64 protein-coding genes and 1 pseudogene (2 of these 65 cut by a window edge) are annotated in these 52,480 nt (G+C 58.2%); 37 read left to right on the top strand and 28 right to left on the bottom strand.

Going from position 1 to position 52,480, the window contains the following annotated elements; genetic code table 11:
• Window positions 1-232 carry the 5' portion of a helix-turn-helix domain-containing protein gene (locus ACQZ5H_RS29045; RefSeq protein ID WP_148194859.1) on the bottom strand. 29 nt of this gene lie to the left of the window's left edge, so the window shows 232 of its 261 coding nt (coding positions 1-232); it begins with the start codon at window positions 230-232; its stop codon lies off the left edge, out of view.
• 77 nt (window positions 233-309) lie between these two features.
• Between ACQZ5H_RS29045 and ACQZ5H_RS29040 the strand changes: the two genes are divergently transcribed.
• From ACQZ5H_RS29040 to ACQZ5H_RS29025, 4 genes are all read left to right on the top strand, one after another.
• Window positions 310-1,302 carry an IS110 family RNA-guided transposase gene (locus ACQZ5H_RS29040; RefSeq protein WP_449099737.1) on the top strand — a complete coding sequence of 331 codons (993 nt, stop codon included), beginning with the start codon at window positions 310-312 and terminating at the stop codon, window positions 1,300-1,302.
• A gap of 365 nt (window positions 1,303-1,667) precedes the next feature.
• Window positions 1,668-2,267 (top strand): HupE/UreJ family protein, encoded by a 600-nt coding sequence (locus ACQZ5H_RS29035; protein WP_449099736.1) that lies wholly within the window; start codon window positions 1,668-1,670, stop codon window positions 2,265-2,267.
• 371 nt (window positions 2,268-2,638) lie between these two features.
• On the top strand, window positions 2,639-2,893 hold the full coding sequence (locus ACQZ5H_RS29030; protein ID WP_130279477.1) for a hypothetical protein: 255 nt from the start codon (window positions 2,639-2,641) through the stop codon (window positions 2,891-2,893).
• A 740-nt stretch (window positions 2,894-3,633) separates the two neighbouring features.
• The gene (locus ACQZ5H_RS29025) at window positions 3,634-4,287 is read left to right on the top strand and encodes a 3'-5' exonuclease (protein WP_449099751.1); all 654 of its coding nucleotides are present in this window, start codon (window positions 3,634-3,636) and stop codon (window positions 4,285-4,287) included.
• Window positions 4,288-4,520: 233 nt separating this feature from the next.
• Here ACQZ5H_RS29025 and ACQZ5H_RS29020 read toward each other — a convergent pair whose 3' ends face one another.
• The 3 genes from ACQZ5H_RS29020 to ACQZ5H_RS29010 are packed head-to-tail and all read right to left on the bottom strand — an operon-like array spanning window position 4,521 to window position 9,965.
• Window positions 4,521-7,784 (bottom strand): error-prone DNA polymerase, encoded by a 3,264-nt coding sequence (locus ACQZ5H_RS29020; RefSeq protein ID WP_449099735.1) that lies wholly within the window; start codon window positions 7,782-7,784, stop codon window positions 4,521-4,523.
• Entirely contained in the window at window positions 7,781-9,292 is a 1,512-nt protein-coding gene (locus ACQZ5H_RS29015) for a Y-family DNA polymerase (protein WP_449099734.1), read from the bottom strand. Before ACQZ5H_RS29015 ends, ACQZ5H_RS29020 begins: the two co-directional genes overlap by 4 nt.
• Window positions 9,213-9,965 carry an ImuA family protein gene (locus ACQZ5H_RS29010; RefSeq protein WP_449099733.1) on the bottom strand — a complete coding sequence of 251 codons (753 nt, stop codon included), beginning with the start codon at window positions 9,963-9,965 and terminating at the stop codon, window positions 9,213-9,215. Before ACQZ5H_RS29010 ends, ACQZ5H_RS29015 begins: the two co-directional genes overlap by 80 nt.
• 595 nt (window positions 9,966-10,560) lie before the next feature.
• Between ACQZ5H_RS29010 and ACQZ5H_RS29005 the strand changes: the two genes are divergently transcribed.
• From ACQZ5H_RS29005 to ACQZ5H_RS28985, 5 genes are all read left to right on the top strand, one after another.
• Window positions 10,561-11,253, top strand: coding sequence for a hypothetical protein (locus ACQZ5H_RS29005; RefSeq protein ID WP_449099732.1), 693 nt, complete (start codon window positions 10,561-10,563; stop codon window positions 11,251-11,253).
• An 86-nt stretch (window positions 11,254-11,339) separates the two neighbouring features.
• Window positions 11,340-11,900: a GXWXG domain-containing protein gene (locus tag ACQZ5H_RS29000; protein ID WP_449099750.1), complete on the top strand. Its 561-nt coding sequence runs from the start codon at window positions 11,340-11,342 to the stop codon at window positions 11,898-11,900.
• 149 nt (window positions 11,901-12,049) lie between these two features.
• The gene (locus ACQZ5H_RS28995; RefSeq protein ID WP_165402639.1) at window positions 12,050-12,220 is read left to right on the top strand and encodes a hypothetical protein; all 171 of its coding nucleotides are present in this window, start codon (window positions 12,050-12,052) and stop codon (window positions 12,218-12,220) included.
• A 378-nt stretch (window positions 12,221-12,598) separates the two neighbouring features.
• Window positions 12,599-12,793 (top strand): hypothetical protein, encoded by a 195-nt coding sequence (locus ACQZ5H_RS28990; protein WP_148194868.1) that lies wholly within the window; start codon window positions 12,599-12,601, stop codon window positions 12,791-12,793.
• A 430-nt stretch (window positions 12,794-13,223) separates the two neighbouring features.
• Window positions 13,224-13,739 carry an acyloxyacyl hydrolase gene (locus tag ACQZ5H_RS28985; RefSeq protein WP_413709015.1) on the top strand — a complete coding sequence of 172 codons (516 nt, stop codon included), beginning with the start codon at window positions 13,224-13,226 and terminating at the stop codon, window positions 13,737-13,739.
• A gap of 213 nt (window positions 13,740-13,952) precedes the next feature.
• On the opposite strand, the gene ACQZ5H_RS28980 is transcribed toward ACQZ5H_RS28985, so the two are convergent.
• The 4 genes from ACQZ5H_RS28980 to ACQZ5H_RS28965 all read right to left on the bottom strand — a co-directional run bounded on the left by ACQZ5H_RS28980 (window position 13,953) and on the right by ACQZ5H_RS28965 (window position 16,844).
• Window positions 13,953-14,249 carry a DUF2934 domain-containing protein gene (locus ACQZ5H_RS28980; RefSeq protein ID WP_203431539.1) on the bottom strand — a complete coding sequence of 99 codons (297 nt, stop codon included), beginning with the start codon at window positions 14,247-14,249 and terminating at the stop codon, window positions 13,953-13,955.
• A 113-nt stretch (window positions 14,250-14,362) separates the two neighbouring features.
• Window positions 14,363-15,553, bottom strand: coding sequence for a low temperature requirement protein A (locus ACQZ5H_RS28975; protein WP_449099731.1), 1,191 nt, complete (start codon window positions 15,551-15,553; stop codon window positions 14,363-14,365).
• A 14-nt stretch (window positions 15,554-15,567) separates the two neighbouring features.
• On the bottom strand, window positions 15,568-15,966 hold the full coding sequence (locus tag ACQZ5H_RS28970) for a hypothetical protein (RefSeq protein WP_449099730.1): 399 nt from the start codon (window positions 15,964-15,966) through the stop codon (window positions 15,568-15,570).
• Window positions 15,967-15,977: 11 nt separating this feature from the next.
• Window positions 15,978-16,844: a TIGR02587 family membrane protein gene (locus ACQZ5H_RS28965; RefSeq protein ID WP_148194871.1), complete on the bottom strand. Its 867-nt coding sequence runs from the start codon at window positions 16,842-16,844 to the stop codon at window positions 15,978-15,980.
• Window positions 16,845-17,559: 715 nt separating this feature from the next.
• Between ACQZ5H_RS28965 and ACQZ5H_RS28960 the strand changes: the two genes are divergently transcribed.
• Both ACQZ5H_RS28960 and ACQZ5H_RS28955 read left to right on the top strand, forming a co-directional pair.
• Window positions 17,560-17,763 (top strand): cold-shock protein, encoded by a 204-nt coding sequence (locus tag ACQZ5H_RS28960; RefSeq protein WP_449099729.1) that lies wholly within the window; start codon window positions 17,560-17,562, stop codon window positions 17,761-17,763.
• A 182-nt stretch (window positions 17,764-17,945) separates the two neighbouring features.
• Window positions 17,946-18,398: a hypothetical protein gene (locus ACQZ5H_RS28955; RefSeq protein ID WP_130284342.1), complete on the top strand. Its 453-nt coding sequence runs from the start codon at window positions 17,946-17,948 to the stop codon at window positions 18,396-18,398.
• A 179-nt stretch (window positions 18,399-18,577) separates the two neighbouring features.
• On the opposite strand, the gene ACQZ5H_RS28950 is transcribed toward ACQZ5H_RS28955, so the two are convergent.
• The 9 genes and pseudogenes from ACQZ5H_RS28950 to ACQZ5H_RS28910 form a co-directional block, all read right to left on the bottom strand.
• On the bottom strand, window positions 18,578-18,760 hold the full coding sequence (locus ACQZ5H_RS28950) for a hypothetical protein (RefSeq protein WP_449099728.1): 183 nt from the start codon (window positions 18,758-18,760) through the stop codon (window positions 18,578-18,580).
• Between the two features lie 146 nt (window positions 18,761-18,906).
• Window positions 18,907-19,938, bottom strand: coding sequence for a YihY/virulence factor BrkB family protein (locus ACQZ5H_RS28945; protein WP_449099749.1), 1,032 nt, complete (start codon window positions 19,936-19,938; stop codon window positions 18,907-18,909).
• Between the two features lie 110 nt (window positions 19,939-20,048).
• Entirely contained in the window at window positions 20,049-20,276 is a 228-nt protein-coding gene (locus ACQZ5H_RS28940; RefSeq protein ID WP_199629987.1) for a hypothetical protein, read from the bottom strand.
• A 178-nt stretch (window positions 20,277-20,454) separates the two neighbouring features.
• Window positions 20,455-20,775: a hypothetical protein gene (locus tag ACQZ5H_RS28935; RefSeq protein ID WP_449099727.1), complete on the bottom strand. Its 321-nt coding sequence runs from the start codon at window positions 20,773-20,775 to the stop codon at window positions 20,455-20,457.
• Between the two features lie 551 nt (window positions 20,776-21,326).
• Window positions 21,327-21,500, bottom strand: a pseudogene (locus tag ACQZ5H_RS28930) (DUF2934 domain-containing protein); the annotation flags it as partial.
• Between the two features lie 12 nt (window positions 21,501-21,512).
• Window positions 21,513-21,992 carry a pyridoxamine 5'-phosphate oxidase family protein gene (locus ACQZ5H_RS28925; protein ID WP_449099726.1) on the bottom strand — a complete coding sequence of 160 codons (480 nt, stop codon included), beginning with the start codon at window positions 21,990-21,992 and terminating at the stop codon, window positions 21,513-21,515.
• A gap of 73 nt (window positions 21,993-22,065) precedes the next feature.
• Window positions 22,066-22,422 (bottom strand): hypothetical protein, encoded by a 357-nt coding sequence (locus ACQZ5H_RS28920; protein WP_449099725.1) that lies wholly within the window; start codon window positions 22,420-22,422, stop codon window positions 22,066-22,068.
• Between the two features lie 104 nt (window positions 22,423-22,526).
• Window positions 22,527-23,396 (bottom strand): alpha/beta fold hydrolase, encoded by an 870-nt coding sequence (locus ACQZ5H_RS28915; RefSeq protein ID WP_449099748.1) that lies wholly within the window; start codon window positions 23,394-23,396, stop codon window positions 22,527-22,529.
• 4 nt (window positions 23,397-23,400) lie between these two features.
• Complete coding sequence (locus tag ACQZ5H_RS28910; RefSeq protein ID WP_449099724.1) at window positions 23,401-23,610, bottom strand: hypothetical protein; 210 nt, start codon at window positions 23,608-23,610, stop codon at window positions 23,401-23,403.
• Window positions 23,611-23,752: 142 nt separating this feature from the next.
• On the opposite strand from ACQZ5H_RS28910, the gene ACQZ5H_RS28905 reads away from it, so the two are divergent.
• The 6 genes from ACQZ5H_RS28905 (at window position 23,753) to ACQZ5H_RS28880 (ending at window position 31,257) form a co-directional block, all read left to right on the top strand.
• Window positions 23,753-24,193 (top strand): pyridoxamine 5'-phosphate oxidase family protein, encoded by a 441-nt coding sequence (locus tag ACQZ5H_RS28905; RefSeq protein WP_449099723.1) that lies wholly within the window; start codon window positions 23,753-23,755, stop codon window positions 24,191-24,193.
• Between the two features lie 740 nt (window positions 24,194-24,933).
• Window positions 24,934-26,415 carry an ATPase domain-containing protein gene (locus ACQZ5H_RS28900; protein WP_449099722.1) on the top strand — a complete coding sequence of 494 codons (1,482 nt, stop codon included), beginning with the start codon at window positions 24,934-24,936 and terminating at the stop codon, window positions 26,413-26,415.
• Complete coding sequence (locus ACQZ5H_RS28895; RefSeq protein ID WP_449099721.1) at window positions 26,405-28,528, top strand: ATP-binding protein; 2,124 nt, start codon at window positions 26,405-26,407, stop codon at window positions 28,526-28,528. Before ACQZ5H_RS28900 ends, ACQZ5H_RS28895 begins: the two co-directional genes overlap by 11 nt.
• Before the next feature lie 189 nt (window positions 28,529-28,717).
• Window positions 28,718-28,984 carry a hypothetical protein gene (locus ACQZ5H_RS28890; protein WP_112720401.1) on the top strand — a complete coding sequence of 89 codons (267 nt, stop codon included), beginning with the start codon at window positions 28,718-28,720 and terminating at the stop codon, window positions 28,982-28,984.
• Between the two features lie 451 nt (window positions 28,985-29,435).
• Window positions 29,436-30,875: an ATPase domain-containing protein gene (locus tag ACQZ5H_RS28885; RefSeq protein WP_449099720.1), complete on the top strand. Its 1,440-nt coding sequence runs from the start codon at window positions 29,436-29,438 to the stop codon at window positions 30,873-30,875.
• A 19-nt stretch (window positions 30,876-30,894) separates the two neighbouring features.
• The gene (locus ACQZ5H_RS28880) at window positions 30,895-31,257 is read left to right on the top strand and encodes a response regulator (RefSeq protein WP_112720371.1); all 363 of its coding nucleotides are present in this window, start codon (window positions 30,895-30,897) and stop codon (window positions 31,255-31,257) included.
• Between the two features lie 93 nt (window positions 31,258-31,350).
• Here ACQZ5H_RS28880 and ACQZ5H_RS28875 read toward each other — a convergent pair whose 3' ends face one another.
• Window positions 31,351-31,737, bottom strand: coding sequence for a response regulator (locus ACQZ5H_RS28875; RefSeq protein ID WP_112720370.1), 387 nt, complete (start codon window positions 31,735-31,737; stop codon window positions 31,351-31,353).
• A gap of 201 nt (window positions 31,738-31,938) precedes the next feature.
• Here ACQZ5H_RS28875 and ACQZ5H_RS28870 point away from each other — a divergent pair, with 201 nt between their 5' ends.
• The 3 genes from ACQZ5H_RS28870 (at window position 31,939) to ACQZ5H_RS28860 (ending at window position 33,195) form a co-directional block, all read left to right on the top strand.
• Window positions 31,939-32,148, top strand: coding sequence for a hypothetical protein (locus ACQZ5H_RS28870; protein WP_449099719.1), 210 nt, complete (start codon window positions 31,939-31,941; stop codon window positions 32,146-32,148).
• On the top strand, window positions 32,141-32,350 hold the full coding sequence (locus tag ACQZ5H_RS28865; protein ID WP_112720368.1) for a hypothetical protein: 210 nt from the start codon (window positions 32,141-32,143) through the stop codon (window positions 32,348-32,350). Before ACQZ5H_RS28870 ends, ACQZ5H_RS28865 begins: the two co-directional genes overlap by 8 nt.
• A 344-nt stretch (window positions 32,351-32,694) precedes the next feature.
• Window positions 32,695-33,195 carry a YciE/YciF ferroxidase family protein gene (locus tag ACQZ5H_RS28860; RefSeq protein ID WP_148194881.1) on the top strand — a complete coding sequence of 167 codons (501 nt, stop codon included), beginning with the start codon at window positions 32,695-32,697 and terminating at the stop codon, window positions 33,193-33,195.
• A gap of 40 nt (window positions 33,196-33,235) precedes the next feature.
• Here the strand turns inward: ACQZ5H_RS28860 and ACQZ5H_RS28855 are convergent, their stop codons facing one another.
• Together ACQZ5H_RS28855 and ACQZ5H_RS28850 are read right to left on the bottom strand one after the other, a co-directional pair.
• Entirely contained in the window at window positions 33,236-33,526 is a 291-nt protein-coding gene (locus ACQZ5H_RS28855) for a hypothetical protein (protein WP_112720366.1), read from the bottom strand.
• Window positions 33,527-34,098: 572 nt separating this feature from the next.
• Window positions 34,099-36,027 carry a PAS domain S-box protein gene (locus ACQZ5H_RS28850; protein WP_449099718.1) on the bottom strand — a complete coding sequence of 643 codons (1,929 nt, stop codon included), beginning with the start codon at window positions 36,025-36,027 and terminating at the stop codon, window positions 34,099-34,101.
• A 556-nt stretch (window positions 36,028-36,583) separates the two neighbouring features.
• On the opposite strand from ACQZ5H_RS28850, the gene ACQZ5H_RS28845 reads away from it, so the two are divergent.
• The 4 genes from ACQZ5H_RS28845 to ACQZ5H_RS28830 all read left to right on the top strand — a co-directional run bounded on the left by ACQZ5H_RS28845 (window position 36,584) and on the right by ACQZ5H_RS28830 (window position 38,428).
• The gene (locus ACQZ5H_RS28845) at window positions 36,584-36,787 is read left to right on the top strand and encodes a hypothetical protein (protein ID WP_449099717.1); all 204 of its coding nucleotides are present in this window, start codon (window positions 36,584-36,586) and stop codon (window positions 36,785-36,787) included.
• Window positions 36,788-37,031: 244 nt separating this feature from the next.
• Window positions 37,032-37,277 (top strand): hypothetical protein, encoded by a 246-nt coding sequence (locus ACQZ5H_RS28840; protein WP_148194885.1) that lies wholly within the window; start codon window positions 37,032-37,034, stop codon window positions 37,275-37,277.
• A 116-nt stretch (window positions 37,278-37,393) separates the two neighbouring features.
• Window positions 37,394-37,822 carry a response regulator gene (locus ACQZ5H_RS28835; protein ID WP_449099716.1) on the top strand — a complete coding sequence of 143 codons (429 nt, stop codon included), beginning with the start codon at window positions 37,394-37,396 and terminating at the stop codon, window positions 37,820-37,822.
• A gap of 90 nt (window positions 37,823-37,912) precedes the next feature.
• Window positions 37,913-38,428 (top strand): sigma-70 family RNA polymerase sigma factor, encoded by a 516-nt coding sequence (locus ACQZ5H_RS28830; RefSeq protein ID WP_449099715.1) that lies wholly within the window; start codon window positions 37,913-37,915, stop codon window positions 38,426-38,428.
• On the opposite strand, the gene ACQZ5H_RS28825 is transcribed toward ACQZ5H_RS28830, so the two are convergent.
• The gene (locus tag ACQZ5H_RS28825; protein WP_449099714.1) at window positions 38,425-39,156 is read right to left on the bottom strand and encodes a Crp/Fnr family transcriptional regulator; all 732 of its coding nucleotides are present in this window, start codon (window positions 39,154-39,156) and stop codon (window positions 38,425-38,427) included. The genes ACQZ5H_RS28830 and ACQZ5H_RS28825 overlap by 4 nt on opposite strands.
• Before the next feature lie 127 nt (window positions 39,157-39,283).
• On the opposite strand from ACQZ5H_RS28825, the gene ACQZ5H_RS28820 reads away from it, so the two are divergent.
• Entirely contained in the window at window positions 39,284-39,544 is a 261-nt protein-coding gene (locus tag ACQZ5H_RS28820; protein ID WP_449099713.1) for a hypothetical protein, read from the top strand.
• 155 nt (window positions 39,545-39,699) lie between these two features.
• A complete protein-coding gene (locus ACQZ5H_RS28815) occupies window positions 39,700-41,229 on the top strand; it encodes a sensor histidine kinase (RefSeq protein WP_449099712.1) in 1,530 nt (509 codons plus the stop codon).
• Window positions 41,230-41,250: 21 nt separating this feature from the next.
• On the opposite strand, the gene ACQZ5H_RS28810 is transcribed toward ACQZ5H_RS28815, so the two are convergent.
• Together ACQZ5H_RS28810 and ACQZ5H_RS28805 are read right to left on the bottom strand one after the other, a co-directional pair.
• Window positions 41,251-41,628 carry a DUF4112 domain-containing protein gene (locus tag ACQZ5H_RS28810; RefSeq protein ID WP_199629998.1) on the bottom strand — a complete coding sequence of 126 codons (378 nt, stop codon included), beginning with the start codon at window positions 41,626-41,628 and terminating at the stop codon, window positions 41,251-41,253.
• A gap of 4 nt (window positions 41,629-41,632) precedes the next feature.
• On the bottom strand, window positions 41,633-42,022 hold the full coding sequence (locus ACQZ5H_RS28805; RefSeq protein WP_449099711.1) for a response regulator: 390 nt from the start codon (window positions 42,020-42,022) through the stop codon (window positions 41,633-41,635).
• Between the two features lie 388 nt (window positions 42,023-42,410).
• Between ACQZ5H_RS28805 and ACQZ5H_RS28800 the strand changes: the two genes are divergently transcribed.
• From ACQZ5H_RS28800 to ACQZ5H_RS28790, 3 genes are all read left to right on the top strand, one after another.
• Window positions 42,411-43,325 (top strand): hypothetical protein, encoded by a 915-nt coding sequence (locus ACQZ5H_RS28800; protein WP_449099710.1) that lies wholly within the window; start codon window positions 42,411-42,413, stop codon window positions 43,323-43,325.
• A 125-nt stretch (window positions 43,326-43,450) separates the two neighbouring features.
• Window positions 43,451-43,663, top strand: a complete 213-nt coding sequence (locus ACQZ5H_RS28795; RefSeq protein ID WP_449099709.1) for a hypothetical protein — start codon at window positions 43,451-43,453, stop codon at window positions 43,661-43,663.
• Between the two features lie 334 nt (window positions 43,664-43,997).
• Entirely contained in the window at window positions 43,998-44,813 is an 816-nt protein-coding gene (locus tag ACQZ5H_RS28790; protein ID WP_449099708.1) for a DUF1206 domain-containing protein, read from the top strand.
• 645 nt (window positions 44,814-45,458) lie between these two features.
• Here ACQZ5H_RS28790 and ACQZ5H_RS28785 read toward each other — a convergent pair.
• Window positions 45,459-45,695 carry a DUF6894 family protein gene (locus ACQZ5H_RS28785; protein WP_112720399.1) on the bottom strand — a complete coding sequence of 79 codons (237 nt, stop codon included), beginning with the start codon at window positions 45,693-45,695 and terminating at the stop codon, window positions 45,459-45,461.
• 366 nt (window positions 45,696-46,061) lie between these two features.
• On the opposite strand from ACQZ5H_RS28785, the gene ACQZ5H_RS28780 reads away from it, so the two are divergent.
• The 3 genes from ACQZ5H_RS28780 (at window position 46,062) to ACQZ5H_RS28770 (ending at window position 47,554) form a co-directional block, all read left to right on the top strand.
• Complete coding sequence (locus tag ACQZ5H_RS28780) at window positions 46,062-46,247, top strand: hypothetical protein (RefSeq protein WP_449099707.1); 186 nt, start codon at window positions 46,062-46,064, stop codon at window positions 46,245-46,247.
• 520 nt (window positions 46,248-46,767) lie between these two features.
• Window positions 46,768-47,064: a PRC-barrel domain-containing protein gene (locus ACQZ5H_RS28775; RefSeq protein ID WP_130284403.1), complete on the top strand. Its 297-nt coding sequence runs from the start codon at window positions 46,768-46,770 to the stop codon at window positions 47,062-47,064.
• A gap of 88 nt (window positions 47,065-47,152) precedes the next feature.
• Window positions 47,153-47,554 (top strand): response regulator, encoded by a 402-nt coding sequence (locus tag ACQZ5H_RS28770; RefSeq protein ID WP_449099706.1) that lies wholly within the window; start codon window positions 47,153-47,155, stop codon window positions 47,552-47,554.
• A gap of 56 nt (window positions 47,555-47,610) precedes the next feature.
• Here ACQZ5H_RS28770 and ACQZ5H_RS28765 read toward each other — a convergent pair whose 3' ends face one another.
• Window positions 47,611-47,970, bottom strand: coding sequence for a response regulator (locus ACQZ5H_RS28765; RefSeq protein ID WP_112720349.1), 360 nt, complete (start codon window positions 47,968-47,970; stop codon window positions 47,611-47,613).
• 362 nt (window positions 47,971-48,332) lie between these two features.
• Between ACQZ5H_RS28765 and ACQZ5H_RS28760 the strand changes: the two genes are divergently transcribed.
• Window positions 48,333-48,512, top strand: a complete 180-nt coding sequence (locus ACQZ5H_RS28760; protein ID WP_112720348.1) for a hypothetical protein — start codon at window positions 48,333-48,335, stop codon at window positions 48,510-48,512.
• 22 nt (window positions 48,513-48,534) lie between these two features.
• Here the strand turns inward: ACQZ5H_RS28760 and ACQZ5H_RS28755 are convergent, their stop codons facing one another.
• Window positions 48,535-49,074, bottom strand: coding sequence for a response regulator (locus ACQZ5H_RS28755; protein WP_112720347.1), 540 nt, complete (start codon window positions 49,072-49,074; stop codon window positions 48,535-48,537).
• 349 nt (window positions 49,075-49,423) lie between these two features.
• Between ACQZ5H_RS28755 and ACQZ5H_RS28750 the strand changes: the two genes are divergently transcribed.
• Complete coding sequence (locus tag ACQZ5H_RS28750) at window positions 49,424-49,867, top strand: PPC domain-containing DNA-binding protein (RefSeq protein WP_112720346.1); 444 nt, start codon at window positions 49,424-49,426, stop codon at window positions 49,865-49,867.
• A 241-nt stretch (window positions 49,868-50,108) separates the two neighbouring features.
• Here the strand turns inward: ACQZ5H_RS28750 and ACQZ5H_RS28745 are convergent, their stop codons facing one another.
• Complete coding sequence (locus ACQZ5H_RS28745) at window positions 50,109-50,495, bottom strand: hypothetical protein (RefSeq protein WP_246777734.1); 387 nt, start codon at window positions 50,493-50,495, stop codon at window positions 50,109-50,111.
• A gap of 66 nt (window positions 50,496-50,561) precedes the next feature.
• Between ACQZ5H_RS28745 and ACQZ5H_RS28740 the strand changes: the two genes are divergently transcribed.
• From ACQZ5H_RS28740 to ACQZ5H_RS28730, 3 genes are all read left to right on the top strand, one after another.
• Window positions 50,562-50,816: a hypothetical protein gene (locus tag ACQZ5H_RS28740; RefSeq protein WP_449099705.1), complete on the top strand. Its 255-nt coding sequence runs from the start codon at window positions 50,562-50,564 to the stop codon at window positions 50,814-50,816.
• 81 nt (window positions 50,817-50,897) lie between these two features.
• Entirely contained in the window at window positions 50,898-51,068 is a 171-nt protein-coding gene (locus tag ACQZ5H_RS28735) for a hypothetical protein (protein WP_165402771.1), read from the top strand.
• A gap of 706 nt (window positions 51,069-51,774) precedes the next feature.
• Window positions 51,775-52,008: a DUF6894 family protein gene (locus ACQZ5H_RS28730; protein ID WP_112720397.1), complete on the top strand. Its 234-nt coding sequence runs from the start codon at window positions 51,775-51,777 to the stop codon at window positions 52,006-52,008.
• On the opposite strand, the gene ACQZ5H_RS28725 is transcribed toward ACQZ5H_RS28730, so the two are convergent.
• On the bottom strand, window positions 52,005-52,480 hold the 3' portion of the coding sequence (locus ACQZ5H_RS28725; RefSeq protein ID WP_449099704.1) for a Crp/Fnr family transcriptional regulator. 235 nt of this gene lie beyond the right edge of the window; 476 of the gene's 711 nt are visible here — the last part of the coding sequence; its start codon lies beyond the right edge, outside the window; it ends in the stop codon at window positions 52,005-52,007. The two genes, ACQZ5H_RS28730 and ACQZ5H_RS28725, sit on opposite strands and share 4 nt — an antisense overlap.

The following is a 52,480-nucleotide window of genomic DNA, read 5'->3' as shown; positions in this document are numbered from 1 at the left end:
TCACAAAATACTCCATTGGGAGGCCGAACAGCTGGGCAATGTGGTGGAGCGAAGCCGCGGTCACCCGGTTTTCGCCCTGCTCGTATCTCTGGAGCTGCTGGAATGATATTCCTAGCCTCTCCGCAACAATCTTCTGAGATAATCCCGCATTCTTGCGAACTTCCCTTAGCCGAACGCCGATCTGCAAATCGATTGCCTTCGTCCCGCTTTTCTTGATCGTTTCCAGTTCCATCAACGTCCCCCGACGATATATGTGTCGTCTATCTAAGGCATCCTGGCATCGTTTCACAAACCAAAAGGGATGCAGAGATGGCCGTCGCGACAATTGGACTGGATATCGCGAAGAACGTTTTTCAAGTCTACGGGGCGAACGAAGCAGGCGAGCAACTGTTCAATAGGAAGATAGCGCGCTCGGCAATCCTGGACTACTTTCGTAAGGTGCCGCCATGCGTTGTCGCGATGGAGTCTTGTGCGACAGCCCACCACTGGGGCCGCTCAATTGCCGCGCTCGGTCATGAGGTCCGCCTGATCCACCCCACATATGTGAAGCCGTTCGTCAACCGTGACAAGACCGATGCGAACGATGCCGAGGCGATCCACGCAGCATCTTCCAGGAAGTCGATGCGCTTCGTAGCGGTCAAGTCGGCAGGTCATCAAGCCTCTACGATGCTGTTCAAAACGCGGGCGCTCCTGGTGCGTCAGCGCGTTCAAGCAGTAAATGCGTTGAGAGCCCACCTAGCCGAATTTGGCATCGTTTCTCGTCCGGGAGCTGCCAATGTTCCCACATTGGTTGCAGCGGTCCGCAACCGAACAAACACCATCTTGCCGCCGCAGGCCAGGGCTGCTCTCAGGATCATTGCGAAGCAGATTGACAGGCTCTCTCAAGATATCGCCGGTCTCGAAAAGGCAATAAAGGCTCATGCGAAGGCTGACGACGAAATGAGGAGGCTCATGACGATCCCAGGGGTGGGACCGATGACCGCCACTGCCGTCAAAGCATTCGTACCAGATGCCAGCATCTTCAAGTCTGCGCGCCACTTCGGTTCATGGACGGGCCTTACTCCCCGAACGCTCTCGAGCGGCGAGCGCACCTGGACTGGCGGGATCACCAAAAGGGGCAACTGCGAACTGAGATCGTTGATCGTCGCGGGAGCTATGTCTGTCGTTCGAAACACTAAAGAGGATGCGCGCATCTGGGTGGCCTCGTTAAAGCGACGACGTCCCTTCAAAGTTGCGGCGGTCGCCCTTGCCGATAAAATTGCAAGAACAATCTGGGCGCTTCTTGTTAACGGTGGCATTTAGAATCCGGAACTGCTGGCATAGCCGGCGCGGCTGGTTAACACGGGCCGCTTAGCTTCGGCCGGAATGCCGATCATCGAATGCACAGCAGGCGAGCAACACCGACGAATACCCTGTGCTTGCGAGCACGCTCGAGTGACGGGTGCTTGTCCCGCGTAAGTCGCTGAGGCTCATTGCAAGCCCTTGCATGGAAGCCGTACACTTGGTTGCAGCATCAAGATGTGAGGTAGCTGGCCGGGCGGATCGCAGATACCCGCGATCCGCCTCTTAGCTTCCTCTGCTCCTCATGAGAATACGGCATTTACCCCCTTGCCTTGTATGACAAGTTTGGATCAGATGCGGGAAAGCTCAATGCATGGAGAGGTCGTATGACACGCCTACTAATTCGCGCTACTTTGGCTCTGTGTGGTTTCATCATTCCAGCCGCCGCCTACGCTCATACCGGAGCGGGTGCTCCATCCGGGTTCGCGCACGGCTTCGCGCATCCGATATCAGGTATTGATCACACTCTTGCGATGGTGCTGGTCGGTCTACTGGCTTTCCAGCTTGGCGGACGAGCTGTTTGGCTCCTGCCGATGGCATTTACCGGTTTGATGATTGTTGGAGGGATCCTGGGCATCGCCGGCGTGAACCTGCCTATGGTGGAAACCGGTATTGCCGTCTCGGTGATCATCCTCGGAGCATCGGTCGCGTTCAGGATCAAGACACCGACGGCTGCAGCAATGGGTGTTGTCGGCCTCTTCGCCTTGTTTCATGGGCACGCTCACGGAGCAGAGATGCCTGAAAGTGTGTCCGGCCTCACCTACGCCATCGGCTTTCTCGCTGCGACTGCATCGCTTCATTTGGTGGGGATCGGAACCGCATTGCTGTTTAGCCAGCTTGATCAACGCCGAGGCGCAATCATTACTCAAGTAGCGGGCACCGTCGCGGCGCTCGCCGGGGTCGGTCTCGTCCTCGGCATCCTCTAATAACCGACAAGCAAGAGAAACGCTCCCAATCGTCGCAGAGCTAGCGCCGAAACGATAGGCAGGCCGCTGTTCGGACGGGAGCCCAGCTGGACTTTCGGAGGGGTGTTCTTAGCCAGCGTATCCGGCTGCATCCTATCAGCGTTGACAGGCCCCATTCTCCAGCGTGGGGCTTTTTTCTCAACTTCTACTGAACCGCCGCCTAGCGCGCTCCACTACACGTTCGGGACCCGCGCGAACAAAAACCCTTTGTCCAGACCTGCGCCTGGTTATGAACGCACCGCGATGGTCATCGCCAGGTCACCGTCATCCGCCAATCTTGGAACTCGACCGACACTCTGGCGTTACACGATTCCACAAAGAGGACACGTAGCATGTCGACAGAAAATGCGATCGGCCTGCCCATCCCGGTCGGCGTCATAACCCCTGAGGATGGCTACCAGCAGCAAACCGAGGTCATACCGGCAAAGGAGCCTGACGACCTAGCATCAGCCACTATTCGATCCGTTGAAGCGCTGTGGCTCGCGCCGATGAAATTCACGCTCGCAGCCACATTGGCAACTGCAGCCCTCTCGCTCAATCCTTTCTTCGCGTTGAAATTATACCAGCCGGGTAAGCCGTTGGCCTAAGGCGTCGAGAGCGTATTTCAGTCGAACCTGTGACGAAGTCGGCACGAAGGCCTTCGCGGCGTTTGCATCCCGCTCTTCGATTGCGGGCTGCAGGTTTGATTTAGGCCGGGGAACATCCCGGCGCCAAGACTGTTTCTGGACGACACCAATGAGGAGGACCAAAAATGTCGAAAGATCTCGGTGTTGGCTTCACTGGCATTCCACGCGAACCCGCGACGGGTGTGCGCAAGGTGGCGAAGAACGCTGTGGACACTGTACGGCGCGAAACGAGCGCCGTTGCGGCAGGGGCAGCCGATCACCCACACACGGCAACTGGGCTCCTGCTCGGCGTAGGAGCATTGGCGTTTATGGCGGGCTTCGTCTTCGGCCGCGGGGCTGCGGATCACACCTCCACTTGGCGATAGCTGGAAGGCTCGCAACAGCCTGCTCGAATATGGCCGACGTACCCGGGTACAGCCGAACGGCTGACTTGGGCTGAGGTCAGCTGGCAGGGACAAGCAAATGGTTGCCAACGGCACCAAAAAATTTTCAGACGGATGAGGTCTTCCGCTTTTGCCAACGGCGAAAGGGACGACAGATTTCTTGTAGGTTAAATAGTCGAGCTCTCCGGTCTGCGCGCGTTGAGCGAAGGCCGGAAGCCGAGCTGGGATTGACGTACCGGCAAAGCGCCGCATAAACAGATGAAATGATGACTATGGGCCTGGTGAAACGGGGTCCAGTCTCTTCAAGGTACCGGTCCTATCTCACAATCGCTTGAAGATTACGCACGTGGCAGCTTCCTGTCTCTCGATATCGAAGGCGACGGTAACAAAGACCAGCGCCCGGTTGAAATCTCCCTGTGCCAGTTCGATGGCGGGCTGTTTACCCGGGAGTGGCACTGGTTGGTCGACCCTGGAAGAGCGATCAGCTACTTTGCGACAAAAAAGCATGGACTGCGTGACGGCGACGTCAAGGGAGCGCGAGCATTTGCGGAAATCTCACATGAGATTGCCGCGGCCGTGGAAGGGCGGGTCTGCGTCGCTCATGATGCGATCGGCGACCTCTTGATGCTTGGCGAAGGCGACGTTCGAACACTGGACCTGCCAAGTCGAATCTTCTGCACCTACCGAATGGCCAAGGCCGCCATCGCTCGCGGCCAGCCTGTCAGCCCCGGGGTGGTGAGCTTGAGCGAGTGGCTTGGAATCGGCGAGCCGCCCGAGACGTTGCAGCGGCGCACTGTTCATTCAAGCTCGCTCGACGCGTGGCGGACCGGGCAAATTTTTCTTGCCCTCGCTTTGCAGCTGGCCGGGAACGTCCCTGCAGATCGGCAAGAGATCGACCGCTTCTGTATCGGACAAAAATCTTTGCAGTCCGTCAAAGCAAAACTTGCAAAGCGTCGATCAAAGGCCGTTTGACCGACCGAAAACCGCTCATCGGCGCCAATGCCCCGACGCCGCCGCCATTGACCGGTCATCGGCGGCCCTGGCATCGCTACACCCGCCAGCTCGAGTGCATGGTTATCAGTTTGCCGGGCCAGGCTCGATGAGGGACTGTCGTCTTTGGACATGATCCGGTCGGCGAGCTTTCGTCAACCGGCTCATGTTTTTCGGCTTTCCTCACAGCAAACGGGCGCCGCCCGACCTGGATATCACTGAAAATTCCGGCTCTTTACCTTCAGCGTATCGATATGCAGATCCGGAATAAAGATATCTCTTGGCCTGACGGACGGCCTGCGATCCCGTGAATCCGGACTTCCAGGAGATCCGTGGGCGAACTCATCACCCCTGCCCGTCGGCAGCTTGAAGTCGAGATCGCGGTCAGCAAGCCCTGTCAGATCGTCGGAGAGATCGAATAGTTGCTGGGCGACAAGATGGACGACGTCACCTTCGCGCTGAATCCTGCCGTTGATCGCCATCATCGACGATCCCAGCACCACCCGACGCCGCTTCTCGAATAGCGACGGCCAGACGACGACATTGGCAGGGCCGGTTTCGTCTTCGATAGTGATGAACATGACGCCCTTTGCGCTGCCCGGCTTCTGGCGGACAAGAACAAGGCCGGCGGTCATCAGCCATCGACCGTCGCGGGCGCTCATGGCGTCTGAACAGGTGACGATGTTTCGCCTCGCGAGATCGGCCCTCAGGAAGGAGATCGGGTGGTCACGGAGTGTCAGGCCGACATGGCCGTAGTCCTGGATGACATTATGCCCTTCAGTCATTTGGCGCAGATGGACTTCCGGTTCCTGTTGTTCGGCTATCACCGTTGCCTCGCGCTCGGCTGCTGCGGCAAACAACGGCAAGGGCTCGTCGCGTAGCGCCTTAATCGCCCAGAGAGCGTCGCGACGTTCAAGCTCCATTGACGGCAGGAAGGCGTCCGCCTCGGCAAGTTGTTCAAGGGCTTCCGTTGGGACGTTTGAACGTCGCCACAAGTCATCGACACTTTCGAATACCCGGTTCATGCGGGCAGCAACAATGCGTGCCGCGTCGGCGACGGCCAACCCCTTGACCATTCGCATGCCAAGTCTGACCGCATGCCGGCCCGTATTGTTTTCGAGCTCCTCAAGCGTGCAGTCCCAGCGTGAGCGATTGATACAGACGGGCCTGACTTCCACGTTGTGATTTCGGGCGTCTCCGACGATTTGCGCAGGCGCGTAGAAGCCCATGGGCTGGGAGTTCAATAGCGCTGCACAGAAGATATCAGGGAAATGACACTTCACGTAGTTGGAAGCATAAGCGATCAGTGCGAACGACGCCGCGTGGCTTTCAGGGAAGCCATAGCTGCCGAAGCCTTCAAGCTGACTAAAGGTTTTCTCTGCGAATTCAGATGAGTATCCGTTCTTGATCATGCCTGACACGAGCTTGTCCTTGAAGCGTGAGACGCCGCCCGTAAACTTGAAGGTCGCCATGGATTTTCGAAGCTGGTCGGCCTCGCCACCGGTGAAGCCGGCACAGACCATGGCGACCTTCATTGCCGACTCTTGAAACAGCGGGACGCCCAGCGTCTTGCCGAGGACGGCCTCCAGTTCCGGTGTCGGGTACTCGACCTTTTCCTTGCCTTCTCTCCTGCGGAGGTAAGGATGGACCATATCGCCCTGAATCGGGCCTGGCCGAACGATCGCTACCTGGACGACGAGGTCGTAGAAGGTCCTCGGCTTCATACGCGGCAACATCGCCATTTGCGCGCGGCTCTCAATCTGGAAAGTCCCAAGCGTATCCGCCTCGCGTATCATTGCGTAGGTCGCGGCGTCCTCCTGCGGTATAGAAGCAAGATCCAGGGGTTGGTGTTTATGGTCGCGAATGAGATCGAAGGCCTTCTGCATGCAGGTGAGCATGCCGAGCGCCAGGACGTCGACTTTCATGAACCTCAAGGCTTCAACGTCGTCCTTATCCCATTCGATAATCTGACGATCGGCCATGCTTGCCGGTTCTATGGGAACGAGCTCGTCCAGGCGATCATGGGTGAGGACGAAACCGCCCGGGTGCTGGCCAAGATGACGCGGCGCTCCCAGCAACTGTTGGGCGAGCTTGAGGGTCAAAGCCAGCCGGCGGTCCGCGGGATTGAGGTTCAGTTCCCGGATATTGCGATCGGGCACTTCCTCTGACCATGACCACATGCCCGAGGACAACGCCTTGATGACGTCTTCCGGCAAGCCCAGCGCCTTGCCCACATCACGGATCGCGCCCTTGGCCCGGTAGCGCGTGACCGTTGAGCAGAGCGCCGCCTTTTCCTTGCCGTAGGTCTTGTAGATCCACTGGATGACTTGTTCACGCCGCTCATGCTCGAAGTCGACATCGATATCGGGTGGCTCGTCGCGCTCCTTGGATACGAAGCGTTCGAAGAGGAGATCGTTGGTTTCAGGATCGATGCTTGTGACCCCGAGGATGTAGCAGATCGCCGAATTGGCGGCTGATCCCCGGCCCTGACACAGGATGCCCTGGCTCCGCGCGAATTTGACGATGCTGAACACCGTCAGGAAGTACGGCGCATAGCGCATCTCCTTGACGAGATCGAGTTCATGTCGGACGGCTCTAAGAACCTTTTGGGGCAAACCTTCCGGATATCGTTGGGGGATGCACTCCCTGACATAATGCTCTAACGACTGCTGGGCATCCATGCCGGGAACAATGGCCTCCTGCGGGTACTGGTACGTGAGCTCTTCGAGTGAGAACCTGCAGCGCTCGGCAATCTCCGTGGTCCTGGCCAAAGCTTCCGCATAGCGCGGAAAGAGGCGCTCCATTTCGTGTGGCGGCTTAAGGTATCGGTCGGCATGGCGTTCACGCTCGAAACCGAGCTCGTCAATGGTCGTGTTGTTCCGTATACAGGTGACCACGTCCTGCAATTGACGCCGCCCCGGTTTGTGAAACAGCACATCGTTTGTGACGACAGTGCGAACACGGTGCTTTGCCGCCATGTTGGCAATCTCGTGGAGCCGCATCTGGTCGTTCGGCCGACGTCGCAAGGTGAGCGAAACATAGGCTCGGTCGCCGAAGATTTCGGACATCTTCCTAAGGTGGAGCGCGCAAAGCTCGTCCGGCAGATCAGGAATCAAAATGCCGATGAGGCCATCGCTGTAGAGAGCGAGGTCGTCAAGTTGCAGGATACAATTGTCCTTGCCTCCCCTACCCTTGCCGAACGTGATCAGCCGGGTCAGCCGAGAGTAGGCCGCCCTGTCGGTCGGATAGACGAGAATGGACATTGCCTCTTGCAGGTCAAGACGACAGCCGACCACCAGGCGAACACCCGTGGCCCGCGACGCCTCGAGCGCCCGGACGATGCCGGCCAGGGAGTTTCGATCGACAACGCCAAGCGCTTCGATGCCCAACTCCTTTGCCGTCGCAAACAATTCGTCGGCAGAAGAAGCGCCGCGCAGGAACGAGAAATGGGTGGTGACCTGGAGCTCGGCATATCTCATCCGAATATCCCATGCATGAACCATTTGCGATCTCCCGTCTCCGGATCGACGCCGTCACCGCTGCGGAATATCCAATATCGCTCTCCCATCTCGTTCTCCACCACGTAGTAATCCCGCACGGCCTCAAGCTCGCTCTCGCATGTCCACCATTCGCCGAAGACGCGCTCGGGACCGTCTGCCTTGCGCACATTATGCTGACGTCCCCTCCAGGTGATGCTGCGCGGTGGATAATCCGGCATGAGGGAAAGCGCCTTGATCTCGTCAGGCTGGCGAAGCAGCCGTATCGGCCGTCGCCAGTGGCCGTCCCAGGTCCCTCGGATATCATCCCCAGCAGGCGCAATCCGTCTGACGCTGCGCTCCGGAACATCCGAGGCGACCGGAGCAATACGGTAAACGCGCTGACCGCGATTGCCCAGTATGTCGATCAAAGGCGCAATGTCTGCCGCCGCCTCCTCTACAAGCGACGAGGTCTTCTGTTGCTCTTGGAGTGGTTCGGTCACGACCGCGATGAGCGTCAGCTTCTCGATACCGAAACCTGGCTCGATTTTCTCGGTGCGGTCCTTGAACAATTTCGTCAGCCAGGCCTCGTCGCGAGCGGGCTTGGCAGTTGCTGCCCTTATCGCCTGGAGGGTGCCGTCGGTCTTTTCGACGATCAGGTCTATTTTGCGAGCCCCCAGACCGCGACGTTGGAGCTCGCCGATCAGTTGCTGGATGAGCCGACCCACATACTTGTTGATCGTTTCGGCGGCTGCGATGGGTTCAGCGAAAGCGCGTGATACGTCGATCCGGTCGGCTTCGCGGATTGGTTCGATCGGTTCGGAGATCCGGCCGAACATCTGGTCGAGGCGCCGGCCGACCTCCGGGCCGAACCGCAGCGCGAGCGGCGCTCTGGCCGTCGCCGACAACTCGCCGATGGTCCGGAACCCGAGCGTCCCAAGATCGGCGACGATCTTCGGGGCAAGCCTTAGCAATGCAACAGGAAGCCTCGCCACCGCATGGAACAGTTCACCGCGGCCAACGATGACCGTTTCACGCCTGATCGATCGAGCACAGGCATGAGCAGCGCCCCAGGTGTCGGCGATTGCCACCCGTGCGTTGAGACCCTTGGCTTTGAACTGGCTTGCGACACGGCTGAGCATTTTCTGCTCGCCGCCTTGCAGATGATCGGCACCCTCGGTGTTCATGACGATACCGTCGTTGCCATCCACGGCGACGACGGGCGAGTAGATGGCCAGCGCCCATAACGCAATCCGTTTGAGAGCTAACTGGTCGCCAACAGGGTCGGCATCCACCAACTTCAGGTCGCGAAAGATCGCCTGCGCTTTGGCAGCCGGCATTCCAGGGGTTACTCCGGCCCTGCGCGCCGCGTCATCGGCGGCAGACACCCAACGTCTGGAACCCGACTTCGCGATAACCGCGATAGCCTGATCAAGCGGAATAGAGGCATCGGCTCTCCGAATCCGATCGGTCGCCAGATCGGGGAAGAATATCGATACGACCCTTGTCATCGCAGGCTCCGATTTCAAACTCAGCACACTCGCCCGCACGCGATCTCATTAATTCCAACAACCACCTTGGCCTGCCGACGCCCTGAACCGGGAGATCAACGCTTGGCAGGACGCTGATCCTCCAGCGCGTCGTTGCCGCTGTTGGCTGACCAAAGTCGTTGGCTTCGATCTGTCGTCGCCACCGCCTTACGGCCAGGGCAATCGTACCCTTTCGTTCTGCGGCCAACTGAAGCCGCCTTGAGGCAGTCATGGGAAGTCGAACGAGTTCGCCTACTACCGCTCCGAGACCACCATAGGCCAGGCATTCCTCCATACTGGCAAGGACATCTTCCTCCTTGTCTCCTTCGACAAAGACAACCCGACCGGGATGCAGACCGGATTGTGCCAGAGCAGGCATGAACAGGTCCGGGCGGGTTAGGCACCATACCACCTGACCGGTGGTTCTAGCTGCGATACCAGCGGCGAACAAAGCTGCCGCCGCCCCGTCGACGGTCCCTGCCCCCCCACCCGCGAATTCATGCAGCGCGCCGCGCGCCAGACCACCGCCTGGCAAGGTCGCGTCGATCTCGGCTACACCGAACGGCAGCGAACCGGCACGTCTTGCGATCCCGCCTTCAAGGGCGGAAATGCGCTCTCGTAGGTCGGCGAGAACGTGCTCGCGGGCAACAGTCATCTGTCACGAATCCTTTCGAAATCGCGTTAAAACATCCGGCTTCATGCCGTGAAAAGTTGATTGTTCCCTTTTTGTTCCTTATCTTGACCACCGTCAAGATCGCCGATTCAAGGAATCTATTCCTCAAAAGAAAAGATAAGCGAGGTGAATCAATTCCATAGTGGAAGCTTTCAGCTTAAATGCCGTTATCGAAAAAATTCGCCATCGGTGCCTTGCCTGTTGAAAACCATGCGGCTAGCTAGCTGCCGCGCGATGAGATGCCCTGCGCCTGGAGAAGAGATGGCCAGAAGACACCACAACCTAGCCGGTGGCGATGGCCCCATGCTAAAGGACCTCCGTGACGCAGTTATCGTGCTGGAATGCAGGTTCTGTCATCGCAGCGATGGCTTCGAGCGAAAGAGTCTCGTCGCACAATTTGGCGCAGACGCATGTCTGGCAAAGCTGCGCCGTCGACTGGCGATGGGCTGCGAGCGAATGGTCGGTTCCGAAGGCGATCGCTGCCAGACACGGTTTGCAAATCTTGAGCCGTAGACCGCTGGAACATTCACCTTCGTTGCCCGTTGGCTCCCCTAGCAACCAACGGAGGAGCATTTCCATGACCAACGTCTATAACGAAGGCGCGCCGAGCTTCGCAAGCGGTCTAGCCAAGAGCACCCTGACTGCATTCTTCGACAGCCGCAGCGACGCCGAAACCGCCGTCGAAAAGTTGAGGTCTAAAGGCGTCGAAGACGTGCGGCTTATGCCGGGCTACGAAGCCGACGGCGAAGGAGCATCGTCTGCCGCGGAAAGTTCCGGCTTCTGGTCAAGGCTCGGGGACTGGTTCTTCCCGGACGAAGACCGCGACGTCTATGCCGAGGGGTTGCGCCGCGGCGGTTTTCTTGTCTCCGCTTCCGTCGATCAGTCGAATTACGACACGGCGCATGACATTCTCGACGACGCGGGTTCCATAGACCTCGATGAACGCGCCGACCTATGGCGCACCGAAGGCTGGACGGCAGGCACTGGTTCCCAACAGGCAGCAGCGTCCAAGGAAGACGTCTTCCAGGCGGACGCGGCTGCAGGAAGCGCATCAGGACCTGGCCGTTACACGCGAAGCACCCAAGCGACATCACCGCGAGTGCGGGGATACGACCTGACAGCACTGTCCCGCGACGTGGTCGACGACGTCATCCCGACGGGTCATCAGCGCGACGTCTCCGAAGGGGATCGACCTGCCGGAGATCGGCCATCGCAGGATCAGTCTATTGACGACGTCCGGCAAAGCCAGATGCTTCCAGGCAGCCGCTGACCGACCGGCAATCACGGAAGCCGCGTATGATGCGCGGTTTCACCATGGTTGCCGGAATGAACCGCTTGCATTTGTCCGGAGCAAGGATGACCAACGACCAGCAATCGAAGACGATCGCCTGGTTCGGCTCGCTACCGCCAGTACTGCCGACGGAGATGGTCGGCCTTTGGCAGGGCGAAGGCATTTCTTCCGGTCATCCCCTCGACGGCGTGCTCGAAAATCTGCAATGGTTCGGCAAAAGGTTTCATGCGGATCTTAGAGCCGACGCCCTCCTGTTCCAGTGGCAGACAGGCCGGCTTATTGCCCTGGAGCCGTCTTTTTTGCCTATCAAACTTGCCCTGCGCTTGGCGGCCGTCGGCCGGACATCTATCGCCCGGAACTGGTTTTCGTACATGCAAAAGGCATGCCGCGCGCGGGGCACGACGGCGATGGTCGAACTGCGGAAACTCGATGGCGCGCAGACAGCGGCTATGGTCTACGACAGCCAGCCGATCGGCGACTACTTCAAACGGATCTGTGACGACCAGATCGCTGGAATGATGGTCGTCGAGGGCGACGCGCGCCGATACTTCTTCCGTCTCTGGCGCGTGGAGCCCCGAATTATCAGCGGCTGTGACCACAGTAAGGGTAGCCCGCGAAACGACTGAGCGCCTTTGTGTGGCTGCAGCACGAGCCTGGCGCCGGACGTTCGCTCCTGCCATGACCGCCCAACCGCTCCTTGCCCGCATCATCCGAAAAGACAACTGCCATATGGCCTAAGACCGTGAAATGATGCCGGGCGAACCGGAGGATAACGATGCTGGCGTTGACGATCTGCCTGCCGATTGCTTTTGCGATCGTGCTCCTCGCTGCTGTTGTTTTGCGGCTCATTCCAGCTGGGGGAGAGGTCGAGGGCAGACGCGCCAGCAGCTATCCCCGTCGCATCGAAAAAAGTGGTTTGAAAGATAGTGATGTGCAGCGCTCTTGAACGCTGTGGCAGCATCAGGGCGACTTGATGACGACAAGGCAGGGTCCGCGAAGCCGCCCGATCTCAAGGCCCTCGCTCTGCTCATGCTGCAGGAGAGATCTCCTTCATCATATCGCCGTCGATTGCAGCAAGATGCAGATATTTAGGGCGAGGAAAATTTTTCAAGATTGCGCCGTTGCCTGTCCCGCGTCTGATTGCAGGAGACCCAAGGTGCCCCAACCGGAACGCCGCTCGATCCTGCTTTACCAGTTATTGCGAACCGACTTCGAAGACGAACGGCGCCGCTAAGCGTTCGAGGCCGGACAGACGATTGCAAGGACCACCACCAATCTGTATGTCGTAACCGCCTTTCGGATCCTGGGATGATGGGGGAGTTCCATGACGCTCCAAAATGATGACGACAGCGTCTACGAGGCGAGGGCGCGGAAAGCAGCGCGACGTATCGTACGCGATGAAGCGGTTCAGTTTGCGGCGTCTGCGGTTAACGGAGACGAGGCTGGCCTGGAAAACAACGCGCATGCTCTCGAGCAGGCAATCGTCGCCGCAATCATGGAAGGCGTCGGGAGGCGCTAGGTTTTTTTGCAACTTCGCACCAAGCCTTCAGTCTGAGGCAACTGGAGCGCATCGAATGTTGCTGATCTGAGGCAGGAGCACCAGAATAACGACCAGCGACTGAGGATGCAAGCACTGCATCTTTCGTCGCAGGAAGTGGATCCCGATGTTGTTGAGACAAGGGTGAACACCGTGGAGCGTTTTTGACAAGCGATGGCTGCAACGAGGCACACAAGAAAAGCCCCGGCATTGACCGGGGCTGAAGTGAGGTTGCCGACTGAGGAACGTGCCAGCGCAGCTATAATGCACGGTGGCGTTGCGGGTTCCAAGATTGAAGCTGATTGTCATCTTTCGTACAAAGTCGGAATGCCCTTTACGCCGTTGATTGAGGGCTGGCATGATCGACGTCGACGATTCGGGGCGCCCAATGAAAATTCTACACGCTGCAATAATGGCGACACTTGCTGCGGGCACACCGGCGCTTGCAGATGACGGTGTTTTTGACGAGTTAAGATTCGGCGCATCTGCGTCCATCCAGGGCGGCGGCGAACATGAAGACGGAATTTTTCCCGAATTTACGCTGTTCTTCGACCCCTTTGGCCATGATCAATCGACGGGTCTGCAAAAGCTTGCTCGCCCTCGAATCCATCTGGGAACCTCCATCGGGACGTCAGGATCTGCAAGTCAGGTCTTCACCGGCTTTTCGTGGACAGCCGATTTTTCCGATAAACTGTTTGCAGAGGCGGGCTTCGGCGGCGTTATCCATACAGGCGACCTCGACAGCAACGACAACGGCCCAGCCCTTGGTTGCCGCCTGCTCTTCCATGAATACATAGGCGCGGGCTTCCGGTTCGACAGTCACTGGAATGTAATGGCACAGGTCGCCCATTCTTCTCACGCCAATCTCTGTGATGGCCCCAACAACGGAATGACACGCGCGGGACTTCAGCTTGGCTACAAGTTCTGAGGTCCTTGTGACCGCGCATAAGCAGCGTTAGCAAAGCAGCTCTTTGAAAACCTTCGTGGTGACAGAGCAACTCGCTGGACGGCAGGACCTGCCGCCCTTCTTCGCCTGCGTGTTTTTAAGATCGCAGCATCATAGCGCAACCCATCAATAAGCTTAGTGGCCGACAGGCACCCCTGGGGTACGCTGGCTAGAATTGAACCGAGACCAACTGCCTCAGTGCGTCGTGACGCCCCGAGCCGGTTTGGCGCCGCCAGACACCACAGGCTGCGATGACGCAGCGCTTGCTGATGACTTTTCCTTTTTAATCTTCCCGGTCGTCGCCTTTTTGGCATCTGGCGAAGAGGTCGTCATTTTCGTGGCCCGAGCAGGCTTGAGGGTGCTGGGCTGCGCGTTCTCTGCAATTTCCTGGAAGGCCTGCATCCAATGCTTCAGATCGTCCCCGTGCGGACGGCCTTCACGCTCCCATATCTCATAGGCGCGCTGGCGAATCTGGTCTTCGTGCGTAGACATCGTTTAGTCCCCGTTATGGCGTGCTGAGCCGTAAGATGGGCCCAATCGACCGAATGGCAATAGCCGGTTCCAGATGGCTATAACCAGGAGATCACATGCCGTCAGACATGAGGCTATCGCTCGGGCCGATGTGACTGCGGCCGGCGACGCGCGGCATATTCGAATATGGCGGCGCAAAGCAATGCTGCCGTTGCTGCGATATTCAGAAGATAAAGCGGCACCAGCAGTGCAACGATACTGATTGCCAAGAGGCCAGCGAGACCAGCAAGGTGAGAAAAGGGAAACCGCTGGGCGGCTGCGAGCTTCAGCCAGATGTTCCCGCACAGAAAGAGCACGGGCCCCCCGATGATCGCGCAGGCACTTTTCCAGTCCCCCTGTTCCTCTGGATGCGAAAGCGCAAAGTCTTCGCCAACTGCTGTCAGGATTATGCCTGCGACGATCGGAAGGTGTCCGTAAGTGAACAAACTATGCGCGACCGCCTCAGGCTCGTTGGTTTCCTCCACCTTCTCTGCCGCCTCCTCCTGGCCGCGGTGGAAATAAATCCACCACATAGCGACGGTGCTTAGGAATGCGCCGCAGAAAACCAGGAACGTCAGATCTGGCCCCATATGCTCGACGGCATTGCGACCCGTGGTCAGGATCGTCTCTCCGAGACAAATGATGACAAAGAGTGCGCAGCGCTCAGCCAGATGTTCTCCGTTGAGGTTCAAGGTCTCTTTGTCGGCTCTGCCAAGCCCCGGAAAAGGAAAGCGCAGGAGCGGCACGCCATATTCGATCGCAAGGGCCAAGCCCCAGACGGCCAGACGCCACTCTGTGGATGCAAATGCGCCAGCCACCCAAAGCGTGCCGGATATGCAAGCCCAGAACGTGATCCGACCGAAGGTCGAGGCGGATTTCGGATCGTGACTGCCAAACGCAACCCAGGCAAACAGCGATCGCCCGACCTGCATCAAGGCGTAGATGGCAGCAAAGGGCAGCGCATGATCGCCAAAGGCTTCGGGAAGCGCGATCGCCATTAGGATGGCTGCGAACATCAGGGCAAAAAGCAGATAGCGGACAGGCTCACTATCGGTGTTGAGGAGATTGGTCACCCAGGTCGTGTTGATCCAGAGCCACCAGATCGCCAAGATGAGCAGCAGGGCCTCACCAACAGCGGTGGACGTAAAATCCTCTGCAAGCGTATGAGAAAGCTGGATCAGTCCGAAGACAAAGACGAGATCAAAAAAAAGCTCCGGAAAGCTGGCTTTCGACTTTTTCGCCTCCCTGTCACGCAGCCAGCGCATCGGTTGCTTCTTCTTGCTCATCGGCACTCCATTGCTCATGGGTCTGCATAGCCGGCCGCGCGGACTGACAGGTCGCCGGCAGCAGGATCGGCGGAGAAAATCAGCGCCCCCTCGCCCGACGAGTTTGCCGGGACATAGTCGAGCGTCGTTTCGGCCGTCTCTGTTATTCCATCAGGCCGGCGCCATTCGCCACGCACGAGCACGGCCGCAGCTGTGGTATCGGCGATGTTTGTGATTTTGAACCGCACCTGTCCCTTGGGGGTAGCGTCAGTGGGCGCAAGTCGGGAGACCACAAAGTCCGGTGGGGATCTGGAGTTCGTTGCCGCTTCATAGCCAACGATGGCGATAAGAATTGCAACGAGAAGGCTGCTGGCAACGCCGAGCGCCCATTCAACCGGGTGCGGTTTCGCTGAAGGTGTGTTCTTTCGTGCCACTTTTCGTCGTCCTACAAAATCAGGCGTGCGGCCGCTGCACCGATGGAGCACGGGAGCCCAAGGACCACCACGGCCGGGAGAATCGCCGATGCAGATGTTCCGCTGAAGCGTTCGAATATCCAGAGGCAAAAGGCGCTGACCAGCAGCGCGATGACATATCCTGGCAATGTGAACCGAACCACGATGTGCCAGGCGGGCACCTTGTCGCCGATCTCATGGCCCCCCTTGAACGAGACAGCGTAGACAAAACCATGCATGACCGCCAGTGAGATGACAATGACGCAAAGAACATGCCATGGGCTCATTTTGAAGGACAGGAGGATCATTTCCTCGGTCGGAGCGACATTCAGGCCGAGAAACAAGGCCCCGAGCGCCATCAAGAACATCTCACCGCTATAGTCGGCGGGGCCTTCCTGCACCGGATCACCTTCATCGCCTTTGGCACTCTCGTCGCCATTGAGCTGACTTCGGCCCAACAGAGCACCGATACTGGCTGGCACCGCCTGGAGGGCGATCTTTCCGACAATCTCATAGACAGGCTGGCCAGCCTTAAGCACGCCGACAGCGAGAAGGATCGCCACCGACGACACGATACCAATGGCAAAAGCGATCGCTGCATCACGGCTCGCATCGCGCCACGTCGACGTCTGTTCGAACCCGACGCGGTCCGAAAGGAGGATAAGAAGCGGGACGTTCACAATCAGAAGGAGCAGCAGACGCCAGCGATCCATGTAGAAACCCAGTTCCCACATCTCCATGGTCATGAACATCGGCAGAGCAAAGATCAATGCCCCGGCAAAACCTCGTCCAAGGCCTGCGGTAAACGCCTTGCCATCCCATTCACCGCTTGTTTGCGCTTCCGTCTTCGCTACCGCCATTTTCCTAGAGGTAGGAGGCCAATCGATTTTGGCGAGGAGCAAACCTTAACTCTTCGCATGGATTGACTGCAGGATTGTCATCGCCCTCGCTCCAATTCGCAAGACGCAACCGACGAGCTCAGCGATCTGATCCAAGTCTTGGCCGTCGCCTTGGCCCGGATCTGGGCCACCCCTCGGTCGAATCGTGCCCGACGCTCTTCAGAGATAGCTTCGATGCCCCGTGACACCGCGTCTTTTGAGCCGACTCGGCCGCACTGTACAGGCGAGTGAGAGGCCATGCGCGCATTCCGATGGTGAGAAATAGACACTGCCCTGTAGAGGGTCCCGCCTATGGTAATGAACCAGACAATGTTGTTCTCTGGGACATCGGTGGATGTCCGCAGAGCATTGCACCCAATACTCAGTCACGCTGAACCCTAGATCGCCGAAGTTCGGTTCATTGGAAAAGCTCGGGGCATCTGAAGCATCTTCAGCGCTGGCCTAAATCACAGATAGTGCGATCTACCCGGGAAGGCACGGCCTGCATCAAGATCGAAACTCGTCGTTTGCTTCCCCTCTCACCACGCGTGCCCGCTCTTCGTCCAACCGATCAAGCCAGCTAAGACACAATTGGGTTCCTTCCTCTTTCATTGTGTCACTTGCAAAAAGGCCGTTGTGCCCACCCGGTTGCCTGCCTAAAGTGAATACGTCTGGACCGACATATTCCGAGGAAAAAATGGCAACAGGAACAGTGAAGTTTTTTAACCAGGACAAGGGCTTCGGCTTCATCACCCCGGACGCCGGCGGACCGGATGTCTTTGTCCATGTCAGCGGGCTCAGCGGTCAGGGATCGATCAAGGATGGCGACAAAGTCACTTACGACGTCGGCCAGGACCGTAAGACCGGCAAATCCAAGGCCGAAAATGTCAGACCGGGCTGACTGCTCCTCCCCCGGCCGCGCAGGTGGCCGGGGATCGACGGCTGCATCGTAAGCGGCCCTCGTTCGGCGAAAGGTAGATGGCATCCCAGCCCGTAGACAATTTCTTCGATCGGAGCGCCGTATGGCGGAACCGCCGACCTTCGCGGTCGTTAGGTTAACGCGAAAACGGAGGTTCCTACATCATGTCGAACGTCTCGAGGACCGGTAATACCGAAGAGATCAACACCGCGACCAGCCAGGTCGAGTTTGGAAGCTCTGTCGAGAGCAAGGCTCAGATCGAGGACGCGACCGCTGCCGGCGCCGATCTGAGCGCGGAACCTCTTTCCATCTATCGCCTGGAGCCGATTGCGGGTCCAGGCGATCCGAGATGGGCGAACGCACCGGGTCATGGTGTGGTCGTTGTGGCAGCGCGCACCTCCGGTGACGCGCGGATCGTCGCCGCCAGCCGCGAACTTGATTACATGGAGATCGATTCTGCGCCTGCAGAAGACGTCACGACAGCAAATGCCAGCTCCTTCCGCGACGATAAGCTCTACACCGTGATTGAGATCGCTCACGGCCGCACCGACGTGAAGCGCGGTGTTCTGGACGGCCAGATCAGCGTCGACACCATTCGGCCAACGCAACGCGACTGATTACGAGGATGCTTTTTAGGGCCTTGCACTGTCGTTGAACGGCAGGCCCCGCATGCGCCACTCGTCGCGCAAGACCCTCTCAAGCTCATCGAGCGCGAACTCATCGAAATTTACCCATAACTGCACTGCGGCGGCATCGGCGAGGGCGTCGACTGCAGGGTTCAGGTCCAAATTTCCGTTCATGACGCCGCAGCGGAAACAGGATCGACGAGCGCGCACGCGTTTTCATCTCTTCGTCCCGCTGGCTGTACAGCGGCAGGGGCAATCGAGCTGCTATCAGCCTGCTCCTGCGCCTCGACGAAACGTGAGACATCGCCCAGGCGGCGCTCCTTCTTGCTTGCCTTGCTATCGGTTTCTAACATCACTGCTCCTTCGCATAACGAACGCCAGTTTCCTTGCGGAACGTCGCTAAAGATTCTAAAGATCCGCCCCAGGGTCGAAACGACACTATTCGCACGCTCCGCGGCGATCTTGGGGCCGTGTCGATCGCCCAGCTTAACCATGAAGCTTAGCCGGACTGACCAGAGGTCTTTCCGAGGCTGTCGGCGACGAAGGCACCGCGCACTCCCATTGGAAGCGGAGCGCCAGTTGTCGTGTCTCTCGCCGTCTGATGTTCGAGCTCGGCATTAAGCTCGGCGCCAACGATCAGAATCGTGACAGAAAGCCAGGTCCAGACCAGCAGGCCGATTAGCGCGCCAAGCGCCCCGTATGTCGCCTTGTAGTCTGCGAACCGGTCGAGATAGAGGGAAAAGCAGAGCGACATTGCCACGCAGGCGATCGTCGTCATCGCAGCACCCCAGGTCATCCAGCGCACCTTGGCGGGTTCACGGCTTGGGCCAAAGCGGTAAAGGGCCATGATGCCGCAAAAGAAGATCGCAAGCAGAACCGGCCAGCGTATCATCAGCACGATCTCTTCGGGCACCTCTCCCAGCCACACGTAGGAGAGGACGATCGGCAATCCCGCGACCAACCCGATCATTGCAATGACCACGATCGTAGCGCCAAGCGTAAACGCGAGGCCAGTCAGGTTGCGCCACAAGAAGGTCCGTTTTTCGTCTTCCTCATAGGCGACGTTCATCGCATCAAAAAGCGCTAACGTTCCATTGTGGGCGCTCCACAAAGCGATCGCGAAGCCCGCAAAGAAGGCAATGCCGAGCGATCCGTTCGGCTTTTTCGAAAGCTCCTGGATCTGGTCTGCGACAATGTCGAAGGCACCTGGCGGGAGAAGAACGGCGAGCTCCCGGATATGTTGGGCCATCGTCGCTCGATCCGCCGCAAGCCCGTAAAGTGCGACGACCGCGCCAAGGGCGGGAAAGAGTGCCAAAAACAGATAAAAAGTGACGCCGGCGGCGATCAGACTAACCCTGTCCCTCGAGACTTCCTCGTAGACGCGCCAGAAAACATCGACTAATCCCCGGGCGGGTATCGCCTCAGGCCGTTCGGCATCCCTTCCATGAGGATCTTCGGTCGCGATATTGCGACAGGGATCGCCCCGGCTGCTGAGGCGAACTACGAGCCGCGTCGCGGCTAAGGCCATCATCGCGCCGGCGAGAGGGACAAGATATCGTTTGATCGACAGGCCCAAGTTGATCGGCTCCGTATTCTTTCGCGAAGGAACGCTTGCTGGTGTTCAGCGCAACTTTACGAACGTTAGCCCGGCGCTGCCTCGCCACTTTTTTGAAGCTTGGCGAGGCCAATCTCCAATACCTGATCCATCTCGCGTTTCAGCGGACCGTCCGTTGTGTCGTATCGATCGATTCCCGGCGATGACATAACAACGAGATGCTGCAAGGGCGTTATTCGCTCATCGACGACAGCTGCTATCCCGGCGGACCAGGCTTCAGAAAAGAGTTCCGGTGTCCATTGATCACTACTCATCCAGGCCTCCAGGCGACGGGCGGGTTCCTTGTCTCCTCACAAACATTTGTAAAGCCAATCGGTTCCGGCTAGGCATTGCTGAACCCGCAAAGAGTGGACCTCCGGCAAAGCATTCAATGCTGTGCAAACAGCAAAAGGCCGGAGATGATCCGGCCTCCCTGTCGTCAGTTACAATCTGTCAGTTGTTGTTTTCGCCGCAGGCCTGATCCTGTGGGGTCGCATCACCCTTGCCGGCCTGGGTCTGGAGAGCGCCCTTGGCGTTCGAGCCGTCCTTACACTTGGTCTGTTCGGTCGTGCTGTTGGTCATCGTCGAGTCTGTGCCCATCGGCTTCATGATCTTGGTGCCGGATGAATCGCTGCTTCCAGCGCCGCCGCCGGCATCCTCGTTGGCGTTCTTATCGGTTGCCATGTGATTGGGAACCGGGTTGGACTGCGCGTAGGATACAGACGTTGCCATAGCGAGTGCGACGACGGATGCCGCAATAAGTTTGATACGCATTGGGAATTTCCTCCGTGGGAGTTTTCTGAGTTGGTAACCATTGTCAAACCTACGCAACGATGCCTGGTTCCACCGGCAGCAACAATAAATTCCCAAGTCCTACGGCAGTTGCCTCACCCCCGCCTTGTACTGGTTATCGTCAAAAGTTCTATCGCCGGCTCAGGCTGAGCAAGCGAAACCAAAGGTGTCATGACGCATTGGTGATCCTTGCTTGCCGAGATCGAAATTGGCTGCCGGGTGGCCTAATTGCGGCCGGCCGTCAGCGATAAGCGGACATGATCTGCGAGCACAGTGTCGGTCGCGAGATGACGCTGAAAATCAGCCTCCTCCATCCGGCCCGACTGATAGGCGTTCAGCACTTCCTGCTGATCAACGGTCAGGGTTGTCAGCCCATCCCGCTCCGGAGGCAGAACGCCCAATTCGGTCAACAAACCATTGAGGCCGTCGCTGTTTTGTTTCGCCATTAGATCCGTCTCCTTTTGAGCGTGGCCGGCTGGCCCCGGCTCGAACGAGTGAGTTTTAGCTGTCGCAGACTTGCCAAATGCGAGGTCATCGTCATGATCGTCCTCATCGAGCAGTTCCTGCATCGTTTCGTGATCATCATCGCCGAAGAGCTCGTCCTCCGCCTGCAGCCAATGTCGCTGGTCGGCACCGTCCAGACGCCCCTCGTCCTCCCATATTTCGAAGGCGCGTCGGCGGATTATTTCCTGTCTGTCGACACCCATGACCGCCTCGACCTACATTTGTACCTTGGCATTCTCGCCCATATCCGGCTTGGCGCTGGATACAGCAGCGGCAGCCATCTTGATGTAGCTGACGATGGTGCCTGGACTATCCCAATATTCGGCGAAGTTCGGCGTTACCTTGAGGATGCGGATCGAGGGATCTTCGGGACTATCCCACCATGCCTTGGCGGGGGTCGCCCAGAGGTCCCGGATCTTTTCCCGGTCGTTCTGGACCTCCGCGATGCCCGATATCGAGACGTATTTCTGCCCCTTGCTGTCTGCGAAGGCGAGGCAAACGGCCGGGTTACGCTCGATTTCGTCATCCTTGTGGCTGTCGATATCGGTAAGGAAGTAGAACGCGTTGTCGACCCTTTCGGCATATGCCGACATCGGACGGGCGCGTAGATCGCTTCCCGACTGTGTGGTCAGCATGCAGAAGCCAATTTTCTCTGAAAGGTCCCATACCTTGTGCAGTTCGTCATGATCCGTCATTTAAAAGTCTCCTGACTGCTTTCATTGAATAAAGTGCGGGGGCAGACTATGCCGCCGGCGTCCGAACATGACCTCATTGAACCTTCTCGGTGCCCGACGGTGTGGTGACCTGTGTCGGACCGCCGCCGTTGCCGCTCGGCGAGGGCAAACGATCTGTCTGCTTCGGCGGGGGCGCGCTGCCATCGGCGGCATTATTGTCGAAGGTCCCTTCTCCTGAGGGCTGGGCATTGATGGGGTCATTCGCAGTTGCGGCAGTCGAGGTTTTGTCGGTGTCTATGCTCTCGCCCCACATATCGACACCTACCCAGACGATCATGGCAAGGACCAGGCCACCCATAAGGACCAAGAACACCGGCCTGCCCCATCGACCCTGCCTTGCCTCAGTCGCCGTTTCGGTCACTCTTTCACTGCTGCGGTGGTTGTTATTCATAGTCTTTCCTTTCGCGGTCGCTTGACGCGGGTAGCAGGCCCGGATCCGAGATCACGAGTTACAAATATGACGCGCCATAAAAGTTCCATGCGAACCGACGCGTCTCAATCCTCAGTGAGGAGAAATGTCTTGATTGCGGCAGCCAGATCTCCTGGATTTTCTTCTGCGACATGATGCCCACTGTCGACCCCGAAGCCACTGACGTCGCTGGCCCAGTTGCGCCATATCGCGACGGGATCGGTGTAGATTTGTTGCAGGTCGTCGCGAAGTGACCAAAGACAAAGCATTGGGCAGGAAACCTTGCGGCCCACCTCCCGGTCCTGCTTGTCATGGATATGATCGACGCGGATCCCGGCTCGATAATCCTCGATCATCCCGTGGATCATAGCTGGGTCATGGATGGCCTCACGAATGTCGGCATAGGCCTCAGCCCCCATTACGTCGGGTGACAGCTTGTCGTACCAGGCCTCGGGATCTGCGGAGATGACCCGCTCGGGCTTTCCGGGCTGGGCGAAGAAGAACCAGTGATACCAGTCGCGGGCGAACCGCCAATCGGCGCGTTCGAGATGTTCTAGCACAGGCAGGCCGTCGATGATCACGAGCTTTCGCACAACGTCGGGATACATCATGGCCAGCCGGAACGCCGTCAGGCTCCCTCTGTCATGCCCGGCGAGAAAGAAGGACGGAAGACCAAGCTTATCCATCAGCTGGCGAAGGGATCTGGCCTTCTCCATCTTGGACGAATGGATCGAATCGGGCGCGTCCTGCGGTATGTAGGATTTGCCAAAGCCAGGCAGATCTGGACAGACGACGGTGAAAAACGGCGCGAGGATTTCGGCGACGGAGCCCCATGTCATGTGCGTGCGGGGATGGCCGTGCAACAGAAGCAAGGGCGGCCCGCTTCCACCCATTCTGAGGCGGATGGCACCGGCATCGACATCTACCGTTTTAAGTTCGAAATTGGAAAACGGCATATCGTCAGCGTTCGCTGATTGACGGCAGATGGAGCTCGACTTCCCGACGTTTTTCTTCATCGAGAGGAGCAACATGCTCCTGCCAGAACCTTTCCGCCTCGGGAGTATCCTCATCCCATGCCCGCGTACTGACGATGTTATCGTCAACCTTGGCGAGCCGGCGGCCGCCGACCCGGCGGTACTCCTCTGCAAGCCGTTTCGATTGGGTCATCATGGCTGTGCTCCTTTCCTTGCGAAAACACCGAGAAATGATCCAGGTTCCGGCGGACCTGCCATTTTCAGCGTGTTTCGCATTCGCCGGAACATTCCGGAGCCTTTGATACTTATAGGATCTCAGTCACGCCCAGGAGGACATCATGCCGTCAATGACACTTGAGGACCTGTCCTCGCACTTGAGGAAAATCGACTTTTGCATGCTCTGCACCAACGCCGGCGCCGGCAGGATTGCCACCCGGCCGATGAGTAACAATGGCGACGTCGAGTATGACGGGGACTCGTGGTTTTTCTCCTACGAAGACACCCGCAAGGTCAGCGAGATCGAGGGGATAAATGACGTTTTGCTGACCTTCACCGCTCCCCCAAGCCTGCTGGGCAAACCGGGGATATTCATCGCGGTTGAGGGAAGCGCTTCCGTCATCCGCGACAAGGCGATGTTCGAGGATCACTGGTCCTCCGGTCTAGAGCGTTGGTTTCCGGAAGGGACCGAGACGCCAGGCCTGGTTCTCATAAAGGTTTCGGCTGCATCTATCCGTTATTGGGACGGTGAAGAAAACGGCGATGTCGTAGTGTCTTCCTAGCCGTAGCAACGGCTCGGGATAAGAACTAGCCACACTTCGGGAGGGCAGTCAGGTTTCGCCCGCCGCCGTTCGATAGCGAGCTTTTGGCGGCCGAATAGTGGAGAACTGCACAGCTTAGAGCGGGGTCGAAACGAAGCACAATCGCTTTGGGAGATGAGACCGCCGAGAGGGGATTCCGACATCGACCTCACGGACGATTAAGACCGCAACATGCCAACGTTTGCAGCTGTCCAAAGCCGACCGGCTCTGAACGGTCCAGCTTGCGACATGAAAATTGCTTCGGCGTTGATCACCGATGGATTGGGACATGACCTCGTCCGGACGATTGATGTTCCGTCCGCGACTAAGGCAGTAGGGCCGCTATCGCCTGGAGTGAGATTTCTTTTTTGTACGGCGGGAACAATGGTAGCGCTGACACGTTTTAGTTTAGCCGCCGGGCGAAGTGACGCGGATCTAACGAGACCCCGGCTTTTTCGATGCAACCCGGCGGCCCTTGCTCTCTGTTTTCAGCACGCCCAATTTCCCCGATGACTGACGTCGTCGGGGATTTTTATTAGTCCTCTAGGTCATCCGCTGGTTTCGCGAGCGTGCGAGGGTGAGCGTCATAACGAACCTGGTCGCAGTGGATGCAGGTGCCAATCAGCGACAGATTCCCGCCCGAGACGAGCGAACGGGCTTGCCAGATTGTGGATCGATCATATTTCTTGAAAAAAACCAATTGATATCTGGGACCCATAACGTTGCCTGACACTATTTCGACCGGAAATGCAGGCCTTGACATCATCCTCAAAGGCGGCCTGTCGCCACGACGACTTTATCTTCTGGAAGGCGCACCTGGCTCCGGCAAAACGACGCTGGCCTTGCAATTTCTTCGCGAAGGGGTGCGGCGCGGCGAAAAGGCCCTTTACATAACTCTGTCAGAAACGGCTGAAGAGCTTGCGGCCGTTGCTGCATCTCATGGATGGGACAGTGGCGAGTTTGACGTGTTCGAGTTCGACTCCGCTGCCGAAATTTTTGGTGAGGGCCGTGATCAGTCGATCCTACACCCCTGGGAGATGGAGCTCGGCGAGACGATCAGGCTCATCCAAGAAGAGGTGGAGCGGGTTAAGCCTAAGCGCGTCGTGTTCGATAGCCTGTCGGAAATGCGCCTGCTCGCACAGGATCCGCTACGGTATCGCCGGCAAGTGCTCGCTCTCAAGCAGTTCTTCTCGGGACGCGACACAACGGTGATCCTAGTTGATGACATGACCGGCAAAGCCGATGGCCGCGACGCTCATCTGCATAGTCTCTGCCATGGCGTTATAACCCTTGAGCGGCTGACGCTCGACTTCGGCGCCGCGCGGCGGCGACTGCAGGTCCAGAAGCTGCGCGGCATTGATTTCACCGCCGGCTATCACGATTTCACGATCAGGACAGGCGGGCTGCAGATCTATCCAAGACTGATTGCGGCTACTCACCACGGTGAATTTGCGGACGAGGTCACGCCGAGCGGAGTACAGGGGCTCGACAACCTGCTTGGCGGCGGACCTCTTCGCGGCACGAGCACGCTTCTGACCGGCCCCGCTGGCAGCGGCAAGACGACGATCGCGCTGCAATATCTGCATTCGGCCTGCGAGCGGGGTGAACCCTCCACCGTCTATGAGTTCGACGAGCGGATAGGAACATTGATGGCTCGCGGCAAAGCCTTCGGTTTCGATCTGGAGAAGCATATTGCGAATGGCACGCTTTGCGTCGAACAGATCGACCCCGCGGAGATTTCGCCCGGTGAATTTGCATTTCGGGTGCGACGTGAGGTCGAGGAGCGCAAGGCCCGGATGATCGTCATCGACAGCCTGAACGGATATGTCGCTGCCATGCCTCAGGAGCAGCATCTCATCCTGCAGATGCATGAGCTCCTGTCCTACCTCAGTCAGAAAGGCGTTGTGACGCTGCTGATCGATGGTCTCGTCGGCGCGATGACGACAAGCCTCAACATATCCTATGTTGCAGATGCAGTCGTCTTACTGCGGTTTTTCGAAGCCGAGGGGCGGGTGCGCAAGGCAATCTCGGTACTCAAGAACCGTGGAGGCGCGCACGAGGATACGATCCGTGAATTGAGGGTCGATGCGGGCGGGATCCGCGTGGGCGAACCCCTGTCCCAGTTCAGGGGCATTTTGACCGGTACGCCCGAATATCTCGGTATACGGGGTCCCTTGATGGAAGATCGAGATCGTGAGCGATAGGTCAGAGACGTCCGAAGGCCGGCGTATCCTGATCTGCGCGCCCTTCGGCAGGGATGCGGATGCGGTCTCATCGATCCTGACGCATAAAGGCTACGAGGCGGTCATCTGCCGCGATCTCAAAGATGTCGCAGGCATGATGAGCGAACAGATCGGCGCGATCCTGCTGACGGAAGAAGCGCTGGCAAGAAATGCCGACACCTTGAAGTCAGCGCTTCAGGCTCAACCCTCCTGGTCTGACGTGCCATTCGTGCTTTTGGCCGCGCCTCGCGCGGCGCGCATGCCCAGCGCACGCTTGTCGCAACTGGCGCTCTTCGATTTGTCGAGCAACAGCGTTGTGCTCGAACGGCCACTCGGAAGCGCCTCTCTTTTCAGTGCGATCGCATCGGCGATGCGGCTGAGGCAGAAACAGTTCCAGATGCGCGATCGCCTGAGGGACCTCGATGAGAGCGAGACGCGGTTACGTCTAGCAACGAGTGCGGCGGGAATCGGGACCTGGGATTACAACCCTGCGACGGGGGCCTTGCGTTGGGACGAGCGCTGCAGGGCGATGTTTGGATTGACGTCTGATCGGCAAATTTCCTACGAGGGCACCTTTCTCGCTGGACTTCACCCACAGGACAAGGAGCGCGCCGACAACGCCGTCAAAGCTGCCTTGGAGCCCACAGGGCGCGGCGAATTCGAAGTCGAATACCGCACCATCGGCATTGACGACGGCAAGGAGCGTTGGATCGCTGCAAAGGGAGGCGCAATATTTTCTGGTGCGAGCGCGGTGCGCTTCATCGGAACCGTGATCGATATTACTGAAAGAAAGCGAACGGAAAGCGCTCTTGCGGCATCGGAGGCGGCGCTGCGTGTGGAGCGTGAGGCGCTCGACACCCTGAACCGAACGCTTGAACAGCGGGTTGCCGAGCGCACAGCCGCTCTGGAAAACGAAATGGCGGCTCGCAATCTTGCCGAGGAAGCCCTCCGCCAGTCCCAGAAAATGGAAGCGGTCGGTCAACTGACCGGCGGGATCGCACATGATTTCAACAATATGCTCACCGGTATCATTGGGGGCATCAATATCGCAAAACGCCGCATCGCAAGCGGACGGCTCGAAGACGTCGACAGATTCATGGACGCCGCCGTGGATTCGGCAAATAGGGCGGCAGCTCTGATCGCACGGCTGTTGGCCTTTTCTCGCCGCCAGACGCTGGACTCCAAACCAGTCGAGATCGCGCCGCAGTTGGAAGCAACCAGGGAACTCCTGGAAAGGACATTGCCGGAGAACATACGCGTAGAGATCGACGTCGAGGCCGGGACCGGGGCAGCCTTGGCCGATGTTAACCAGTTGGAAAGCGCATTGCTCAATCTCGCAGTCAACGCGCGCGACGCTATGCCAGACGGCGGTCGATTGAGAGTTGCCGCCAGGCGCTGTGTTGTCGAGGCCTGCGAGCGGAGTTTAGACTTGAAGCCGGGCACCTATGTATTGCTAGCCGTTAGCGATACCGGTATCGGCATGCCGGCCGATGTTGTGAACAAGGTGTTCGAACCGTTCTTCACGACAAAGCCGGTCGGCCAGGGCACCGGCCTCGGCCTGTCGATGATTTACGGTTTTGTTCGTCAATCCGGTGGCCAGGTCCGCATTGATAGCAGGCCGGGACAAGGGACAACGATCGAGCTCTATCTCCCGGCGGCTGACGGGCCAAGCGATGATAAAGGACCGATGGTTCCAGAAGCGGCGCCGGAGGGACGGGGGCAGAGCGTCCTTGTGGTCGAAGATGACGACGCAGTGCGCCTCCTGATCTGCGACGTGCTCGGTGAACTGTCCTATCTCGCCTTCGAGGCGGCCAACGCGGAAGCCGCCATCGGTATTCTGGCCTCTGAAAAAACGGTCGACCTCATGGTTTCGGATGTCGGCCTTCCTGGGATGAACGGCCGACAGTTGGCGGAAATTGCCCGGCAATATCGGCCGGATCTTCCGATCTTGTTCGTGACAGGCTATGCGGAAAACGCTGCCACAAAGGCAAGTTTTCTTGGGCCCAACATGGCGATGATCGGCAAGCCTTTCGCCGTCGATGATCTTGCCGCAAAGATCAATGAGATGATGCTGGCCAACAATCCCGGCCGATAGTTTGATCGGCAGAACAGACTAAAGCTCCAAGGACCGCCGCTGTGCGTGCTGCAGCTCCTGCGTGAGCGCGAGTGGACCGCACCTTCGACGGCAGTTCGAGCATGGGGTCGGACCACGCCTCACGGAAATCCCTGCAAGCGGATGGAACCGCGAGCGCTTCCCTCTGTTCTAATCAGAAAGGAGCCTATCATGATCTACGTCGCCTCCCCGCGTTTCAGTCAGGACCCGGCTGCCCGTGCGGCAAACCTCAAGGAATGTCTTGAGACGGCAAGCAAACATCTTGATGAGACATCTCGATCGTCATCTACGGAGAAAATGGTCGAACTGATCGAATCGGCAGTGCGGGCGGGATGGGAGGAAAATGAGGTCCGTGCCGCGCTATCGGCATCGCCTCAGCCCGGCGACGAAGCTGCGGACACGCCCTCACCGAACGTGGTGATGTCGTCGTCGATGTAAGTCTGCCCCTGTCGGCGGCAATTCAAATGCCTGTGCGGCCGTTCGCGCGCAGCAGGGCGAACACCAACCCGCTCGGCCTGAGCGGGAACCCGATCGATGAAGGGTCGGCCGCCCGAGACAGCTGCCCTTGCCATCCTTGCTCAGCGGATCGATCATATTTAAGGGCATTGTAAGCGACCGCCGCTGATCGACCGCAATGCCTTTCCCCTGCCCTCGCCTCGACGGAGATACGAGGTATCGTGCGGCAAATTCGGCGATCGCGGCCTTTATAGGAAGCGTCGCCCGGTGTCCTTCTCATTTTTCATTAATCCGGAGAAAGCTTCGGCCTGCAGCAGAGGCCTAGGGATCGTCGACCGAACCGGCCGCTTCGCCAACGGCCTCATCATAGGGTGTTCCCAAATGGCGCCAAGCCTTCTAGGGTGCGGCAGGGGTAGTTGACGGAACCAGAATTGTGACACAGGCACTAGCAAGACTTCAAACGGGCGTTCCCGGCCTAGACGCCGTCCTTGGCGGAGGGCTCGTCGTCGGCGCATCATACATCCTGCAAGGCCACCCTGGCGCAGGAAAGACGATCTTCGCCAATCAGATCGCCTTCAAGACAGCCGAGAAGGGCAGCAAGGCGCTCTACGTCACGCTCCTTGCAGAGACGCACGAGCGGCTCTTTCAGGCACTTGGCACTCTTGAGTTTTTCGACAGTTCACGTCTCGGTATCGACGTCACCTATGTCAGCGTGTTCCAGACCCTGCGTGATGAGGGTCTGTCGGCGGTCGTAAAGCTGATCCGGCAGGAGATCGCCCGTCAGGGCGCCACCCTGCTGGTGTTCGACGGGCTCCTGAATGCGCGTGATCGGGCCGATACGCAGCTTGACGTCAAAACCTTTGTCGCCGAGGTTCAGAGCCAGGCCGCCTTCGTCGGTTGCACTGTTTTATTCCTGACCAGCAGCCGGATCGCCGAAGAAAGCCCGGAGCATACAATGGTCGATGGGGTGATCGATCTTCATAACGAGTTGAGCGGTGTGCGCGCTGTTCGCCGCCTCCAGGTCAAGAAGTCCAGAGGAACCGCAGCACTTGGCGGGCACCATCAGTTCGAGATCACGTCTGATGGCGTGGCGGTATTCCCCCGAGTTGAGGCGCTTCTCGCTCATACGAGCGTGCCTGATCATGCGCCGACTGGATCAGTTTCGTCCGGGACGGGCGGTTTCGACGCATTGGTCGGCGGCGGCTTGCCCGAAGGTTCGGTATCACTCGTCTTCGGACCGTCAGGAAGCGGAAAAACCTCGCTCGGGATCAATTTCCTGTCGCTTGCGACGCAAGAGCAGCCGGCGCTTCATTTCGGCTTCTATGAGACGCCTGCCCGCCTGCGCGGCAAGGCAGCCGCGCTGGGTGTCGATTTCGAAGGGCTGATCAAAAATGGCGCTCTCGAAATGATCTGGAATCCGATGACCGAAAATCTCTTGGACAAGCTCGGACATCGTCTTCTCGACGCGGTGCGTGAGCGCGGCGTGAAAAGGCTGCTGATCGACGGCCTTGGCGGTTTCGAGCGTGGGGCGGTTTATCAACCGCGTATGGTCGAATTTTTCGCAGCTCTGACGAACGAACTGCGTGCGCTCAACGTTACTACAATCACGACCTGGGAACTGCGAGATCTCTTCGGACCCACGGTGACGGCGCCAGGATCGGAGATCTCCAGTCTCCTGGATAATCTGGTAATGCTGCGCCATGTAGAGATCGGATCGCGTTACAAGCGCACTGTTTCGGTCCTGAAGGTCCGTGACCGGGCGTTTGAACCGATCATCCATGAGATCGGATTCGGGCCGGGTGGGATGGAGGTTCGAGCGGCACTTGAACCGGTCGCGGGGGCCGCTACCGGATTGGCGCAGGGGCCGGCTTGACAACAGGGAACTGCCAGGGATGCCGCTGATCGTCATAGCCGAGGATGAATTCCTGCTCGCAGATGTCCTTACAATGATGCTGGAGGACGCGGGCTATGAGGTGGCCTCCGCATCACATGGAAAGGCCGCGCTGACGCTTGTCAAGCAAAAGCTGCCGGCGCTCGTCATAACGGATTTCATGATGCCGCTCATGACCGGTTTGGAGCTCGCTCAAGCTATGCGAGCTGATGCCACTCTTTCGTCCATTCCAATCGTGCTGGTAAGCGGCGCACAGGGAAGCATTGGGCGAGCGCACCCTGAGGTCTTCGATGCCGTCCTTGACAAGCCTTATCGGGAAAAAACGCTGATCGCGACCGTTGCCGGTCTGATCGGCAACAGGTGATAGCCGATCCACCAAACGTTTTCGGAAGAGGCAGAGAGCTCTGCTCGTCGTCTAGCCTAGTTATTATGAGCGTCCCGAAGTTTTGAAATGCCGTCATTGGGCTTTTGATGAGTTCGGCTCGGTATGCTCTGGACTAGCCTGAATGGCTGCGGCCAGTCGTATGGCGTGTCGCACAGCCTCGCGCGTCACCGGCTTTGCCGCGCCGCCCATCGCGTCGCTGGAACCCTTCGGCGCGTCCTGACCGTTCGTCAAATAAACAACCCCAATCCCAAAACCATTGACCAGGCTTTTGGCAATCTCCGGGCCGGTCATTCCGTTGCCAAGACGGATGTCGATGAGGGCGACGTCTGCGAGAGGCGCAAGTTCGAGCGCTTCGGCCAGCGTCGTGGCAATCCCGATCACTTCCCCGCCCTCCTGCAGGATGACCTCCTCGATTTCAAGAAACATCTGAGGCTCGTCTTCAATAACCAGGACGCGCATACCCACTCTCCCTCATGAAAGACGCCTCTAACCAGAATAGCACGGGAGCGCCGGAGCGCAGACGATAAGTCAATGCCGGACTGCCATTGTCCGAAACCGGACATTTTTGAAAGGAGGCCGCGGCCGTGGGGTATCGAGGGAACATGACGGTCACGGGTTAGACTTTTAGACCGTTTCGAACAACGACCAAGGAGAAGCAAAATGGGAATGAATTCTCCCAAAGACGGGATGCCCGGCACGACGGACCAGTCGCCGCGCTGGGAAGGACCGAAATCGAACACGCCGCGCGGCTACATGCCAGCCAAGGACGATCCGGATCTCGACCGTGACGCCATGGGCGATAACAATCGCGACCCAGAGACTAGAAAGGTCTCCGACGCACTGAAGACAAAGGAGAACAGTGATGAGTAACGTCGAAAAGGATGCACGCGGACAGTTTGCGAAATCACAAGGTGACCGCAAGGCGTCCGGCGTCCACAGCGCCAAGCCCACTGTCGTGACCGGCTCAGAGGATGCGACAGCTCACAAGCGTCCTCCAGGTTCCAAAAAGCCGGAGAAGGACTGGGACATCAACTATGACCCGTCAGAAATGAACGAGGGACGCTCTCACTGACCCAATCCGGGGCTCCGCTGTATCAGGAAGCTTGAAGACGGTGATCAAGATCAGGAAATCGGCGTTCGTTGGGCAAGCCGCCGCGTCGCCTTCGAAGATCCACGCGGCGAAAAACGCATGCGAACGTCTATGACGCGATGTGCCAGTGTTCGCCGGAGCGTGGCTGATGCACTCTCCTGCGAGCGACTTCAAGTCTCGATCTCGTAACGGTTAGTGCCGTCATCGTGATGATGCCGCTGGTTGTGGTTGACGCGAGTTGTCACCGCTTCTAGCGGGAACACCACTTTTGGAACAAAGGACGCCGCTGTTTGTTGGACGCGTGCAAACCTAAAAAGGAGAACGACATGGCCACAGCAAAGACCCTCAACGACCTGTTTCTCGACACTCTCAAGGACATCTATTATGCCGAAAAGCAGATTTTGCGTGCACTACCGAAAATGGCCCGGGCTGCACAGTCTGAAGATGGCAAGGAAGGTTTTCTGAAGCATCGCGACGAAACTCAAGGCCAGATCGAGCGCCTGGAACAGGTATTCGAGATCATTGGGAAGCCGGCCCGAGGCAAGACCTGCGAGGCGATCCAGGGGATCATTGCAGAAGCAAACGAAATCATCGAGGAATTCGACGGAAGCATTGCTCTCGATGCTGGCCTGATCTCGTCAGCGCAGGCTGTAGAGCATTATGAAATTGCGCGCTACGGCACGCTGATTGCGTGGGCCAAGCAGCTCGGGCACAAGCAGGCAGTCACCCTTCTCCAGCAGAACCTTGCGGAGGAGGAGGCAACCGACAAGAAACTGACAGAACTTGCACTGTCAGCGGCGAACGCCAAGGGCACCAAGGCAGCTTGACATCTTGAAGCGCTGCGGCACGGTCGCAGCGCTTCACACCTCAGGCATTGTCAAGTATCGGCCAGTAGCAGTCGTTCCGGAAATCCGCTGGAATTGGGTCGAGGCGTGATAAGGCGCCTACCACAAATTCAATTTGCATTCGAAAGTGATCAACAGAACGCGGCACCGCAATACCGGTAATGCGCCGCCGTGCCTCCAGCCGATCATAGCCCGAATCTCGCAGCCGACGCGCGCCCTCTCTTCTGACCTGCGCTACATCAACCTGAGCGGCATTGTCTCCATTCACCCACCCATTGGCCGCGAGGCCACCCTCGATCACCCTGAATGCCATCTTCGTTCCACCGTCACCCCGACCCTAACTGGGATCAGAATCCGATTCGACGCAACGGCATCGATAGCGGGGCGGACGATGGTCGATTGACTCTAGCGGCGGTCATTGCTGATTTGCAACAGCTGGCTACAGGTGGGCAGGAACAACTCTCCGGTTCCCTGGTTCGATTGAGCAACTATTCAAGGGTCTGCTAAATGACGAACTACCGAACTTGATCGTCAAACGTACCGTCACCAAATCCGCGGATTCATTCGAAACACAAGGTTCGGAAGACGAGGACATGGTCTTTCCTGGCAAGGAGACGGAACCGCCCGTTGTCCTAAGATCGCCGGTAATCATCTCGGCGATGCCAATATTGATCGAGCTTACGGAAGGTGTCGAGTGGGACGAAAGATGGGATCAACGCGCATGAAGCTTGTAAACCGGTTTTGCACGGCAACGATCAAAGCTTGCACACTGAGCCAAAAGATCCCGGATGCCAAAAGATAACAATCCGCTCGAACGGATCCCTTGTCGGGCAGGCAAGCTCTCGTCACTGGGTTCCACCGCATCTTCGCGCAGCGGCTCGCAGACTAAGCAGGGGCGGCAGGCCTGGCAGCTGCCAGCGCGACACTCAGCTGTGCCTGCGTGAATGGTTTCGAGAGCTTCACGACGCGTGGCGCCGTGCCGTCGGGCAGCTCCGCATAGCCTGTGGCAAGAACCAGCGCCACGGACGGGTGCGAAAGGCTGACTGTTCGGATCAGCTCCGCCCCTGTCATATTTGGCATGGCGTGATCGGTCAGGATGACGTCCGGAATGAACCCTTCCTTGAGCAACTCGAGCACCTGCCCCGCTGATTCAGCCTGTATGGCCTCGTGGCCCAGATCTTCCAGCATCAGAATAGTGTTCATCAAGACGAGAGCATCGTCATCGACGGCAAGAACAGTCAATTGCGACGGTGATTGGACAAGCGGTTCGCTTGGCAGATGGGACGCCGGCTCGGTCTGATCAGCCGCGACTGGCAACCACAGTTGCGCCGTGCAACCCAGGCCCGGCGCCGACTTCAGATGAAGGGCCCCGCCTGCCTGGGCCATCAGGCCCTGGACCATGGGCAAACCCAGTCCGGTACCTTTGCCAATTCCCTTTGTTGTGAAAAAGGGCGTCGTGGCAAGCTCCAGGGTCTCGTCATCCATGCCGCCTCCTTCATCGGTGACCGAAAGACAGACATAGTGTCCCGATGGCAGTCCCTGGCTGTTGGTACCTGTGAGGCGATGGCGCCCGGCGCTAATCGTGATCGTGCCACCATCGGGCATGGCATCACGCGCATTGACGACCAGATTCAGGAGAGCGTTTTCAAGCTGATTTGCATCCGACAGAACTGCCGGCAGGTCAGGCTCAAATCGGCTCACGATCTCGATCGCCGGACCGATCGAGCGTTCCATCAGTTCCGTCATTCCGCTTACAAGATCAGCGACCTTGACCGGTTTAAGTTTGAGGTCCTGCTTGCGGGAGAATGCCAGCAGCCGCTGCGTGAGAGACGCGCCCCTTCGCGCGCCGACGATGGCGTTGTCAATCAAATCGAGGACGCCTTCCCCAGCCAGGGTTCGTTTGCGGGCGATCTCAAGGCTGCCAAGGATTGCCATCAGCAGATTGTTGAAGTCGTGCGCGACCCCGCCGGTCAGCTGACCGACCGCCTCCATCTTCTGCGCCTGAAAGAGCTCCTGCTGTGCACGGGCCAACGCTTCTTCGGCCTGCCGCTTCTCGGTAATATCGCGGGTGATCTTCGCAAAGCCGACAAGGCTGCCGTCATCGGCATGTATGGCATCTATTATGACGTTTGCCCAGAAGCGGCTGCCGTCCTTTCTGATCCTCCAGCCTTCCTTTTCAAAACGGCCTTCGCGCGCGGCTGTTTCAAGGGCTATCGAAGGCAGACCCGCTGCCTTGTCCTCGTCGGTGTAAAAGCGTGAGAAATGCTGCCCGATGATTTCGTCGGGCAGAAAGCCCTTGATGCGCTGAGCGCCAGCGTTCCAGCTGGAAACCAGGCCATCGGGATCGAGCAGATATATCGCATAATCCGTGACACCCTGAATGAGCATGCGGAACAGCTCTTCCTGACGCCTGAGAATCTGTTCGGCCTTCTTGCGCTCAGAAAGATCCCTGGTGATTTTGGCAAAGCCGAGGAGCAATCCGCGACTATCGCGGATCGCATCGATCACGACGTGGGCTGGGAAACGCTCCCCGTTCTTTCTGAGCCTGAAGCCCTCGGCCTCGAAGCGGCCGGTTGTGGCTGCCGTCTCCAGTGCGGTTGCGGGAACACCGGATGCCCGGTCTTCCGGCGTACAGAAGCGCGAAAAGTGTTCACCGAGGATTTCGTCTTCCTCGTATCCCTTAAGGCGCTTGGCGCCCATGCTCCAACTGTTTACCCGCCCTTGCGGGTCAAGCATATAGATGGCGTAGTCGGTGATAGCATCGACGAGCAGCCTATATCGGCCGTCCAGGTCGCTCCCCTCAAGATCTGTCATGCTGGCAGTCCCAAAATCACTTTGCGCTATGAAGGTTTGGATAACAGCTATGATTTAGTCCAACCAGTTCATCCGGCAAGGCTGTGTACGATTCCGGTCATAAGGACCATATCTACTAGTCGAAGCTGAAGTTGTCTGAAAGCGGCGTAGCAATTCTGCAACAGTTTTCGTCATCGGTACTTCGAGATTTGGGAATGTCCGGTCTGTGGGACGGTGCCTCGGCACCGACAGCGCCACGGCGCGCACTCTCGAAACTGAAGATCCATCAGCATGGGACTGGACGGGCTCGCCCGCTATCCGCACTTTGTAGACCACCCGGACCTGTCTCATCGTCGAGAGCTTAAAAGCCATCGAACTTTGCGAGAGAGAGGGCGTTCGATCTTATGCGAAGCGAAATCGGATCGATCTCCGCTTGAACAAAATCGGAAAATTATCGTTTGCTTTCTATCGCGCGGGAGCCAGCATGATTCTCCAAAAGGGAAGCTTCGCTGCAGACTATCTGACTGGCACGCACATACGGAAAAGCCAGCGAAGTGAAAGATAAGGCGATTTGTCGATGAGCCAGCCTCGAACGGTAAGATTGACCCGCGCCGATGCCGAGAGCATTGGACAATTGATCCGGTTCTGCCGGGAGCTCGCCAGCATTGTCCGCGATGCAGATCTTGCCGAACTGGATCAAATTACGGCCGCCATTAATCAGGCGCAGGCGATTCTTGAGCGCAATGAAGACATGATCGAGCCGGACAACGGCCCGGTTTAAGACTGCTGTTCAATTTCGGCCATCCCGTCGCCGCATGGCGCGCCGGATAAGACCCTTCTGCCGTCTTTGCTCGATAAGGTAGTCAGCATACCCAAGGGCAACGTACAATAATGTTCGTCCGGCAACAGCGGCAATCAGCAGCAATGCTATCAAAATGATCCATGTTATTGGAACGCCTCGGTATCGGGATGATGCTTCAAACGTGGAAATACCAGCCTGGTTCCCAACATCCGGGCTGTCGTCCATGGAACTGCTGGCGGCCTCGGTAGTTCGACGAAGCGATATGGGATACAGCCACGCGATGGAACCCTTTCGATCGAAATATCAATGGCGCAGGACAGGCACCGGATCCCTGGATGGCTTCGACGGCAACGTCCGTTTTGGGCGGGTTATCTTTGAGGTGGGTGGCGGCCCGCGGCAATGGCGATGGGAAGGCGGGCTTGACCCACGGATCAAGATGATCATTAAACCGCACGTCGGGGCAGCTTAACGAGAATCGGATGCTGTTGCACTGGTCGAAGCCCATTACGAAAGCTGCCTCAGATTGAATGGGCTGACAAAAGGCCGGGCGATCTAGTTCTCGTGGAGCGACGTACAGGAAGGACAGTGACGCTGACGCGCGGAGGCGGTGCCTCGCTCGGCATGGAGGGTAATGTGGATCAGAAGCTTAGCCTGCTCACTGGGAAGAATATCCTGATCGTTGAAGACGAATATTTCGTCGCCGACGATGTGCGGCAGGCACTCGAGCGGGCGGGAGCGTGCGTGGTCGGCCCGGCGCCTTCTGTCGAGGCCGGTATGGTATTAATCGACACGCGTGCCATCGACGGCGCGATCCTGGACATCCGGCTTGACGGTGAGACGGTTTTTACGATTGCCGAACGGCTTCACACAATGGGAACACCGTTTGTGTTCGCGACCGCTTATATCCGCAGCCAGATTCCCGACCGCTACGCGGGATATCATCTTTGCGAAAAGCCGACGGAACTCGGCGCCATTGCTGTCGCGCTTTTCGGCACCGCGAGAGGTGACCATTAGGCACCGATCCCTAGGTACGGTTGCGTACCTTGCCCTTTTCACCCGGAACAAAGGTACCTTCTGAGCTTTGATGAGGCAGGGAGGTGCACAATGGCCCTTAAAATCAATCGACAGTCGAACATAGAGCACGAGCTGGTCCTTCTGTTGCCGGCTCTGCGCGCTTTTGCGAGGACTTTTCATCGCAATCCGACCGAAGCGGACGACCTCGTCCAGGAAACGGTGGTCAAGGCGCTATCACACATTGACCGCTTTCAAGAGGGCACAAGGCTGAAGTCGTGGCTCTTTACCATCATGCGAAACACTTTCTGCTCGAAGTTTCGTGTCGGGAAGCGGGAGATTCTTGGCGCCGAAGATTGCGCCTCCTCACGTGGCAGCGTCCCACCCGAGCAGGAGTGGCGCGTGCGAGGCCATGAACTCGAGCGTGCCTGCGGCCAACTGCCCGAACCCTATCGATCGGCATTCGAGTTCGTGTTCATCGAAGGCCACTCCTATGAAGCGGCCAGTGAGCACTTCGATTGTCCAACCGGAACGATCAAAAGCCGCGTCAACCGAGCAAGAGAGCGGATTGCGCAAGACCTTGGCGAGTTGAAGAGCACGACGCCCTAGCTGGGAGCATTGGGGCGCAGCGTTGCGACAAGATCGCGATAAGCGCTTTCTGCCTGCCCGTAGCAGCCCTGGCAGAATTGTTCCAGTCCGCGGCGATCCCTCACCACGACGAGACTGCGTTCCGAATGGATCGATCGCCGGCCCTCAAGCACATGAAGCGCCGTCGTCACGCTTGGACGGCGAACAGCCAGCATAAGTGAGAGGAATTCGTGTGTGAGGGATACACGGTCGCCGTCGATGCGGTCGTGGCACATCAATATCCAGCGCGCCAGGCGCTCTTCGACGGAGCAGTTGGCGTTTGCCAAGGCCGTCGAAGCTGTCTGCACCAGGAAGCTCTGGGCATACCGGTACATGATCTCGCTTACTGCCGGGTGGGTTAGCAGGACGGGCCGGAAATTCTTTGTGCAGGCCCGCAGGGCATATCCCTCGACTTGCATGACGGCATCGAACGGCGCGCTTTGCCCCGTGAGCAATCCAGCGATTGGCGCTGCCCCCTCCCGTCCGACAATGCCCACCTCGCAAGACCGGCCCTCCGACGTCGTCATGATGATCGAGGCTATACCACCCTCCAGAAAGTAACAGAATTCCGGAACCTTCCCACTGGTCGAGAGCATCGAATTCTTTGCAAGGACGACAGGTTCAAGAAGAGGCCGTAGCGCAGACATCGCGTCTTTTGCGATAGCAGAAAGCAGGCCGTTGCGTTCGACTGCCTCGGTGGATGTGTCCATTGGCCGATCTCCCTTTGCCTCCCGAACGTCGGCGCAAAGCGCGAGTTCCAGCGCGGCGAACTCACCAAGGCCGGAACTTTCTACCTTGGAAACTGTTCGGCAGATTTTCTTGAAAGGAGTTCGGCAGATGAGCGAGACCGCGCTGACACCGGGTCTGGAAGTTGTGCCCTCGGATGATCCGAATGTCTTCAACCTCGCGCACGAGGGTATGTATATCGGGGTTCTGGCCTGCGACGGCAGCAACCTGACCAGCAAGGCTCCGTGGGGTTGGCGTCTGAGCGTTGGTCACGGCGTTGGCACCTTGCCGCCGACTGGGACCTCGGCCAGTATAGAGGAGGCGATCGCTCAGGCTGAACGCGCCCTTCGCCGGATTACGACACGGCGCTGACCCGACTGTCAGGAGGGCAATCGACCAGGACCGTTCGCCTTCCAGTGCCCGTCCGGCCGATCAATCGCAGCCTTTCGCGTGTTTGTCTTCTGGCAGACATTGACTCCTATAGCCTGCTATCAGAGAAATGAAATCTACCGTTCGGCGGGGATTGAATGCGAACCCAACGCGATTCCACGATAGTTGGAAAGGCAGCGGTCGGCGCGATTGCGGCGATGTTCTGCGGATTGGCGGTCGTCCTTTCCTTGTGGCTCCATTCGAGCTACTGGTCGGCCGTCACACGCGGTGAAGAACAGGTCACGGCGACAACCAAGATCGTCGCTGCAAACGCGATCTGGATCAATTCGCTCGCTCGCCAGACGCTCTATCGCATGGCCGATGCGGTGGGTGACGCTTCCCAGCCGCTCGACGCTACCGGCATCAAGCATCTCAACCAGGCGACAGCCGGATTGCCTGTCACCGCAACGGCATACGTCATTGCGCCCGACGGCCACGTGATTTACTCCAACGATCGCGAGAACAGCCCTTCCGACATCGCCGATCAGCTTTTCTTCAAGCGATTGTCGAATGGGGCGGAGGATTACACTTCCGCTTTGACAATGCTTCGAGGCACGAACCGTCATGTGTTCCTGTCGGCAACAAGGATCGAGCGTAACCGGATTTTCGCAGGTGTTGCCGTGCTTGCCTTCGATGCCGGGATGCTGAGGACGATATGGGATGCCGCATCCCTCGGAAAAGGTTCAACGGTGAGTTTCATCCGACGTGACGGAAAGCTGATCGCCAGGCATCCCGAAGCAAAGGATGCGGTCGATCTCGGTAACTATGTGCTGTTTACAGACTATATGCGAAAGGCAACGGCGGGTACCTACATATCGGCATCGCCCGTCGACGGTGTCACCAGGCTCGTCGGCTACCGGATCGTCGAGCGCACGCCCTTCGTGGCAATCGCCTCGGCAGAAGTGTCAGCCATCATGTGGCCGTTCTGGCGTGACGTCCTGATAGCGGCGACCGTTCTTCTGCTTGCGCTTGCCGCAGCCACGACCGGCGCCTTGAAGATCCTCAGTCTCGCCAAGGCCGAAGCACAACGCACCACCGAGCTCGCACAGGCAGTGCGCACCAACAAGGTGCTGATGCGCGAGATTCACCACCGGGTGAAGAACAATCTCCAGACCGTGATGGCTTTGATCCGGCTTCAGGGCCTCAAGCAGGAGACAGTCCAACGGCTGCACGAGCGTATCATTGCCATGTCAGCTGTCCATGAGCAGATGTATGGCTTCGATCAGTTTCGAAGTGTCCAAGCACGCGATTTCATACCAAACCTCGTCAGAACCCTCGTTGACCTCCATGATCGCGACATAGCACTTAATTTCGAGATCGACGATATCGAGATCGATGCGGACAAGGCAACACCGTTCGCGCTTCTCCTTAACGAACTCCTGACCAATGCAATGAAGTATGCTTTCGATACGCGCCAAGATGGCCGCATCGAGGTTCGGCTTCAAAAACTATCTACCGGGCGGGTCAGACTGGAGGTGAGCGATGACGGCATCGGCTATGTGCCGGCAGGCGCCAGGTCAGGGATGGGAACCCGGCTGATCAAGTCATTTGTTTCGCAGATGAGCGGGGAATATCGCTATGAGCAGGCCGGCGGAACGGTCTTTATCGCGGAAATCTCACTCGGATAGCGGCGACGCGCAGCGTCATCGTCAGGACTGTCGGTCGATCCCGAAATGGTCGAGGATGATGCGGGCGTTACGCCGGTGGGATTTGAAATAGACATCGAAGAAGTCGCCTGCAATCGGGATGGTGCCCGACGCCGCATCAAGCCCGAGATTGACAAACATTTTGACGAGCTTTTCGCGCGGAAGGCCTAGCTGTCGCGCCTCGTTGATGATCACCAGCCCAACCAGCGAGCCGGCAATATCGCCAATGCCCGGGATCAGACCTAGTATCGCATCGGCGCCGAACCTTATCCCAAGGCCAGGAATGCCAACAGCGGTGTCCATGAGGTTTGCGAGGCGCATTGCACGACGGATCCGCACTTCCTCTGCTGGCGTCGGCCCCGAGGCGTGCCTAGAACTCATCGGCTCAGGCTGCCATTGCCAGCCGCTGCGGTGCAGGAATGTCCTCACCTTGAGTTTTGGCACTGATATAGCGCAACACTGCGGCCACATCGTTGTTTCGAAGGGGTTTGGCGAGTACACCAAGCGAGCCGCGAAATCCCTCAACAGCTTCGGGATTGCCGGTCAGAAACACGACATTCACGCCGAACTCGTCGATGAGGCGGCGCGCAATTTTGGGACCCTCTACCCCGTCACGCAGCCGAACATCGACGAAAGCGACATCCGCCTTTGGAGCGAGCGCGAGAGCATCATCATATGATGCAGCAAACCCGACGGAGCGATGTCCGGCATGGTGGACGTCGTCTTCGAGGTTCAAAGCAAGGATGATTTCGTCTTCGACGATCATAACGTTCATGAAAGTGCGCCCTTGTAAGATCGCACATTAACGTTAAGCCGGATACTTTAGTTCCAGCTCATGAGCGATTTGAGCGGTCGGAGGGGATGTCCGTTATACAATTGGTTGACGACGCCCGCAGATCCCGACCGTTGGCGCTACGAGGGCGGCAGGGCGCGCTTTTGGCCCCCACTCGACATTCGCTTGTGGGCTGGCGCTTGTCTGACGTGACCTTCAACTGTGATCTTCCAAGTCGCGGTTGGAACAAACAACGCTTTGCGAAGTTACGACCCCGCTAGTCATTTTTTCAGGAGGTTTTAAAATGGGTCGTGGACTATTGCTCTGGTTGCTTGGGATCCCCCTGCCAATCGTCATTCTTCTCGTACTGTTCATGCGATAGGAGCGGCTGATGGCTCTTGGCTCCGAAACCGGCACCGGGCTCGTTCCGGTCGAATCGGCAAAATCAGCGATCTCCTGGGGTCCAATTATCGGTGGGACGGTCGCGTCGATCGGCGTGACGCTGATGCTTCTTCTGCTCGGTACAGGGATGGGCCTGACCATGGTGTCTCCGTGGTCGGGCGAGAGCAGCTCGGCCGCGACTGTCGGGATTTCCGCAGCGATCTGGCTGGTCGTCGTCCAGTGGCTCTCTTCGGCCCTTGGCGGATATCTAACGGGGCGCCTGCGTACGAAGTGGGCTGTGGTCCATACCGACGAGGTCTTCTTTCGCGATACAGCGCACGGCTTCCTCAGTTGGGCACTGGCGACGATCTTCGTTGCCGGATTCCTTGCTTCTTCTCTCGCATCGCTTGCGGGCGCTGGCGCAAGCGCAGCCGGTTCTGTCGCGACCGGCGCCGGGATCGCGGCGGCCGCGCCTGCAGCATCCGCCGCATCCGCTAGCGATCTGTCGACGGGTTATTTCACTGATGCTCTTCTTCGCCCGGCCGAGGCCGGTGCCAGGGCAAAAGAGGACAACGCGGCGGCGACTGCGGAAATCTCGCGCATCTTGATGCAGAGCGCCGCGAAGGGATCGGTTTCCGATAACGACAAGGCCTATATCGCAAGCCTCGTTGCCGCACGTACCGGCTTGTCCGAACAGGATGCGCGCAACCGGGTTGATATGGTGCTCAAAGAGATCGAAGATGCGAAGGTTGCCGCGCAGGCTGCCCTCGACAAAGCGCGAAAGAGCGCGGCAACAACCGCTCTTGTGGGAACGATTTCGCTGCTAGTCGGCGCCTTCATCGCATCGGCTGCGGCAGCACTTGGTGGCCGCCAGCGTGACGACGAAGAGGATTTAGTGCGCACGACGCGCGGCCCTCTCGTCTGAGTGCGCATTGAAAAGCCGGCAGCGCTCACGCGCTGCCGGCTTTTTGTTATCAAACGTACAGACACCCTCCGTCGTCTCATCTTGGTATAGCATAGGCGCATGCAAGGCGGAGTTGTCGTGCCATCATGCCACCGATAAAAAATGCCAGGCTTCTGATCCTATTGGAAGGATTGAACCAGACAGATTACATCTCGCCGCCGAGTGGCGTTGGGCTGAAAACCGGCCTGCGAGCTGTCGAACTGGGCCTCGTCCAATGGAACGACGACGTTAAAGCTGCGCGGTTCAAGCTGACGAAAAAAGGGCTGGGCTACCGGTCGCGCTTTGCAAAAGCCATCTAATCATCATGTGTCCCGTCTGGATGAAACTGCCTGCATCGTTGCGCGAAGTGCGGCATCCAAGACTGCGCGGCCAGGCAGCAATCGGGCAAAGCGGGGCTGTCGACATATTCGCGCCCCTGCCTCGCCGCCCTCGATCAAAGTCTGACGCAAGTCGTCGTCGCTCAATTGGTGCTCCCGCTTTCTGTAGAACCTGGATATAGGCCTTAGACCGCGAACGCTAAGCCCCAGACGCTCAGTCGTTGCGGAGAAGCTCTGTTGGAAACAGCGAGACCGAACTCATGATGCCGTTGCGCGTTATGACGTGACAGCATCTATAAGCCAGGAGCAAGCAAAAATGAAAAATCACGTCCGGTTCGCGCTTCTGGCGAAAGCCGGCTATGCGGCACGGGGTCTCGTCTTCCTTCTCGTCGCGGGACTGGCGCTGTTTTCGGGTCTCACCGACGGCACTCCTGAGACGAAATCAGCACTCTCAACGCTGCTGCAGCAACCTTTCGGCCGCGTGTGGGTCGGCCTTATCGGGGTCGGATTACTGGGCTTTGTCGCATGGCGACTCGCACAGTCCCTAGCCGATGCGGATCGGCATGGGCGCGACGTAAAGGCAATGATCATTCGCTCAGCCCTGTTTGGCAGTGCGATAACCTATATCGGTCTTGCTGCCTATGCACTCGGTCACGCCTTTGCGGTCGGCGGCACGAGTGGAGGTTCTGGAGAAAAGGGCTTAGCGGGATGGATCATGTCGCAGCCATTCGGCTCCTACCTGGCGATCGCCGTCGGCGTCGGTTTCATTGTTGGCGGGGGCATGACCGCGCTCAAGGGTGTCACCGGAAAGTTCAGGCGTTACATCAGGCTGGACGAACGGTCTGCAGCTTCATGGATTTGTATCTATGGTCTGCTCGCACGTGGCGCAGTCTTTGCGGTCACAGGCGTGCTGTTCGTTTTCGCTGGCATCCATGTTAATCCTGATGAAGCGGGGAGCATGGCGGACGCCCTCGAATGGGTCCGCCACCTCCCGTTCGGCGGCATCCTTTATGCGGCAGTCGCAATCGGTCTGGCCGCATTCGGCATCTACAATTTGATCGAGGCGCGCTACCGGATCGTGCGCAGCCCATCGCTTAAGGACGTGACGAAGTCGATCCCGAGCACTCGCTGAGCAAAAAAGGGTATGAGCTATAGCCCGTCATCTTCGATTAGACGCGCAAGCTCGGCCGGACTGCGAATGCCAAACTCATACCATCCGATGAGCTCTCGGGCCTTAAGGCTGCTCGCGTCATCGGTGATTGCCAAGCCACGGCGCGCACACCAACCGCGCAGGACGCGATCGATACAGTCGACATCCTCCTCGACCAGAGGTGCCTTCGGCCAACAGGTGGTGTTCATGTTCCCCTCATCGGCGTCAGATCGCCAAGGTCCACGATAGGCGAAAGTTCAAGGCGCACAAGCGGTTTACGGCCAAAACTCACAGCTGGTTGAAATCGTACAAACCGTTGTCGACCGGCGGTCCGCAGTTCCTTCCCTCCGTACCTCCCTTCAAGACTGAAGCAGATCGGCCCTGCTCGGTCCTGCCGCATGGGGAATGGAGTGTCTTTGAAATCCAGCGGGCGTGGGCTTGACGGTTTATCGCCGATTTTCCTGCCGGTTTGCAATGTCGAGCAACAACCGTGAGGGCAACAGCCTGAGCTTCGGCAACAACGTGAACCATCGAGTTGACTAAATTGGGTTGGATCTTCGCCTCGACGATAGGAGAAGACATCAAAGACAGGCTAAGAAAGTCGCTAAGAGCTTGAATGGAGCAGGATCAGGAAAACCTGACCGCATCTTTAAAGGGCACGACCCGCACGACAGCTCCCGTTTCGTCGGTGATCTCGAAGCTTTGTCCATCGACAAGCTTGCCGAGCCTTACAATTTCACTCAGGAGTTCGCGAGCGCCTGTCAAGGCTTCCTCGACCGCGGCGTCGAGATCTGCGAGCTCGGTGCCATCGGGATCGGCGATATAATCGTCACCGTTGCGGATGTTGAAGAAAAATCGGGGCATGTTCACCATTCTCGGGAGCTCGTTTCCATAACCGTCGGTGCGCGGGATTTGTTCCGGGAACGTCCCCTGGCGGCGCCCGTGACTTCAATTTGGCCCATCGAAGTGGGAACCCTCGGGAGATGGCGGAGTTAAGACAGGGGTCGAACGCGAGCTCGGTGATGAGGAACATGTCTCCTCAAGCCCCTAGCGGAGATACCCGCGATGATGAGCGGCCAGCGGCCAGTCAGCACGATAGGCAAAGGCCACCGGTTTGAGACAGCTCGCCTCGCGGAGGACAACCATGTCCGGCCGCTCGACGTCTCAGTCCCGGATAGAGCGGTAGAAGGCTCCCGGGTCCCAAGGCAGATAAATTGAAAGGCGCTATCAATGACAGACCGAAAAAATCAAGGTTCGCTTGACGTCGACGGCGAGGATGTCATCGACGGCAATACCGGAGGTCAGCCAGCCGACCGCGGCGACGACGGGTTTAAGTTCAAGGCCATGCGTGAGGCTGTGCGTCAGCGCTCCGACGAGGAACGCGAGGCGGCGCCTGGAACGCGCGAACAGGACTAGGGACTGTCATTAATCGGTTGTCGATCGGCGGCGGCTGTATCAGGCGTCTTTAAGGAAAAGGCCGTTTGTCTGACCCGTCAGCATTTACGAGAGGCCAGATCATCACAAATGGGTCCTGTCCAGTCGTCTGGCGGGCCGGTGATGTCACCCTACGCCTAGGTAGCTGATGGTCGTGGCGCTCCTTCATTGCGGCCAACGGTGGACGGGTCCGACAACGCGGCGCTTGTGAATTTCAGATAATCTGAACTGCGCCTCATATGCCCTTGCTGGGGCTGAGCCTTCCATTTTCATCGATGACAATGTCCGCCTGGTCCAAGCCACGCGGAACATGTTTTTGTTGCCAGCAGCCGCTGAGCAACAGCCAGGACACTCCCAGGATTAAGAACCGTCCGAGCTCAACGTTACAGAAAACGCATTGCCCTGATGAGTGCCGAAAACCGCTTTTAGCCTGCCTCGATTTGCCATGGAACAAAGCCGAAGCGATAAGGGTTCATTCAAAGCAACTTAAGGAGATGCAACAATGGAGCATGCAAATCATGTCCGGCTGACCGCCGACGAGCTAACACCAGCTGTTCTTGAAGGCGCTACCGTTTATGGCGCCGACGATCACAAGATCGGCAAGGTTGATCATGTTCACGGAAGCGGCACGGCGACCAACGTTGTCATCGATGTGGGTGGTTTCCTTGGAATAGGCGCCAAGCCGGTGTCGGTGCCGGTCGGTGATCTCGAATTCATGCGTGACGAGGACGGCGACGTGCACGCCCTCACCGCCTGGACGAAGGATCAGCTGAAAGAGATGCCTGAGCACCGAGATTGACGGGCGGACGCGCCGACATGCTGGCCGCAGGGTCGGCGCGGTAGCTGTGCAGCCGATGAGAGCCCTATGTGCTTGAAGGGAGTGCGACATGGCTTACAACGTGCTTATTGTCGAAAACCAGCCGCTGATTGCCCTCAATCTTCAGGATACGGTCGAAGAGCTTGGACACCGCACGATCGGCATCGCCAGCAACATGTACCAGGCACTGATGCTGTCTCATGATGCGGAGTTGGCGCTCGTCGATGTCAACCTGGAGGATGGCCCGACCGGACCAATTCTCGGAAAGACGCTCGTCGATGCGAACGTCACCGTCCTGTTCATGACAAGTGACCCCGGCGCGCTACGTGGCGGCGTGCCGGGCGCGATCGGTGTAATGCAAAAGCCGGTGCCCGACAGGGATCTCGGCGATGCGATCCGCTATGCTGCGGATCGTCGCAGCGGCAAGGATAATACCTCCGTTCCCAGAGGCCTTGTTCGGTTCCACGCGTGATCCAAATCCAGTCATTTGCACCATCGCACCGCACCACAAATGGTTCATGACGCCTGCTAGGCCGCAACGGGACCGGAAACGGCGGCCTTTCTGAGGCTCGCAGAAATTCGCGCGTCGCTGAACGGCTTGGCAACGATATCGATACAGCCGGATAATCCGCTTCCCACTTCTTTAGGGCTGCCAGTCACGAAGATGACTTTGATATGAAAGCGGTCCATAAGCCGCCGGCCAAGAGCTGAGCCGCTGGCACCGTCCGCCAGGCCCAGATCAACAAGCGCCGCCTCGGCGCGCGGAGCGTGGGCAAGAGCCTGTTCCAGCGTGACAACCGATCCTATGACTTCGTGCCCGGCGTCGCGAACGATCCGCTCTAGCTCAAGAGCGATGATTGGCTCATCCTCGATAATCAAAACACGCATTGATCCCTCCTACGATTAGTCCAGCAAATAGGTCGGGTTTAGAAAATGACCACGAAACCACACGGTTTTTTGATTGAAAACAGGCGGTTGGTACGGTTTCGTACCGGATCGACGGTCTCGTCCGCATGGTCCGTCAGGAAGCGTGGAACCCAACTTGCACCATCTCGTTAGCTTTGAACTGTGATGAGTGGCGGCCATGCACGGTTGCGACAAGAAAGTGCCGAAAACGTCTTTGCACAGCTTGCACATCGAAAGCGAACAGTAACTGACATTCGCCGCGCTTGACCAGTACGCTGCGCGTGACACAGGCGCAACCAGCGCCCGGCTGACAGAAGGCGCCAGTCTATTCAATGGAGAAAAAAATGTCCGAATCTTCGAAGCCCGCCGTGCGGGGAATGCTTCTTTATCTCGGCGCGCTTCTTTCACTGGGCCTGATAGCTGGCGTGATCTTTACCCTCTCTGGCAGGCCTTCGAATCCTTCCGTGCAGTCGGCGGGCGAAACCATTCCTGAAGCGACAGCACTACCACAGCAAGCGAAATAGGCAGTTTTCGTCTTCACCGAGTTCAGGCGATGAGCTTCAGCAACTCCAGTCCCGCCGTCGGCTTAGCGACAAAAGTCACGCCGGCCTCGACATCGTCGTGCGAAAGCTTCACGAGACCTGAGGTCACGATAACCCGGGTCGCTGGCCATTGCGACCGGACCCGCGCAACCAGGCCGAGGCCATCCATACTGCCGGGCATATCTATATCGGTGTAGAGGGTGTCGATCTGGTTGGTCTTGAGTAGCACCAGCGCCTCGTCGGCATTGGCAGCTTCAAGCGTCCGGTAACCGGCGCGGTCGAGGAAGTCGACAATATCGAAGCGCAGGCGGCTTTCGTCCTCGACGACCAGGATACTGCGCTCAGCCATGTCCTCGATCGCGGCAGGCGCGCGCACGCGATCAAGCACTTCGCGACCATCTGGCGATGCCTGGGTATGCTCAAGAAGCTCGCGTTCGAGCACCGCCTGGTGCCAATGGAGATCATCCTGCCCGAAAGGCCGGCCGGCCTGCTCCCATAGAGAATAGGCGCGTGCGGCGATCCACTCACTTCGATTACCGGTCATTGATCGATCTCCCTCCGTCTGCGGCGGGCAACGAACGTATTGCGGGTGAACTTGGTTCCATAGCCGAGCCCAAATTCTCCCGAACTGGCGCCTTCCGTACGGTTTCAGACCGGATCGATCGCTTCAGCTGACAGGAAGCGACCATGCAAAAACGCTTTCGTCATTTCGTAAAGCTACCTTGCGCTTTCCTCGCGCCCAAGGTCGATGAGGCAATTGCGTTCGAAGGGCGTGGTGGCAGTGCTGCCCAGCTTCCGGCTTTGCTCGGATCGTCCTACTGCTGGAACTCCCTTCTGATGCCAAGGGTTAATGCCACACTCGGCAAAGGCCGATCTATGAAGGAGACGATATCATGAAAAGCAAGGATCTCGGCGATACCAATCCCTGGAGCGAACGCAACTGGGTTGCTGTCGTCGCCGATGGTGACGAGGCTTTCCAGGCCATCACTCGCTTTGCGGAAGATAAGCGCATCGCAGGGGCGTCGTTGACCGCGATTGGAGCATTCAGTTCCGCCACCCTCGGTTTTTTCGATTTCACGACACGCAGGTACAAGGAGATTGTGGTCGACCGGCAGGCGGAAGTGTTGAGCGCGATCGGCGACATCGCGACCGGAGACGACGGTCATGCAAGCCTGCATTTGCACGTCGTTCTTGGTTTCGAGGACGGTTCGACCAAAGGCGGTCATTTCATAAGCGGTATCGTTCATCCGACATTCGAAATCGTCATCCGCGAGAGCGCAACCGGTTTCCGCCGCCGCAAACACGACGACCTCGGGATCGCCTTGATCGACCTTTGAGTGACAAGACCGCGGAGCGTGGCGGCGGGGTTTTTGATCCTGTCCTGCGTTGTCTACGACAAGGGTCACGCAGCCCGGCTGAACAAACTGGCCGCTTCCGGCGCGTCGCGGATACTTCGATCCGAAGCGCTTAAACTATGCTCGAGCGGAGGAACATCGCTGCGCCGATGACGGCACGGCCGCTCCGGCATCGACAGTTGCCGGCCGGCAAGCCTGAACTCTTACCGGTCGACGCCGTCACTCACGATTGAAAGGCCGGACCGACAGGATAGTCTGGATGAAGCGCATGGAATGTCGTCATAAGGGCGAGAGCGCGTGTGACCACGTCTTTCGCGAGTTCAGGATCATTGACGGCAAGATCACTCGCGACTGAGGACAGTGCTTTGCCGACCGATGCCATAACCGTCTCGAGCCCATCGTCCCCCTCATCGGCTGCCCAGCGTGCATTTCGCTCCAATGTGATCGCCAGCCGCTCCAACAACGCCTGCTTTTCCGCCACCCCCAATGTCGCGAATGTCTCTTCCGTCACCAGCAAATTCGTAGTTCCTCTTATGGACGCGGGCGGTAAACGCACATCAGGAAAAAAAGATGCACTCAAGTGCGCGTCGGCAGAAGGGTTGCGGAACATCGCAGCCGCTTGCTTGTTAGTGCTGCGACACTTCTGTCACAACTCACAAAAGACGGAACTGAAGCCATGACCCTTGCCGGGAAGAAGATCGCCATTCTCATTGCGCCGCGCGGGACGGAAGAGCCGGAATTTGTCAAGCCGAAGGTGGCCGTGGAGGCGGCAGGTGCGGCCGTAACGGTCATCGGCATCGAAACGGGAAAGGGCCAGACGAACAACAGCGATCCGGTCCCCGATGGCAGCTATCAGATCGACAGCGTCGTTGCGAAGATCGTCGAAGAATTTGCAGAGGGCCGCCATTCCGAACAGGCCCGCGGCGCCTGATAGGCTTAATTGCGCTGCCGGGAGCGACGGACGAGCGAGTTCGCCGCCTCGCGCCTGCGTCGGTGGAAAGGGAGTTTTGAGATGACGGAAGACAACAAGAAGCAAGCAGAGCTGCCGGAAACAAGCCCTGGCTTGGAGCCACCGATCAAGGAATCAAGCGAGCAGCGCGGCATGGCGCCCCGGCCGGATGAGAAAGAAAAGCTCGTGCCAATCGGCAAGTCTGGCTTGAGTGCTGGCAAGCCCGATCGATAAGGCCGACGGGAGCAAAACCCGGTCCCAGTGGTACCTTGTGAGGCGGATACCCGCCCTGTCAAGATCGAACGGCGGGCTTCCTGACCCGGTTCCGATTGCTGACGAATACTATGCAGCATCCCATCTTTCAGCATGGGGTCGGTGGTTCGCGCCTCAGTGTCCTCCTCGAACTCCGGGTGCGGATTCCCGCTGCGAGAGTGAAGTCGCTCGATCTTGCGACAGGAAAAATTGTACTGCGCGCGAGATCCAGGACATCCGACCAATACATCTACTCCGTCATTGCTTGCTGCCCGACGGACGACTTCCACGTGCCGGAACGGGAACTGGACGGGCTCAATCGCCGGGCCCGTAAGATTATCTTTCATGACCGGGTCCGAAAGCGGTCGAGGACATGCTTGCCCGCGCCATTCTAGAGGAATGAGGCGAGGAAGACCTGATAAACCAAGTCGAAAGACGGCGTCGCGCCGCATATCGGGCGAAGCTGACCCTATCGCCGAGGAAAAAGGAGGCGACACCCGTCAGCCCGCCACTGACGGCGACGCGTCGAACTTGGATGGCTGACAAGAATTAATGCGCGCCGGCTTTCTGGAGTAAACCCAAGCAGATCGCACTCATCGTAGTGCCGAAGCTGCGCCAAGACGATCGCGGCAGGAAAATGGTGGAACCGGTACCTTCGATCGCCGTTGTCACACGAAAGGAGACCGGCATGCGCTACTTTTTCAACGTCAAATCAGAGGCTTTCGACGAGATCGACAAGGAAGGCAGCGACTTTCCGGATGTTGCCGCAGCTCACCAGGAGGCGGTTCGTTCTGCGCGCGAAATGGTGGCTGAACTGGTTCTTAACGACGACCGCATCGACGGCATGCGTTACGAGATCGCCGACGAAGCAAACGAAGTCGTTGCGACCGTGTGGTTTCGCGACGTCCTCAAACTGGACTAGCTTGCTTCGCCAATCAGACGTTCGAATTCTTCTTCGGGGATACCGTAGGAGCCTGCTGCATAGGCTTCGAGGCCTTCACGATCAAGGACTTCGATTGCACCACGCGTTGATCTTATCAGGTGAAGTCCCTCCAGCAGGTGAAGACCGGTTGTGACGCCCGGCCTTCGCACGCCAAGCAGCAGCGCGATGTAGTCGTGCGTGATCTCCATGACGTCGGCGCGTAGCCGGTCGTGACACATGAGGATCCAGCGCGCCAGCCTCTGTTCCAGCCGAAACTTCGCATTGGCAAGCGAGGTGTAGGATACCTGCGTGGCAAACACATGCATGTACTTGATGAAAGGTATCTGCAAGGTCGAGCTTTGGAGAGTAGCCTTCCTCATGTGGTCGATGGGAATCCGGTAGCCGGATCCGGCAACATGCATTTCGATCAGATAGGGGACCTCGTTATCGCCGATAATTGTCGCGGTGGGTA

This window comes from Rhizobium sp. 21-4511-3d (assembly GCF_053522545.1).
This window is presented reverse-complemented; position numbering and strand designations above follow the sequence as displayed.

Excerpts from the sequence above, each read along its gene's own strand:
- ACQZ5H_RS29030 (WP_130279477.1), top strand. The coding sequence starts at position 2,639 with ATGTCGACAGAAAATGCGATCGGCCTGCCCATCCCGGTCGGCGTCATA.
- ACQZ5H_RS28965 (WP_148194871.1), bottom strand. The coding sequence starts at position 16,844 with ATGGCGGTAGCGAAGACGGAAGCGCAAACAAGCGGTGAATGGGATGGC.
- ACQZ5H_RS28730 (WP_112720397.1), top strand. The coding sequence starts at position 51,775 with ATGCGCTACTTTTTCAACGTCAAATCAGAGGCTTTCGACGAGATCGAC.
- ACQZ5H_RS28935 (WP_449099727.1), bottom strand. The coding sequence starts at position 20,775 with ATGCGTATCAAACTTATTGCGGCATCCGTCGTCGCACTCGCTATGGCA.
- ACQZ5H_RS28845 (WP_449099717.1), top strand. The coding sequence starts at position 36,584 with ATGAGCCAGCCTCGAACGGTAAGATTGACCCGCGCCGATGCCGAGAGC.
- ACQZ5H_RS28940 (WP_199629987.1), bottom strand. The coding sequence starts at position 20,276 with ATGAGTAGTGATCAATGGACACCGGAACTCTTTTCTGAAGCCTGGTCC.
- ACQZ5H_RS28830 (WP_449099715.1), top strand. The coding sequence starts at position 37,913 with ATGGCCCTTAAAATCAATCGACAGTCGAACATAGAGCACGAGCTGGTC.
- ACQZ5H_RS28875 (WP_112720370.1), bottom strand. The coding sequence starts at position 31,737 with ATGCGCGTCCTGGTTATTGAAGACGAGCCTCAGATGTTTCTTGAAATC.
- ACQZ5H_RS28815 (WP_449099712.1), top strand. The coding sequence starts at position 39,700 with ATGCGAACCCAACGCGATTCCACGATAGTTGGAAAGGCAGCGGTCGGC.
- ACQZ5H_RS28860 (WP_148194881.1), top strand. The coding sequence starts at position 32,695 with ATGGCCACAGCAAAGACCCTCAACGACCTGTTTCTCGACACTCTCAAG.
- ACQZ5H_RS28960 (WP_449099729.1), top strand. The coding sequence starts at position 17,560 with ATGGCAACAGGAACAGTGAAGTTTTTTAACCAGGACAAGGGCTTCGGC.
- ACQZ5H_RS28805 (WP_449099711.1), bottom strand. The coding sequence starts at position 42,022 with ATGAACGTTATGATCGTCGAAGACGAAATCATCCTTGCTTTGAACCTC.
- ACQZ5H_RS28780 (WP_449099707.1), top strand. The coding sequence starts at position 46,062 with ATGACAGACCGAAAAAATCAAGGTTCGCTTGACGTCGACGGCGAGGAT.
- ACQZ5H_RS29000 (WP_449099750.1), top strand. The coding sequence starts at position 11,340 with ATGACCAACGACCAGCAATCGAAGACGATCGCCTGGTTCGGCTCGCTA.
- ACQZ5H_RS28800 (WP_449099710.1), top strand. The coding sequence starts at position 42,411 with ATGGCTCTTGGCTCCGAAACCGGCACCGGGCTCGTTCCGGTCGAATCG.
- ACQZ5H_RS28990 (WP_148194868.1), top strand. The coding sequence starts at position 12,599 with ATGACGCTCCAAAATGATGACGACAGCGTCTACGAGGCGAGGGCGCGG.
- ACQZ5H_RS28820 (WP_449099713.1), top strand. The coding sequence starts at position 39,284 with ATGAGCGAGACCGCGCTGACACCGGGTCTGGAAGTTGTGCCCTCGGAT.
- ACQZ5H_RS28985 (WP_413709015.1), top strand. The coding sequence starts at position 13,224 with ATGGCGACACTTGCTGCGGGCACACCGGCGCTTGCAGATGACGGTGTT.
- ACQZ5H_RS28880 (WP_112720371.1), top strand. The coding sequence starts at position 30,895 with ATGCCGCTGATCGTCATAGCCGAGGATGAATTCCTGCTCGCAGATGTC.
- ACQZ5H_RS28745 (WP_246777734.1), bottom strand. The coding sequence starts at position 50,495 with ATGTTCCGCAACCCTTCTGCCGACGCGCACTTGAGTGCATCTTTTTTT.
- ACQZ5H_RS28790 (WP_449099708.1), top strand. The coding sequence starts at position 43,998 with ATGAAAAATCACGTCCGGTTCGCGCTTCTGGCGAAAGCCGGCTATGCG.
- ACQZ5H_RS29005 (WP_449099732.1), top strand. The coding sequence starts at position 10,561 with ATGACCAACGTCTATAACGAAGGCGCGCCGAGCTTCGCAAGCGGTCTA.
- ACQZ5H_RS29010 (WP_449099733.1), bottom strand. The coding sequence starts at position 9,965 with ATGACTGTTGCCCGCGAGCACGTTCTCGCCGACCTACGAGAGCGCATT.
- ACQZ5H_RS28995 (WP_165402639.1), top strand. The coding sequence starts at position 12,050 with ATGCTGGCGTTGACGATCTGCCTGCCGATTGCTTTTGCGATCGTGCTC.
- ACQZ5H_RS28855 (WP_112720366.1), bottom strand. The coding sequence starts at position 33,526 with ATGGCATTCAGGGTGATCGAGGGTGGCCTCGCGGCCAATGGGTGGGTG.
- ACQZ5H_RS28775 (WP_130284403.1), top strand. The coding sequence starts at position 46,768 with ATGGAGCATGCAAATCATGTCCGGCTGACCGCCGACGAGCTAACACCA.
- ACQZ5H_RS29035 (WP_449099736.1), top strand. The coding sequence starts at position 1,668 with ATGACACGCCTACTAATTCGCGCTACTTTGGCTCTGTGTGGTTTCATC.
- ACQZ5H_RS28865 (WP_112720368.1), top strand. The coding sequence starts at position 32,141 with ATGAGTAACGTCGAAAAGGATGCACGCGGACAGTTTGCGAAATCACAA.
- ACQZ5H_RS29015 (WP_449099734.1), bottom strand. The coding sequence starts at position 9,292 with ATGACAAGGGTCGTATCGATATTCTTCCCCGATCTGGCGACCGATCGG.
- ACQZ5H_RS28920 (WP_449099725.1), bottom strand. The coding sequence starts at position 22,422 with ATGAATAACAACCACCGCAGCAGTGAAAGAGTGACCGAAACGGCGACT.
- ACQZ5H_RS28945 (WP_449099749.1), bottom strand. The coding sequence starts at position 19,938 with ATGATGGCCTTAGCCGCGACGCGGCTCGTAGTTCGCCTCAGCAGCCGG.
- ACQZ5H_RS28755 (WP_112720347.1), bottom strand. The coding sequence starts at position 49,074 with ATGACCGGTAATCGAAGTGAGTGGATCGCCGCACGCGCCTATTCTCTA.
- ACQZ5H_RS28915 (WP_449099748.1), bottom strand. The coding sequence starts at position 23,396 with ATGCCGTTTTCCAATTTCGAACTTAAAACGGTAGATGTCGATGCCGGT.
- ACQZ5H_RS28760 (WP_112720348.1), top strand. The coding sequence starts at position 48,333 with ATGTCCGAATCTTCGAAGCCCGCCGTGCGGGGAATGCTTCTTTATCTC.
- ACQZ5H_RS28795 (WP_449099709.1), top strand. The coding sequence starts at position 43,451 with ATGCCACCGATAAAAAATGCCAGGCTTCTGATCCTATTGGAAGGATTG.
- ACQZ5H_RS28735 (WP_165402771.1), top strand. The coding sequence starts at position 50,898 with ATGACGGAAGACAACAAGAAGCAAGCAGAGCTGCCGGAAACAAGCCCT.
- ACQZ5H_RS28840 (WP_148194885.1), top strand. The coding sequence starts at position 37,032 with ATGGAACTGCTGGCGGCCTCGGTAGTTCGACGAAGCGATATGGGATAC.
- ACQZ5H_RS28770 (WP_449099706.1), top strand. The coding sequence starts at position 47,153 with ATGGCTTACAACGTGCTTATTGTCGAAAACCAGCCGCTGATTGCCCTC.
- ACQZ5H_RS29020 (WP_449099735.1), bottom strand. The coding sequence starts at position 7,784 with ATGAGATATGCCGAGCTCCAGGTCACCACCCATTTCTCGTTCCTGCGC.
- ACQZ5H_RS28750 (WP_112720346.1), top strand. The coding sequence starts at position 49,424 with ATGAAAAGCAAGGATCTCGGCGATACCAATCCCTGGAGCGAACGCAAC.
- ACQZ5H_RS28950 (WP_449099728.1), bottom strand. The coding sequence starts at position 18,760 with ATGTTAGAAACCGATAGCAAGGCAAGCAAGAAGGAGCGCCGCCTGGGC.
- ACQZ5H_RS28910 (WP_449099724.1), bottom strand. The coding sequence starts at position 23,610 with ATGATGACCCAATCGAAACGGCTTGCAGAGGAGTACCGCCGGGTCGGC.
- ACQZ5H_RS29040 (WP_449099737.1), top strand. The coding sequence starts at position 310 with ATGGCCGTCGCGACAATTGGACTGGATATCGCGAAGAACGTTTTTCAA.
- ACQZ5H_RS28925 (WP_449099726.1), bottom strand. The coding sequence starts at position 21,992 with ATGACGGATCATGACGAACTGCACAAGGTATGGGACCTTTCAGAGAAA.
- ACQZ5H_RS28905 (WP_449099723.1), top strand. The coding sequence starts at position 23,753 with ATGCCGTCAATGACACTTGAGGACCTGTCCTCGCACTTGAGGAAAATC.
- ACQZ5H_RS28740 (WP_449099705.1), top strand. The coding sequence starts at position 50,562 with ATGACCCTTGCCGGGAAGAAGATCGCCATTCTCATTGCGCCGCGCGGG.
- ACQZ5H_RS28850 (WP_449099718.1), bottom strand. The coding sequence starts at position 36,027 with ATGACAGATCTTGAGGGGAGCGACCTGGACGGCCGATATAGGCTGCTC.
- ACQZ5H_RS28955 (WP_130284342.1), top strand. The coding sequence starts at position 17,946 with ATGTCGAACGTCTCGAGGACCGGTAATACCGAAGAGATCAACACCGCG.
- ACQZ5H_RS28810 (WP_199629998.1), bottom strand. The coding sequence starts at position 41,628 with ATGAGTTCTAGGCACGCCTCGGGGCCGACGCCAGCAGAGGAAGTGCGG.
- ACQZ5H_RS28890 (WP_112720401.1), top strand. The coding sequence starts at position 28,718 with ATGATCTACGTCGCCTCCCCGCGTTTCAGTCAGGACCCGGCTGCCCGT.
- ACQZ5H_RS28870 (WP_449099719.1), top strand. The coding sequence starts at position 31,939 with ATGGGAATGAATTCTCCCAAAGACGGGATGCCCGGCACGACGGACCAG.
- ACQZ5H_RS28980 (WP_203431539.1), bottom strand. The coding sequence starts at position 14,249 with ATGTCTACGCACGAAGACCAGATTCGCCAGCGCGCCTATGAGATATGG.
- ACQZ5H_RS28825 (WP_449099714.1), bottom strand. The coding sequence starts at position 39,156 with ATGGACACATCCACCGAGGCAGTCGAACGCAACGGCCTGCTTTCTGCT.
- ACQZ5H_RS28765 (WP_112720349.1), bottom strand. The coding sequence starts at position 47,970 with ATGCGTGTTTTGATTATCGAGGATGAGCCAATCATCGCTCTTGAGCTA.
- ACQZ5H_RS28785 (WP_112720399.1), bottom strand. The coding sequence starts at position 45,695 with ATGCCCCGATTTTTCTTCAACATCCGCAACGGTGACGATTATATCGCC.
- ACQZ5H_RS28975 (WP_449099731.1), bottom strand. The coding sequence starts at position 15,553 with ATGAGCAAGAAGAAGCAACCGATGCGCTGGCTGCGTGACAGGGAGGCG.